Annotated in this window: 53 protein-coding genes; 36 read left to right on the top strand and 17 right to left on the bottom strand. The window is 70.6% G+C overall.

Annotated elements, in window-relative coordinates; translation table 11 throughout:
* Window positions 1-135: 135 nt before the first annotated feature.
* Window positions 136-1,095 (bottom strand): LLM class F420-dependent oxidoreductase, encoded by a 960-nt coding sequence (locus ABZ855_RS35640; protein ID WP_360813992.1) that lies wholly within the window; start codon window positions 1,093-1,095, stop codon window positions 136-138.
* Window positions 1,096-1,328: 233 nt separating this feature from the next.
* Here ABZ855_RS35640 and ABZ855_RS35645 point away from each other — a divergent pair, with 233 nt between their 5' ends.
* From ABZ855_RS35645 to ABZ855_RS35705, 13 genes are all read left to right on the top strand, one after another.
* On the top strand, window positions 1,329-2,678 hold the full coding sequence (locus ABZ855_RS35645) for an FAD-dependent oxidoreductase (protein WP_360813994.1): 1,350 nt from the start codon (window positions 1,329-1,331) through the stop codon (window positions 2,676-2,678).
* Window positions 2,675-4,546, top strand: coding sequence for a transketolase (locus ABZ855_RS35650; RefSeq protein WP_360813996.1), 1,872 nt, complete (start codon window positions 2,675-2,677; stop codon window positions 4,544-4,546). The genes ABZ855_RS35645 and ABZ855_RS35650 overlap by 4 nt, the downstream gene beginning before the upstream one ends.
* The gene (gene ligD / locus ABZ855_RS35655) at window positions 4,543-5,466 is read left to right on the top strand and encodes a non-homologous end-joining DNA ligase (RefSeq protein ID WP_360813997.1); all 924 of its coding nucleotides are present in this window, start codon (window positions 4,543-4,545) and stop codon (window positions 5,464-5,466) included. Before ABZ855_RS35650 ends, ligD begins: the two co-directional genes overlap by 4 nt.
* Before the next feature lie 54 nt (window positions 5,467-5,520).
* The gene (locus ABZ855_RS35660) at window positions 5,521-5,826 is read left to right on the top strand and encodes a gas vesicle protein (protein ID WP_360813999.1); all 306 of its coding nucleotides are present in this window, start codon (window positions 5,521-5,523) and stop codon (window positions 5,824-5,826) included.
* An 80-nt stretch (window positions 5,827-5,906) separates the two neighbouring features.
* Window positions 5,907-6,338, top strand: a complete 432-nt coding sequence (locus ABZ855_RS35665) for a gas vesicle structural protein GvpA (RefSeq protein WP_360814001.1) — start codon at window positions 5,907-5,909, stop codon at window positions 6,336-6,338.
* A gap of 38 nt (window positions 6,339-6,376) precedes the next feature.
* On the top strand, window positions 6,377-7,183 hold the full coding sequence (locus ABZ855_RS35670) for a GvpL/GvpF family gas vesicle protein (protein WP_360814162.1): 807 nt from the start codon (window positions 6,377-6,379) through the stop codon (window positions 7,181-7,183).
* Entirely contained in the window at window positions 7,174-7,440 is a 267-nt protein-coding gene (locus ABZ855_RS35675) for a gas vesicle protein GvpG (protein WP_360814003.1), read from the top strand. Before ABZ855_RS35670 ends, ABZ855_RS35675 begins: the two co-directional genes overlap by 10 nt.
* Window positions 7,437-8,093: a DNA primase gene (locus ABZ855_RS35680; protein WP_360814005.1), complete on the top strand. Its 657-nt coding sequence runs from the start codon at window positions 7,437-7,439 to the stop codon at window positions 8,091-8,093. The genes ABZ855_RS35675 and ABZ855_RS35680 overlap by 4 nt, the downstream gene beginning before the upstream one ends.
* Window positions 8,090-9,286, top strand: a complete 1,197-nt coding sequence (locus ABZ855_RS35685; RefSeq protein ID WP_360814007.1) for an SRPBCC family protein — start codon at window positions 8,090-8,092, stop codon at window positions 9,284-9,286. The genes ABZ855_RS35680 and ABZ855_RS35685 overlap by 4 nt, the downstream gene beginning before the upstream one ends.
* On the top strand, window positions 9,283-9,612 hold the full coding sequence (locus ABZ855_RS35690) for a gas vesicle protein (RefSeq protein WP_360814009.1): 330 nt from the start codon (window positions 9,283-9,285) through the stop codon (window positions 9,610-9,612). The genes ABZ855_RS35685 and ABZ855_RS35690 overlap by 4 nt, the downstream gene beginning before the upstream one ends.
* Complete coding sequence (locus ABZ855_RS35695) at window positions 9,609-10,400, top strand: GvpL/GvpF family gas vesicle protein (RefSeq protein ID WP_360814011.1); 792 nt, start codon at window positions 9,609-9,611, stop codon at window positions 10,398-10,400. Before ABZ855_RS35690 ends, ABZ855_RS35695 begins: the two co-directional genes overlap by 4 nt.
* Window positions 10,397-10,585, top strand: a complete 189-nt coding sequence (locus tag ABZ855_RS35700; protein ID WP_360814013.1) for a gas vesicle protein — start codon at window positions 10,397-10,399, stop codon at window positions 10,583-10,585. The genes ABZ855_RS35695 and ABZ855_RS35700 overlap by 4 nt, the downstream gene beginning before the upstream one ends.
* On the top strand, window positions 10,582-10,863 hold the full coding sequence (locus ABZ855_RS35705; RefSeq protein ID WP_360814015.1) for a gas vesicle protein K: 282 nt from the start codon (window positions 10,582-10,584) through the stop codon (window positions 10,861-10,863). Before ABZ855_RS35700 ends, ABZ855_RS35705 begins: the two co-directional genes overlap by 4 nt.
* Before the next feature lie 42 nt (window positions 10,864-10,905).
* On the opposite strand, the gene ABZ855_RS35710 is transcribed toward ABZ855_RS35705, so the two are convergent.
* The 3 genes from ABZ855_RS35710 to ABZ855_RS35720 form a co-directional block, all read right to left on the bottom strand.
* Window positions 10,906-11,076: a hydrophobic protein gene (locus ABZ855_RS35710; protein WP_360814017.1), complete on the bottom strand. Its 171-nt coding sequence runs from the start codon at window positions 11,074-11,076 to the stop codon at window positions 10,906-10,908.
* 117 nt (window positions 11,077-11,193) lie between these two features.
* On the bottom strand, window positions 11,194-12,027 hold the full coding sequence (locus tag ABZ855_RS35715) for a methyltransferase domain-containing protein (RefSeq protein ID WP_360814019.1): 834 nt from the start codon (window positions 12,025-12,027) through the stop codon (window positions 11,194-11,196).
* 97 nt (window positions 12,028-12,124) lie between these two features.
* Window positions 12,125-13,618: a phosphatase PAP2 family protein gene (locus tag ABZ855_RS35720; protein WP_360814021.1), complete on the bottom strand. Its 1,494-nt coding sequence runs from the start codon at window positions 13,616-13,618 to the stop codon at window positions 12,125-12,127.
* 91 nt (window positions 13,619-13,709) lie between these two features.
* On the opposite strand from ABZ855_RS35720, the gene ABZ855_RS35725 reads away from it, so the two are divergent.
* The 3 genes from ABZ855_RS35725 to ABZ855_RS35735 all read left to right on the top strand — a co-directional run bounded on the left by ABZ855_RS35725 (window position 13,710) and on the right by ABZ855_RS35735 (window position 16,368).
* Entirely contained in the window at window positions 13,710-14,366 is a 657-nt protein-coding gene (locus tag ABZ855_RS35725; RefSeq protein WP_360814023.1) for a histidine phosphatase family protein, read from the top strand.
* Between the two features lie 73 nt (window positions 14,367-14,439).
* Complete coding sequence (locus ABZ855_RS35730) at window positions 14,440-16,059, top strand: ATP-binding cassette domain-containing protein (RefSeq protein WP_360814025.1); 1,620 nt, start codon at window positions 14,440-14,442, stop codon at window positions 16,057-16,059.
* A gap of 75 nt (window positions 16,060-16,134) precedes the next feature.
* The gene (locus ABZ855_RS35735) at window positions 16,135-16,368 is read left to right on the top strand and encodes a DUF6158 family protein (RefSeq protein WP_360814027.1); all 234 of its coding nucleotides are present in this window, start codon (window positions 16,135-16,137) and stop codon (window positions 16,366-16,368) included.
* 198 nt (window positions 16,369-16,566) lie between these two features.
* On the opposite strand, the gene ABZ855_RS35740 is transcribed toward ABZ855_RS35735, so the two are convergent.
* The gene (locus ABZ855_RS35740) at window positions 16,567-17,109 is read right to left on the bottom strand and encodes a type 1 glutamine amidotransferase domain-containing protein (protein WP_360814029.1); all 543 of its coding nucleotides are present in this window, start codon (window positions 17,107-17,109) and stop codon (window positions 16,567-16,569) included.
* A 37-nt stretch (window positions 17,110-17,146) separates the two neighbouring features.
* A complete protein-coding gene (locus ABZ855_RS35745; protein ID WP_319200906.1) occupies window positions 17,147-17,533 on the bottom strand; it encodes a DUF2795 domain-containing protein in 387 nt (128 codons plus the stop codon).
* Window positions 17,534-17,732: 199 nt separating this feature from the next.
* Between ABZ855_RS35745 and ABZ855_RS35750 the strand changes: the two genes are divergently transcribed.
* From ABZ855_RS35750 to ABZ855_RS35760, 3 genes are read left to right on the top strand one after another with little or no spacing between them, the layout of a single operon-like run.
* Complete coding sequence (locus ABZ855_RS35750; protein WP_360814031.1) at window positions 17,733-18,350, top strand: DsbA family protein; 618 nt, start codon at window positions 17,733-17,735, stop codon at window positions 18,348-18,350.
* Window positions 18,351-18,391: 41 nt separating this feature from the next.
* On the top strand, window positions 18,392-19,198 hold the full coding sequence (locus tag ABZ855_RS35755; RefSeq protein ID WP_360814033.1) for an MBL fold metallo-hydrolase: 807 nt from the start codon (window positions 18,392-18,394) through the stop codon (window positions 19,196-19,198).
* A gap of 2 nt (window positions 19,199-19,200) precedes the next feature.
* Complete coding sequence (locus ABZ855_RS35760) at window positions 19,201-19,611, top strand: nuclear transport factor 2 family protein (RefSeq protein ID WP_360814035.1); 411 nt, start codon at window positions 19,201-19,203, stop codon at window positions 19,609-19,611.
* Between the two features lie 115 nt (window positions 19,612-19,726).
* Here ABZ855_RS35760 and ABZ855_RS35765 read toward each other — a convergent pair whose 3' ends face one another.
* Window positions 19,727-21,544: a thiamine pyrophosphate-requiring protein gene (locus tag ABZ855_RS35765; protein ID WP_360814037.1), complete on the bottom strand. Its 1,818-nt coding sequence runs from the start codon at window positions 21,542-21,544 to the stop codon at window positions 19,727-19,729.
* Between the two features lie 234 nt (window positions 21,545-21,778).
* Between ABZ855_RS35765 and ABZ855_RS35770 the strand changes: the two genes are divergently transcribed.
* The 4 genes from ABZ855_RS35770 (at window position 21,779) to ABZ855_RS35785 (ending at window position 26,129) form a co-directional block, all read left to right on the top strand.
* Window positions 21,779-22,573 carry an RNA polymerase sigma factor SigF gene (locus ABZ855_RS35770; RefSeq protein ID WP_360814039.1) on the top strand — a complete coding sequence of 265 codons (795 nt, stop codon included), beginning with the start codon at window positions 21,779-21,781 and terminating at the stop codon, window positions 22,571-22,573.
* A 433-nt stretch (window positions 22,574-23,006) separates the two neighbouring features.
* Window positions 23,007-23,711, top strand: coding sequence for a hypothetical protein (locus ABZ855_RS35775; protein ID WP_360814041.1), 705 nt, complete (start codon window positions 23,007-23,009; stop codon window positions 23,709-23,711).
* 130 nt (window positions 23,712-23,841) lie between these two features.
* Complete coding sequence (locus tag ABZ855_RS35780) at window positions 23,842-25,089, top strand: aminotransferase class I/II-fold pyridoxal phosphate-dependent enzyme (RefSeq protein ID WP_360814043.1); 1,248 nt, start codon at window positions 23,842-23,844, stop codon at window positions 25,087-25,089.
* Window positions 25,086-26,129 carry an MBL fold metallo-hydrolase gene (locus tag ABZ855_RS35785; RefSeq protein ID WP_360814045.1) on the top strand — a complete coding sequence of 348 codons (1,044 nt, stop codon included), beginning with the start codon at window positions 25,086-25,088 and terminating at the stop codon, window positions 26,127-26,129. The genes ABZ855_RS35780 and ABZ855_RS35785 overlap by 4 nt, the downstream gene beginning before the upstream one ends.
* A gap of 48 nt (window positions 26,130-26,177) precedes the next feature.
* Here the strand turns inward: ABZ855_RS35785 and ABZ855_RS35790 are convergent, their stop codons facing one another.
* Both ABZ855_RS35790 and ABZ855_RS35795 read right to left on the bottom strand, forming a co-directional pair.
* A complete protein-coding gene (locus ABZ855_RS35790; RefSeq protein WP_360814164.1) occupies window positions 26,178-26,804 on the bottom strand; it encodes a VTT domain-containing protein in 627 nt (208 codons plus the stop codon).
* The gene (locus ABZ855_RS35795) at window positions 26,804-27,580 is read right to left on the bottom strand and encodes an MBL fold metallo-hydrolase (RefSeq protein ID WP_360814047.1); all 777 of its coding nucleotides are present in this window, start codon (window positions 27,578-27,580) and stop codon (window positions 26,804-26,806) included. Before ABZ855_RS35795 ends, ABZ855_RS35790 begins: the two co-directional genes overlap by 1 nt.
* A 121-nt stretch (window positions 27,581-27,701) precedes the next feature.
* Between ABZ855_RS35795 and ABZ855_RS35800 the strand changes: the two genes are divergently transcribed.
* The 6 genes from ABZ855_RS35800 to dnaK all read left to right on the top strand — a co-directional run bounded on the left by ABZ855_RS35800 (window position 27,702) and on the right by dnaK (window position 35,833).
* Window positions 27,702-28,136 carry a hypothetical protein gene (locus ABZ855_RS35800; RefSeq protein WP_360814049.1) on the top strand — a complete coding sequence of 145 codons (435 nt, stop codon included), beginning with the start codon at window positions 27,702-27,704 and terminating at the stop codon, window positions 28,134-28,136.
* Window positions 28,137-28,218: 82 nt separating this feature from the next.
* Window positions 28,219-30,312, top strand: coding sequence for an alkaline phosphatase family protein (locus tag ABZ855_RS35805; RefSeq protein WP_360814051.1), 2,094 nt, complete (start codon window positions 28,219-28,221; stop codon window positions 30,310-30,312).
* 123 nt (window positions 30,313-30,435) lie between these two features.
* Entirely contained in the window at window positions 30,436-31,497 is a 1,062-nt protein-coding gene (locus ABZ855_RS35810) for a MoxR family ATPase (RefSeq protein WP_319200932.1), read from the top strand.
* A complete protein-coding gene (locus ABZ855_RS35815; RefSeq protein WP_360814054.1) occupies window positions 31,494-33,296 on the top strand; it encodes a hypothetical protein in 1,803 nt (600 codons plus the stop codon). Before ABZ855_RS35810 ends, ABZ855_RS35815 begins: the two co-directional genes overlap by 4 nt.
* Window positions 33,297-33,381: 85 nt before the next feature.
* Window positions 33,382-33,810, top strand: coding sequence for an OsmC family protein (locus ABZ855_RS35820; protein ID WP_319200936.1), 429 nt, complete (start codon window positions 33,382-33,384; stop codon window positions 33,808-33,810).
* 154 nt (window positions 33,811-33,964) lie between these two features.
* Window positions 33,965-35,833 carry a molecular chaperone DnaK gene (gene dnaK, locus ABZ855_RS35825; protein ID WP_360814056.1) on the top strand — a complete coding sequence of 623 codons (1,869 nt, stop codon included), beginning with the start codon at window positions 33,965-33,967 and terminating at the stop codon, window positions 35,831-35,833.
* A gap of 105 nt (window positions 35,834-35,938) precedes the next feature.
* On the opposite strand, the gene ABZ855_RS35830 is transcribed toward dnaK, so the two are convergent.
* The gene (locus ABZ855_RS35830; protein WP_360814058.1) at window positions 35,939-36,754 is read right to left on the bottom strand and encodes an SAM-dependent methyltransferase; all 816 of its coding nucleotides are present in this window, start codon (window positions 36,752-36,754) and stop codon (window positions 35,939-35,941) included.
* Window positions 36,755-36,823: 69 nt separating this feature from the next.
* Entirely contained in the window at window positions 36,824-37,687 is an 864-nt protein-coding gene (locus tag ABZ855_RS35835) for a helix-turn-helix transcriptional regulator (RefSeq protein ID WP_360814060.1), read from the bottom strand.
* Between the two features lie 215 nt (window positions 37,688-37,902).
* Here ABZ855_RS35835 and ABZ855_RS35840 point away from each other — a divergent pair, with 215 nt between their 5' ends.
* Window positions 37,903-38,208 (top strand): 4a-hydroxytetrahydrobiopterin dehydratase, encoded by a 306-nt coding sequence (locus tag ABZ855_RS35840; RefSeq protein WP_319200943.1) that lies wholly within the window; start codon window positions 37,903-37,905, stop codon window positions 38,206-38,208.
* Between the two features lie 21 nt (window positions 38,209-38,229).
* Complete coding sequence (locus ABZ855_RS35845; RefSeq protein WP_360814062.1) at window positions 38,230-39,069, top strand: class I SAM-dependent methyltransferase; 840 nt, start codon at window positions 38,230-38,232, stop codon at window positions 39,067-39,069.
* On the opposite strand, the gene ABZ855_RS35850 is transcribed toward ABZ855_RS35845, so the two are convergent.
* Window positions 38,995-40,590, bottom strand: a complete 1,596-nt coding sequence (locus tag ABZ855_RS35850; RefSeq protein WP_360814064.1) for a hypothetical protein — start codon at window positions 40,588-40,590, stop codon at window positions 38,995-38,997. The genes ABZ855_RS35845 and ABZ855_RS35850 overlap by 75 nt on opposite strands.
* Window positions 40,591-40,723: 133 nt before the next feature.
* Between ABZ855_RS35850 and ABZ855_RS35855 the strand changes: the two genes are divergently transcribed.
* A complete protein-coding gene (locus ABZ855_RS35855) occupies window positions 40,724-42,592 on the top strand; it encodes a rhamnogalacturonan lyase (protein ID WP_360814066.1) in 1,869 nt (622 codons plus the stop codon).
* Between the two features lie 54 nt (window positions 42,593-42,646).
* Here ABZ855_RS35855 and ABZ855_RS35860 read toward each other — a convergent pair whose 3' ends face one another.
* Window positions 42,647-45,400 (bottom strand): cellulose binding domain-containing protein, encoded by a 2,754-nt coding sequence (locus ABZ855_RS35860; protein WP_360814068.1) that lies wholly within the window; start codon window positions 45,398-45,400, stop codon window positions 42,647-42,649.
* A 273-nt stretch (window positions 45,401-45,673) separates the two neighbouring features.
* Complete coding sequence (locus ABZ855_RS35865) at window positions 45,674-48,589, bottom strand: glycoside hydrolase family 48 protein (RefSeq protein WP_360814070.1); 2,916 nt, start codon at window positions 48,587-48,589, stop codon at window positions 45,674-45,676.
* A gap of 275 nt (window positions 48,590-48,864) precedes the next feature.
* Between ABZ855_RS35865 and ABZ855_RS35870 the strand changes: the two genes are divergently transcribed.
* Window positions 48,865-50,355, top strand: coding sequence for a cellulase family glycosylhydrolase (locus tag ABZ855_RS35870; RefSeq protein WP_360814072.1), 1,491 nt, complete (start codon window positions 48,865-48,867; stop codon window positions 50,353-50,355).
* Between the two features lie 67 nt (window positions 50,356-50,422).
* Window positions 50,423-52,144: a glycoside hydrolase family 6 protein gene (locus ABZ855_RS35875; RefSeq protein WP_360814074.1), complete on the top strand. Its 1,722-nt coding sequence runs from the start codon at window positions 50,423-50,425 to the stop codon at window positions 52,142-52,144.
* Between the two features lie 116 nt (window positions 52,145-52,260).
* On the opposite strand, the gene ABZ855_RS35880 is transcribed toward ABZ855_RS35875, so the two are convergent.
* On the bottom strand, window positions 52,261-53,043 hold the full coding sequence (locus ABZ855_RS35880) for a phytanoyl-CoA dioxygenase family protein (RefSeq protein ID WP_360814076.1): 783 nt from the start codon (window positions 53,041-53,043) through the stop codon (window positions 52,261-52,263).
* A gap of 157 nt (window positions 53,044-53,200) precedes the next feature.
* On the opposite strand from ABZ855_RS35880, the gene ABZ855_RS35885 reads away from it, so the two are divergent.
* Entirely contained in the window at window positions 53,201-54,121 is a 921-nt protein-coding gene (locus ABZ855_RS35885; RefSeq protein WP_360814078.1) for a class I SAM-dependent methyltransferase, read from the top strand.
* Between the two features lie 109 nt (window positions 54,122-54,230).
* Window positions 54,231-54,941 carry an SDR family oxidoreductase gene (locus ABZ855_RS35890; protein ID WP_360814080.1) on the top strand — a complete coding sequence of 237 codons (711 nt, stop codon included), beginning with the start codon at window positions 54,231-54,233 and terminating at the stop codon, window positions 54,939-54,941.
* 104 nt (window positions 54,942-55,045) lie between these two features.
* Here ABZ855_RS35890 and ABZ855_RS35895 read toward each other — a convergent pair whose 3' ends face one another.
* Window positions 55,046-55,741 carry a glycoside hydrolase family 75 protein gene (locus ABZ855_RS35895; protein WP_360814082.1) on the bottom strand — a complete coding sequence of 232 codons (696 nt, stop codon included), beginning with the start codon at window positions 55,739-55,741 and terminating at the stop codon, window positions 55,046-55,048.
* A gap of 206 nt (window positions 55,742-55,947) precedes the next feature.
* The gene (locus ABZ855_RS35900) at window positions 55,948-56,784 is read right to left on the bottom strand and encodes an aldo/keto reductase (protein ID WP_360814084.1); all 837 of its coding nucleotides are present in this window, start codon (window positions 56,782-56,784) and stop codon (window positions 55,948-55,950) included.
* Window positions 56,785-56,827 lie beyond the last annotated feature (43 nt).

The raw sequence follows: 56,827 nt of genomic DNA on the forward strand, positions 1-56,827 counted from the left end.
GAAGGCGCTCGCGGGAATCCGCGTTCTGGATATGACGCATGTGCAGTCGGGTCCGTCGGCGACGCAGTTGCTGGGGTGGCTGGCCGACCAACCGGGTCGGCGGCCCACTCGGGTCTGTCAACTCTGTCAACTCTGTCAACGGCCCGTCAGCTGAGGCAGCACCTTCGTGCGGTAGAAGTCGAAGAAGCCGCGCTGGTCGGGGCCGATCTGGCTGACGTAGATCCGGTCGAAGCCCGCGTCGGCGAACGCGGACAGCTCCGCGACGTGTTCGTCAACGTCCGGGCCGCAGACCGTGTTCTCGCTCACCATCGACTCGGTGACCAGCGGCTCCAGTTGCTCGAAGTGACGCGGTGTGGGGAGGATCTGGCCCATCTCGCCGGGCAGCAGCTGGTTGGACCACAGTTTGTGCACCGTACGGACGGCCTCGTCGCGGTCGGGGCCGAAGCACACCTTCGTACCGCCGCTGACGAGGCCCGAGCCCCCGCCGCCCTTGCGGAACTGGGTGGTGAGGTCCTCGTCGGGGCCCATCGTGATGTAGCCGTCGCCCACGCGGGCGGCGAGCGCGGTCGCCTGGGGGCCGAAGCCGGAGACGTCGATCGGGACGGGCTCGTCGGGGACGGTGTAGAGGCGGGCGTTCTCGACGGTGTAGTGGGGGCCGTGGTGGTCGACCTCCTCGCCGGTGAAGAGACGGCGCATCACCTGGATGGCCTCCTCCAGCATCTCCAGGCGGACGGGCGCGGGCGGCCACCGGTCGCCGAAGATGTGCTCGTTGAGGGCCTCGCCGGAGCCCACGCCGAGTCGGAACCGGCCGTCCGTCTGCACCGCGCTCGTCGCCGCCGCCTGCGCCACCACCGCCGGGTGCATCCGTACGGTCGGGCAGGTCACGGCCGTCTCGATGGGCAGCGACACCGCCTGTGAGAGCGCGCCGATCACCGACCACACGAACGGGCTCTGGCCCTGGGCGTCGTTCCACGGGTGATAGTGGTCCGAGATCCACAGCGCCTGGAAACCGGCCTGTTCCGCCTGCCTCGCCTGCTCGACGAGGTCCGCCGGACCGAACTCCTCGCACGCGAGGAAGTAGCCGTATTCGGGCATGGGGTTGCACCTCCGGAAAAAGAGCGGGTCGGGGTCCGCTCCGGGTACCCAGCGCGCGGCCGGGAAACCGGCGCGGGCACGCCGGGCGGCGGTCGCTGCCGAACCACCCCCGGCCGGACGTTTGGGGGCTCTGACCAGGGGGACGCGGAAAGTTCCGTACGGGCGGCGTCCAGGACGGCGTTCGTACGAGTGACCGAAGGCTCTGCATACGCGACACCGCCGGAGGCGAAAACGTGAGTCGACCCCGCATCCTGATCGTCGGCGCGGGCTTCGCCGGGTACCAGACGGCCCGCACCCTGGCCCGGCTGACCCGCCAGAAGGCCGACATCACCCTGCTGAACCCGACCGACCACTTCCTGTATCTGCCCCTGCTGCCCCAGGTCGCCGCCGGTGTCCTGGAACCGCGCCGGGTCACCGTCTCCCTGCCCCAGGTGCGAACATTTGCCCAGTGCTCCACCCTTCAGGGCGGAGGCGAAGGGCATCCTGTGCGTAGCGGCCCGGGGGAGCACCGCAGCCAGGCTAGAATCGCCCTGTCCGACAACAGAGTTGTCGGACCTACCGCCGGACGGGCGGGAAGTCAGGCCTGCGGAGGCCACGTAAGACCGACCCTCACCGGTCGGCAGAGGCCCGTGAAACAGGAACCCAAGGTGGTACCGCGTAGCGGTGCGGACCGGAATCCCCTGCCCTCGGGCAGGAGAGGGCGTCAAACCGGTACCGAAGTCGCCGCGCACGGGCAGCTGTTCACCGGCGTTCTGGTGGGCAAGCAGCCCCTGCGCGCGGGCATACGGCCACGCTGGATGCTGCTGGACACCGCGCCGCGTGTCCTGCCCCAGCTGGACGAGAAACTGTCGCGCACCGCCGACGTGGTACTGCGCCGGCGGGGCATCGACGTACGCACCGGCACCTCCGTCAAGGAGGCCACCGCCGGTGGAGTCCTGCTGTCCGACGGGGAGTTCGTCGAGTCGCGCACCCTCGTGTGGTGTGTCGGCGTGCGTCCCGATCCGCTGGTCGAGAGCATCGGCAGCCCCCTCGAGCGCGGGCGGCTGATCGTCGACCCGTTCCTCCAAGTGCCGGGCCACCCCGAGGTGTTCGCATGCGGGGACGCCGCCGCCGTGCCCGACCTGAACAAGCCCGGTGAGTTCACCGGGATGACCGCCCAGCACGCCTGGCGGCAGGGCAAGGTCGCGGCCCGCAATGTCGCCGCCTCGCTGGGCGTCGGCTCCCGCCAGGCCTACCGCCACCGTGACCTGGGGTTCGTCGTCGACCTCGGCGGGGTCAAGGCCGCCGCCAACCCGCTGGGCGTGTCGCTGTCCGGGCCCCTGGCCGGCGCGGTCACCCGTGGCTACCACCTCGCGGCGATGCCCGGAAACCGGGTGCGGGTCGCGGCCGACTGGCTGCTGGACGCCGTACTCCCGCGCCAGGGCGTGCAGTTGGGGCTCGTCCGGTCCTGGTCGGTGCCGCTGGACACGGCGTCACCGGAGCTGGCGCGGATGCCGGGCGCGCCCAGGTCACCTGGTCATGACGGGCCGCCGGCACCGCGAAGGACCTCGCAGCAGTCCGCAGCGTCGGAAGGAGAGTCGTGAAAACCGCCGAACCCCTGTACAGCACAGCCGAACTCACCGAGCTGGGACAGCAGTTGCGTGTCGACAGCGTCCGGGCCTCGGACACCGCCGGCTCCGGGCACCCGACCTCGTCGATGTCCGCCGCCGATCTGATGGCCGTACTCATCGGCCGTCACCTGCGCTACGACTTCGACCGGCCGACCCACCCGGGCAACGACCGCTTCGTCCTCTCCAAGGGGCACGCCTCGCCGCTGCTCTACGCCGCCTACAAGGCGGTCGGCGCCATCGACGACGCCGAACTGCTCACCTACCGCACCCTCGGCAGCAGGCTCGAGGGGCATCCGACTCCCCGGCGGCTGCCGTGGGTCGAGACGGCCACCGGGTCGCTCGGCCAGGGGCTGCCGGTGGGCGTCGGGATCGCGCTGGCCGGGAAGCGGCTCGACCGCACCGGGTACCGGGTCTGGGTGCTGTGCGGGGACAGCGAGCTGGCCGAGGGGTCGGTGTGGGAGGCCGCCGAGCACGCCTCGTACGAGCATCTCGACAACCTGGTCGCGATCGTCGACGTCAACCGGCTCGGGCAGCGCGGGCCGACCCGGCACGGACACGATCTGGACGCCTACGCCCGCCGGTTCAAGGCGTTCGGCTGGCACACCATCGAGATCGACGGACACGATGTCGACGCCGTCGACCGTGCCTACAACGAGGCGGAGTCCACCACCGGGCAGCCCGTCGTCATCCTCGCCCGCACCCTCAAGGGCAAGGGCGTGGCGGCCGTCGAGGACCGCGAGGGACTCCACGGCAAACCGCTGAAGGACGCCGACGAGGCCATCGCCGAACTCGGCGGCCCGCGCGACCTGCGCGTCCGCGCACCCGAACCGCGTGCCGCCCGCGCGCTGCACGCCGTACGGGCCGGGCACCTCGAACTGCCCCGCTGGGACAGGGGAGAAGAGGTCGCCACGCGGGACGCCTACGGAAAGGCGCTCGCCGCGCTCGGCAGCGCCCGGGGCGATGTCGTGGCCCTCGACGGCGAGGTCAGCGACTCGACGCGCGCCGAGGCGTTTGCCAAGAAGCACCCCGACCGGTTCTTCGAGTGCTACATCGCCGAACAGCAACTGGTCGCCGCAGCCGTGGGGTTGGCGACGCGGGGCTGGATTCCGTACGCGTCGACGTTCGCCGCCTTCCTGACCCGCGCCCATGACTTCCTGCGGATGGCGGCGGTCAGCGGAGTCTCCGTGAACCTCGTCGGCTCGCACGCGGGTGTCGCGATCGGGCCGGACGGGCCGTCCCAGATGGGCCTGGAAGACCTCGCGATGTTCCGCGGGCTGTACGACTCGACGGTGCTGTATCCGTGCGACGCCCACCAGACCGCGCGGCTCGTCGCCACGATGGCCGGCCTCGACGGCATCGCCTATCTGCGCACCTCGCGCGGCGGGACTCCGGTGCTGTACGGGCCCGACGAGGAGTTCCCGGTCGGCGGCAGCAAGGTGCTGCGCTCCGCCGGGCACGAGGACCGGCTGACGGTGGTCGCGGCGGGCGTGACCGTCCACGAGGCGCTGATCGCCGCCGACGCGCTCGGCGCGCAGGGCATCCCGGTGCGGGTGATCGACCTGTACTCCGTCAAGCCCGTCGACCGGCCCACCCTGCGCCGGGCTGCCGAGGAGACCGGCTGTCTGCTCACCGTCGAGGACCACCGGGAGGAGGGCGGCATCGGGGACGCGGTCCTCGACGCCTTCCTCGACGGACGTCCGCTGCCCCGGCTGGCCCGTCTCGCCGTCCGTACGATGCCCGGCTCGGCGAGCCCCGACGAGCAGCTGCACGCCGCGGGCATCGACGCCGAGGCGATCATGGCGGCCGGCCGGCTGCTCGTGGAGGAGGCGATCGTGCCGTGAGCGACGGCGCCGTACGGCGGATTCGGGCCGGGCGGCGCACCGTCGAGGTCCACCGGCCCGACAAGGTGCTCTTTCCGGGCGGCGACGGCGCCAAGGAGTACACGAAGGCCGATCTGGTCGCCTACTACCGGGCCGTCGCGCCGTTCATGCTGCCCCACCTTCGCGGGCGTCCGCTGATGCTGGAACGGCGTCCGGACGGGATCGACGGCCCCCGTTTCATGCAGAAGAACGTCTCCGACAGCTCCCCGGAGTGGGTCCACCGGGTCGAGGTGCCGAAGGAGGGCGGTACGGTCGTCCACCCCATCTGCGACGACACGGCGACCCTGGTCCACCTCGCCGACCAGGCCTCCGTCACCCTGCACCGGTGGCTCTCGCGCGTCGGCCGCCTCGCATACCCGGACCGGATGGTCTTCGACCTGGATCCGGCCGTGGACGACTTCACCCGGGTGCGGGAAGCCGCCCTGTATCTGGGGGAGTTGCTCGACACGCTGCGGCTGCCTCACGCGCTGATGACCACCGGTTCGCGCGGGCTGCACATCGTCGTTCCACTGAGCGGGCATCAAGGCTTCGACGAGGTACGGGAGTTCGCCAGGCGGGTCGCCGAGGTGCTGGCCGCCGCGCACCCCGACCGGCTGACCACCGCCGCCCGCAAGAAGGAGCGCGGCGAGCGGCTCTACCTCGACGTCCAGCGCAACGCGTACGCGCAGACCGCCGTCGCGCCGTTCTCCGTACGGCCGTTGCCCGGGGCGCCTGTGGCCGTCCCCATCGGCCGGGACCAGTTGGACGACCCGGAACTGACCGCCCGACGCTGGACGATCGCCGACGCGGTCGAGCAGGCCCGCAGTGACCCCTGGGGCGGATTGATGGGGCGTGGACGGGCGTTGGGGCCGGCGCGGCGCAGGCTGGACTCGCCGGCCTGAGCAGGCGGGGGTTTGAGCGGCTCTCTCTGGGCCACCCGCATCCCAGGGAGACTCATGACGAATTCATCGAACACATCATCGAACAAACCCAAGTCGTCCATGGACATCATGCGTGCGGCGCGCGAGCAGCTCGCGGAGCTCACCGGCATGACCGCCGAGACGGTGTCGTCCTTCGAACGGAACGACAGCGGCTGGGCGTTGGAGGTCGAGGTCCTGGAACTCACCAGGGTCCCCGACACCATGAGCCTGCTCGCGACCTACCGGGTGGAACTCGACGAGCAGGGCGAACTCACGGGCTATCGCCGGGTCCGCCGCTACGAACGAGGGCGCGCCGACGCGCGCAGGTCCGAGGGCCGGTGAAGCCGCGGCGCGGCCGGCCGTGAACAGCCGAAGCGCCTCAACAGACGGCGCGTCAACAGACCAAGGAGGGGATGGGCGGTATGACCGTTGTCCCGGCACAGCAGAGCAGTGGGGGAGGCGGCTCCAGCGGCCTCTACGACGTACTCGAACTCGTTCTCGACAGGGGGCTGGTCATCGACGCGTTCGTGCGGGTCTCGCTCGTCGGCATCGAGATCCTGAAGATCGACGTACGGGTCGTCGTGGCCAGCGTCGACACCTATCTCCGGTTCGCCGAGGCGTGCAACCGGCTCGACCTGGAGGCCGGGCCCAAGCGCAGCCCCGGACTGCCCGACCTGGTCGGTGAGATCACCGAGTCCGGCGCGAAGGGCAAGTCCAAGGGGGCGCTGTCCGGCGCCGCCGAGACCATCTCCGACGCCTTCCGCCAGTCCCGCGAGGAGGGTCAGCAGGCCGAACCCAGGCAGCAGCGCACCCGTAAGACCGCGGCCGCGCGCAGGAAGGAGGAGCAGGAGTGACCACGACCAGCGGCACGGAGACGGTGGGCGACACGAGCATCGGTACGTACGTCTACGGCATCACCGCCGCCGATCACCCCGGACTGCCTTCCTTCGCCGAGGAGTTGAGGGGAGTCGGCGACCCGCCGCGAACCGTGCGCGTCCTGACGGCGGGCGCGCTGGCGGCGATCGTCAGCGACGCCCCCGAGAAGCTCCGGCCCAAGCGCAAGGACCTGCTCGCCCACCAGCATGTGCTGGACGAGGCGGGCGGCGCCGGCTGTGTGCTGCCCATGCGGTTCGGCAGCGTGGCACCGGACGACGAGGCGGTGACCGCCGTACTGGCCGAGCGCGCCGAGCACTACCGGGAGCGCCTCGAAGCCCTGGAAGGCAACGTCGAGTACAACGTCAAGGCGAGCCACGAGGAAGAGGCCGTCCTGCACCGCGTGCTGGCGGAGAACTCGGAGATCCGGGCGATGACCGAGGCCAACAGGCAGGCGGGCGGCGGAAGTTACGAGGACAAGGTGCGCCTCGGCGAGCTGGTCGTGGCCGCGGTGAAGGCCAGGGAGGCCGAGGACGCCGTCGAGGTGCGGCAGGCCCTGGAGCCCTCCGCGCTGGCGGTGAGCGTGGGCGGCGAGTCGACCGGCTGGCTGGCCAACGTGTCGTTCCTGGTGGCCCGCGACTCGGCCGAGGTGTTCCTCACGGCGACCGAGCAGCTCCGCAAGGCACGCCCGTACCTCGATGTGCGGGTGCACGGGCCGCTGCCGCCGTACAGCTTCGTCGAGCCGGGCCCGGCAGAGCCCGCGGGCACCACGGCGGGGACCACGACGGGCGACGCCGGGGCGGAGCAGAGCCGCGCATGGGACTGATCTCGGAGGTGCTGCTGCTGCCGTTCGCACCGGTGCGCGGCAGCGCCTGGGTGATCGGGCAGGTGCTGCACGAGGCGGAACGGCTGTACTACGACCCGGCCACCGTGCGCACCGAACTCGCCCAGCTGGAACAGCGGTTGGAGGCGGGCGAGATCGACGACGAGGAGTTCGACCGCCAGGAGGACGAACTCCTCGACCGGCTGGAAATCGGCCTGCGCGGTGGCGTGGGCAACGACAACGGGACGGCACGAGGATGAACCGAGTGGGACTGGGCCTCGCGGTAGGGGCCGGATACGTCCTTGGACGTACGAAGAAACTGAAACTGGCTTTCGCGGTGGGCACGTTGGTGGCCGGCAAGCGGATGCAGCTGAGCCCGCGGGCCCTCGCGGAACTGGTGTCCACGCAACTGCGTGACAACCCGCAGTTCAAGGAGATCGGCGACCAGTTGCGCGTGGACCTGAGGGGCGTCGGCAAGGCGGCCTCGGGCGCGATGGTCGAGCGGCAGGTCGAGGCACTCGCCAACCGGCTGCACGGCCGCACGGCGGAGGTCCGGGACCAGCTGGCGGGCGTCCTGCCGGGCCGCTCGGGCCGCGGGCGCGACGACGAGGACGGCGAGGACGGCGTGTACGAGGAGGAGGCCTCGGACCAGGGGCGCGACGAGGAGGAGTCCGAGGAAGCGCCCGCCGGCAGGAGTGAGAAGAGCGGCGGGAGCGCGAGGCCGGCGAAGAAGGCGACGGCGAAGAAGACGACCGCCACGAAGAAGGCCGCCACGAAGAAGGCCGAGCCCCGCAAGGCGACGGCGTCCGGCCGTCCCGCCGCGCGCAAGACGGCGGCGAAGAAGACCGCCGCGGCCCGGGACGCCGGTCGCGGCACCCGGTCGCGGCTGCCCAAGGGAGGCGGTGACCGATGAGCGACACGCTCAAGTCAGCCACGTCCGCCGGGTCCGGGAAGGGCAACCCGCTCACCGATGTGGCCCGGAGCGAGGCTGCCGACCGGCTGAAGTCGGAAGTGCAGGAGTACCTCGCCGCCCAGGCACAGCGCCTGCTGACCGGAGTCGGCAAGCGGCTCGGTGAGACGACCGTCAAACTCAACGACATCGCGGACGGCAACAGCCCCGGCTTCACCAAGCTGGCCCTCGACGGCGGACGCAAACTCGCCGAGGGCAAGGGCCCCCTGCGCTCCGCCCTGGAGGTCGGCGCCGGACGCGCCAAGGACGGTGTGGTCGGCGCCTTCAAGAACCTGACCGGCGGCAAGGGCAAGCGCAAGGGCGGGGCGGGCAAGAAGCCGACGGTCGTCATCGAGTTCATCGACGTCGGCGTCCCGCTGCGCACCGCCTACGACCAGTGGACCCAGTACCAGGACTTCAGCACCTTCGCGAAGGGCGTGAAGAGCGCGAACCGCGCCGACGACACGACCTCCGACTGGCAGCTCAAGGTCTTCTGGTCCAACCGGAGTTGGAAGGCCCACACCACCGAGCAGGTGCCCGACCACCGGATCTCCTGGACCTCGGAGGGAGCGAAGGGCACGACCAAGGGCGTCGTCACCTTCCATGAACTCGCCCCGAACCTCACCCGGGTCCTGCTCGTCATCGAGTACTACCCCAAGGGCCTGTTCGAGAAGACCGGCAACATCTGGCGCGCCCAGGGCCGCCGCACCCGGCTCGACCTCAAGAACTTCGCCCGTTTCATCACGCTCAAGGGCGAGACGGACGACGGCTGGCGCGGCGAGATCCGCGACGGCGAGGTGGTCCGCAGCCACGAGGACGCCGTCGCGGAGGAAGAGGAGAACGCGAGGGCACAGGCCGAGGGCGAGGAGGGCCACGAGGGCGAGGAAGAGGACGAGGCGGGGTACGACGAGGCGGAGGCGGAGTACGAGGACGCCGACGACGAAGCCGAACCGGCCGAGCCGGAGGGCGACTTCGAGGAGGCGGACGACGAGAAGCCCGAGGAGCCCGAGTACGAGGACGAGCTCGACGGCGACGACGAGGAGGCCGCGTACGAGGACGAACTCGACGACGAGGCCGCCGCCTACGAGGACGAGCCCGAGCCCGAAGGCGCCGAAGAGGAAGCCGAGGCCGACACCCGGACCGGGAGCCGGCGATGACCTCCCCGGCCGGCCGCCTGCCCCAGCCCTACAGCCATGACGGCGGCTCCAACCTCGCCGACATCCTCGAACGGGTGCTGGACAAGGGCGTCGTGATCGCGGGCGACATCCGGATCAACCTGCTCGACATCGAACTGCTCACCATCAAGCTGCGGCTCATCGTCGCCTCCGTCGACAAGGCCAAGGAGATGGGCATCGACTGGTGGGAGGACGACCCGGCGTTGTCCTCCCGTGCCCATCGGGGCGAACTCGCGCGCGAGAACGCCGAGTTGCGTGAACGCCTCGCCGAACTGGAGCGCGGGCGAGCGCCGAGGGAGTCCTCATGACAGGCCTGCGGTATGTGTACGCCGTCTGCGGTCCCTTCGACACGGCGGCCCTGCGGACGCGGTTGACGGGGATCGCCGGCGCCCCGCCCGAACTGCTCGAGCATCGCGGCCTGTTCGCCGTCGTCGGTCCGGTGCCGGAGGAGGACTTCGCCGAGGAGCCGCTCCGGCGCCGTCTGGAGGACCTCGACTGGCTCACCGTGACCGCCAGGGCCCACCAGTCCGTGATCGACGCGCTGACCGCCGTGACGACCCCGCTGCCGCTGCGGCTCGCCACCGTCTTCCGGGACGACGACGGCGTACGGGCGATGATGGAGGAACGCGGGGACGGCTTCCGCCGCGCGCTCGACCGTCTCGACGGGCGAGTGGAGTGGGGCGTGAAGGTGTTTCTCGAAAAGGCCGAGGAGGCCGACGAGGAATCCGTTTCCTCGTCGGCCTCCTCCGCCTCGTCCGCCATCACCGGCCGCGACTATTTGCGGCAACGGCGGCGGCGCGCCAGGATGAACGAGGACAGGTGGCAGCGCGCCGAAATGTTCGCGAGCGAATTGCACCGTGTCCTTTCCGGCCGTGCCGAGGACTGCCGGTTGCACGCGCCGCAGAACTCCGCGCTTTCCGGTGCGACCGGACAGAATGTGCTCAACGCGGCCTATCTGGTGGCGCGCGGGGATTCCGAGGAATTCGTCGAACTGGTCGACCGGACCAAGAGCGACCCGGACGCGGCGACCTCCGGACTCAGGGTCGAACTCACCGGCCCCTGGGCCGTCTACTCCTTCACCGGGGAGGACGCGTGACCGTTGTCGAACGGCGTGAGGTCGCCCTGGTCGACCTGCTCGACCGGCTGCTCGCCGGCGGGGTCGTCATCACCGGGGACATCACCCTGCGCATCGCGGACGTCGACCTCGTACGGATCGACCTGAACGCGCTGATCAGCTCAGTGAACGAAAAAGTGCCCTCGCCCTGGGGAGAGTTGACGTGAGTGCCCGCAACCGTCTCGACCTCGAGCCGGACACCGTCGAACGCGAGCTGGTGAAACTCGTCCTGACGGTGGTCGAGCTGCTCCGGCAGCTCATGGAGCGGCAGGCCGTGCGCCGCTTCGACACGGGGGAGATGAGCGAGGAGCAGGAGGAGCGCGTGGGGCTCACTCTCATGCTCCTCGAGGACCGGATGGCCGAGCTGAGGGAACGCTACGGGCTGCGGCCCGAGGACCTGAATCTGGACCTCGGGCCGCTGGGCCCCCTGCTGCCGAGGGACTGATCACTCACCCACGGCGAATGCCGGCCGATTGGTCGGCGGTACCTACCAGCGGTACCAGCGACCCCTTGATCCGCTCGCGCTCGTGCCCCGCACCAGGAATCCCAGGAGCCAGACGACCAGCACGATGAGCGCGATCCACCAGAGTATTTTCACCGCGAATCCGAAACCGAAGAGAATCAGCGCCAGAAGCAGTACGAGCAGAATGGGAACCATGATGTGAACCTCCTGCCCTCCGGGTTTCCCGAAATCGCCGAATCAGACATCGGCCGCCCGGATCAGCCGGATCAGCCGGACCCGGCCGATTCAGGCGGATCAGCCGGCTCAGGCGACTCAGGTGGCCTTTCGGCAGAGGATCTCCCCGTGCGGGACGGTGAACCAGGCGTCCTTGTGCCCTCCCCACTCCCGCCAGGCCTCGGAGACCGCCCGCAGCTGCTCCGGGGTCGCCAGCCCGCCTTCCGTCGCCCGGTCCGCGTACGCCGACGCGAGCGTCCGGTCCGCCCACAGGCCGCTCCACCACGCGATCTCGTCGGCGTCCGCGAACGTCCAGGTGCTGGAGGTGGCCGTGATGTCCGTGAGCCCTGCCCGCAGCGCCCAGGACTTCAGCCGGCGCCCAGCGTCCGGCTCGCCCCCGTTGGCCCGCGCCACCCGCCGGTACAGGTCCAGCCAGGCGTCCATGCCCTCCGACGCCGGATACCAGGCCATGGCGAGGTAGTCCGACTCGCGGACGGCGATGTAGCCGCCCGGCTTGGTGACCCGGTGCATCTCGCTCAGCGCGCGCACCGGGTCACCCACGTGCTGGAGTACCTGATGGGCGTGGACCACGCAGAACGTGTCGTCCGGGAAGTCCAGGGCGTGGATGTCCGCCTCCCTGAACTCGACGTTCTCCAGGCCCCGTTCGGCGGCCGTGGCCCTGGCCTGCTCCAGGATGCCGGGCGCCCGGTCGACGCCGGTGACATGCCCGTCGGGGACCAGTGCGGCCAGGTCCGCGGTGATCGTGCCCGGGCCGCAGCCGATGTCCAGGATCCGCATGTGCGGTTTCAGTGAACCGAGCAGGTACGCCGCCGAGTTGGCGGCGGTGCGCCAGGTGTGCGAGCGGAGCACCGACTCGTGGTGCCCGTGCGTGTAGACGGCGGTCTCCTGCGGCTGCGACTGCGGCTTGGACATGACCGTGCCCCTTCTCGTCTTGTCGAACGACCCGCTCATCACCGTACGCAGTCATGTCGAATAATGAGACCCGCGTCTTGCGATGTGGACGTTACGGTCAGTTGCGGCCCAGCGGGCGGTAGACCGTCAGCGCCTCCGGGAGCTTTTCGAGGGTCACCCCGCCCGCCACCTCCGTGACTTCGCCGTCGTACGCGAGGAGGGTGCCCGGCGGCACCTCGTCCAGGCGGAGACGGTGGACCAGGACGCCCGCGTGGGCGGGGGAGCGGGTGAGCGGGCCCGCCACGGCCGCCGCCAGGAGACGCAGCGCGGGTCCGCGACCGCCGTGCACCACCCGTACGTCGAGCCGTCCGTCCGCCAGGTCGAGCCGCCGGGCCGGCACCAGGCCCAGCCGGTGATAGGTGCCGTTGCCCGCGAAGAGCAGCCACAACGGGCGCCGCCCGCCCCGGAGTTGGGCCTCCAGGGGGTGACGGTCGGCGCGCAGGACACGTGCCGCCGCGACCACACCGGCCGGCCAGCCGCCGATCCGGGCGGACCAGCGCTCCCGTTCGCGCACCAGCTCCGGATACACGCCCAGGCTGCAGGTGTTGAGGAAGACTCCCTCCTGGTCCCCGGAGCGGAACCGGCCCACGTCCACACGTACCGCCTCGCCCCGCCGCACCGCCCGGCCGACGTCGCGGGCGTCCTCGACGCCCAGGTCGAGTGCGAAGTGGTTGAGCGTGCCGCCGGGCAGCACCGCGAGCGGCCGGCCGTGCCGCAGGGCGACCGAGGCGGCCGTGTTCACCGTGCCGTCGCCGCCGCACACCCCGAGCACCTGGCAGCGGGCCGCCGCCTTCTCCAACTCGTCCGCCAGATCCTCCGGCGCGCACTCCACGATCTCCGCCAGCGGCAGCGCGTCCTCCAGGGCGCGGACCCGGTCCGCGGTGCCCGACGCGGTGTTCGCCACCAGGACCAGACCCTCACCGTCCGGCAGCGCGGGAACCGTCGCGTGCGGCCGGGCCGGGGGCGTGGCCCGGTCGCGGACCGGCACGAGCTGCCGTACGGCGAACGCGGCGCACACGCCGAAGGCCGCGCCCGCGAGCACGTCACTGGGGAAGTGGACACCGGTGTAGACCCGGGACATCGCCACGGAGAAGGCGACCGGCGCCACCACCGCCCCGAGACCCCGCGACTCCAGGGCCACACCGGTCGCGAAGGCGGCGGCCGACGCGGAGTGACCGGAGGGGAACGACGTGGTGATCGGCTGCCGCTTCAGCTGCCTGACCAGCGGTACGGGGTCCAGCACGGGCCGCGGGCGGCGTACCGAGCGCTTGCCGATGGTGTTGATCGTCGCGGAGGCCACGGTGAGCGAGGCGAGACCCCGTACGGCGGCCCGGCGGGCCCGGGGGCTGCCCGTTGCCGCCAGGGCGGCGGCCGTCGCGAACCACAGGACGCCGTGGTTCGCGCTGCGGCTGAGCCTCGGCAGGACGCGTTCGGCGCCCGGCCAGTGCAGGGTGGCGGCGGTCTCGAACAGCCGGAGATCGAGGTTCAGCAGTTTCTCCCGCACGGCATGGCGGCCGGGCAGCGGGACGGTGAGGTCGAAGTCTGCGGTCATGACGCTCTGGGTACCCTGAAGTGAGCCTTCTTGTCTTGTCGAACGGGTCACGGGGCTCGTCGCGACGTCGTCAGGGCGAGAGGAAATCCGTATGCGTCTGCTGCTCATCCGGCACGGTCAGACCCCGTCGAACCTGAAATTCCTGCTGGACACCGCTGTTCCGGGTGCCGCACTGACCGAGCTGGGAGAGCGGCAGGCCGCCGCACTGCCGGAAGCCCTCGCGGGCGAGGACATCGACGCCCTGTACGCCTCCACGCTGATCCGTACGCAGCTGACCGCGGCTCCCCTGGCCGGCGCGCGTGGCCTCGAGGTCCTGGTGCGGGACGGGATCCGTGAGGTCGCCGCCGGGGACCTGGAGATGCGCGGGGACGCCGAGTCCGCGCACACGTACATGACCACCCTGTTCGCATGGGCGGACGGGGACACGCAGCGGCGGATGCCGGGCGGGGAGAACGGCGTCGAGGCGCTCGGCCGGTTCGACGCGGTCGTCGCGGAGGCCGCCGACAGCGGGGCCGGCACCGTCGTCATGGTCAGTCACGGCGCCGTGATCCGGATGTGGGCGGCGGCCCGCGCGGACAACGTCGACGTGCCCTTCGCCGCCGAGCACCGGCTCGACAACACCGGTGTGGTCGTCCTGGAGGGCTCACCGGCGGACGGCTGGAAGGCGGTGTCCTGGGCGGGCGCGGTCGTCGCGGCGGCCGGACCGGGGACGGGCAGCGGACCGGCGGGAGAGGCGCTGCACGGCTGATTCCGGGCGCGGCCCCGGGTGGGGGTTTTATCGGTTTGCCCGGCGTCGTGGTCGGCCCGCAGAATGCGTCCTCATGGGACACCTCGAAGCAGCGCACCTTGAGTACTACCTTCCCGACGGGAGGGCGCTGCTCGGCGATGTGTCGTTCCGGGTGGGCGAAGGGGCCGTCGTGGCCCTCGTGGGCCCCAACGGCGCCGGGAAGACCACCCTGCTGCGGCTGATCTCCGGCGAGCTGAAACCGCACGGCGGGACCGTCAACGTGAGCGGCGGGCTCGGCGTGATGCGCCAGTTCGTGGGCTCCGTACGGGACGAGTCGACCGTACGGGACCTGCTCGTGTCCGTCGCCACGCCCCGGATCCAGGAGGCGGCCAAGGCGGTCGACCTCGCCGAGCACGGCATGCTGACCGTCGACGACGAGGCGGCCCAGCTCCAGTACGCGCAGGCCCTCTCCGACTGGGCCGAGGCGCGTGGCTACGAGGCCGAGACCCTGTGGGACATGTGCACCACGGCCGCGCTCGGGGTGCCGTACGAGAAGGCCCAGTGGCGGCTGGTGCGCACCCTCTCCGGCGGTGAGCAGAAGCGGCTGGTCCTCGAGGCGCTGCTGCGCGGCACGGATGAGGTGCTGCTGCTCGACGAACCCGACAACTATCTCGACGTGCCCGGCAAGCGGTGGCTGGAGGAGCGGCTCGCGGAGACCCGCAAGACCGTCCTCTTCGTGTCCCACGACCGGGAGTTGCTCTCCCGGTCAGCGCAGAAGATCGTGTCCGTCGAACCCGGGCCGGCCGGCGCGGACGCCTGGGTGCACGGCGCCGGGTTCGCGACCTACCACGAGGCGCGGGCCGAACGGTTCGCGCGCTTCGAGGAGTTGCGCCGGCGCTGGGACGAGAAGCACGCCCAGCTGAAGAAGCTGGTGCTGAACCTCCGTCAGGCGGCCTCCATCAGCCATGAGTTGGCGTCCCGCTACGCGGCGGCGCAGACCAGGCTGCGGAAGTTCGAGGAGGCGGGACCGCCGCCCGAGCCGCCGCGCGAGCAGGACATCACCATGCGGCTCAAGGGCGGCCGGACCGGCGTACGGGCCGTCACCTGCAAGGGACTTGAGCTCACCGGGCTGATGAAACCCTTCGACCTGGAGATCTTCTACGGCGAACGGGTCGCCGTCCTCGGCTCCAACGGCTCCGGCAAGTCGCACTTCCTGCGGCTGCTCGCCGGTGACACCGTGAACCACACGGGAGAGTGGAAGCTCGGCGCGCGGGTCGTGCCCGGACACTTCGCCCAGACGCACGCCCATCCCGAGCTGGAGGGCCGTACGCTCCTCGACATCCTGTGGTCCGAGCACTCGCAGGACCGGGGCGCGGCCATGTCCCGGCTGCGCCGCTACGAGCTGACCGCCCAGGCCGAGCAGCGCTTCGACCGGCTCTCCGGGGGCCAGCAGGCGCGTTTCCAGATCCTGCTGCTGGAGCTGGAGGGCGTCACGGCCCTGCTGCTGGACGAGCCGACCGACAACCTCGACCTGGAGTCCGCCGAGGCGCTCCAGGAAGGGCTGGAGGCGTTCGAGGGCACGGTGCTCGCCGTCACCCACGACCGGTGGTTCGCTCGTTCGTTCGATCGCTATCTGGTCTTCGGCAGCGACGGCCGGGTACGTGAGACCCCGGAGCCGGTGTGGGACGAGCGGCGGGTGGAGCGGGCGAGGTAGGCGCTTGGCTTCGGCCGCGCGGCCACGGGTACCCGGCCCGTACCCGAAGGACTGGACGACGACTGGGGTGCCACCATGAACGGAGTCGACCCGGGCCGGCTGGACGACCAGCAGCTGATGAAGGAGCTGGAGACGATCCACCGCACCCGTCACGACACGCTGCTGCACGGATCGAACGACGCGCTGCGCGCCCACAACGGCCGTATGGCGCAGCTGGAGGGCGAGTACCTGCGCCGTCATCCGCGCCGTCCGGTCGCCGCGGGCCGTACCCGCGAGGGCGCCCGGGACCGGGACTGCGCGCAGGAGTGAGCACAGGAATACAGGTGTGAGCGCAGGAACAGGCGTCGGGGCCGCTGCCGGAGCACGGGGGCTCCCGCAGCGGCGCCGGCCGCGACGGTGAAGCTCAGCGGGGCACCGGGGGTCGATTCCCAAGCCGGTGGGCCGCGACCGCCGCGGCGGAGGCCCGGCTGTTCCGGGCCGTCGGCTCGACGCCGTCGGGCGGGCCGTTCAGCCGGCCTTCTTGCCGAACTCGGACACGAGCGCCTCGCAGAACGCCTTGAGGTCGTCCGGTTTGCGGCTGGTGATCAGGATGCTCGGTCCGTGGTCGCAGATCCGTACCTGCTCGTCGACCCATTCACCGCCCGCGTTGCGGATGTCGGTGCGCAGGCTCGGCCAGGAGGTGAGCACCCGGCCGCGGACGACGTCCGCCTCCACGAGCGTCCAGGGCGCGTGGCAGATCGCGGCGACCGGACGGCCCTGGTCGAAGAAGGCCCGGACGAACGCGACGGCGTTCTCGTCGACGCGCAGGAAGTCCGGGTTGGCCACCCCGCCGGGCAGGACGAGCCCGTCGAAGGAATCGGCGGCCGCCTCGCCCACCACCTCGTCGACGGGGAACGTGTCGCCCTTGTCGAGATGGTTGAAGGCTTGAATTTTCCCCTGCTCGGTGGAGACGAGCACGGGTTCGCCGCCCGCGTCGGCCACCGCCTGCCAGGGCTCGGTGAGTTCGATCTGTTCGACGCCCTCGGGGGCGGTCAGAAACGCGATACGCATGGCTTCCTCGGTGTCCTTTCTGCCGATGGGGGACTGACTAGGTGCTGCGCGAGCCGCCCACGACCGCCACGGCGAGTTCCTGCACGGAGGCGTAACGCGCGTTCCTCGGCAGCCTCTCCAGGGGTTCGACCAGGGTGTCCGGGGCGTTGCCGTGGCGCAGCAGGCCGCGCAGTTCGCGCGGGCCGGCCGGGAAGGACGTACGGGTCAGATAGCGGGCCAGTTCGAAGCGCACCGTCTCGAGGGCGGCGGGGGAGCGCCCCGGCGCCACCGGGCCGCCCGCGATCCGCGGATCGTCCTCGGCGGCGGGCTCCGGATCGTGCCACTCCTCGGTACGGGTCGGATGGCCGGACCTCAGCAGGCCCTGGACCTCGTGTTTCATCTCGTCGTCGCGATGGGCGCTGACGCGGCCGCTTCCTCGTTGCATGAAGGCCTCCAGACTTCGGGGGTGCCCGCCGCGTACCCGACGATCCGCCGCCGACACACGTCTGCGGCGGATCGTCGGCGGGGCATGTCTCTTGTGGTCCGGATCACAGGAGTCGGGAAATATCTGATGAGTCAGCTACTGTTTGGTCAGGTGAATCGCTCGCCGTAAGGCGCGGGCACCCACTCTGCCGAGGTCCCTGATGAAGCTCGTCTATGTGTTCGACGCCTATTGCGGCTGGTCCCACGGATTCTCCGCGACCCTGCACGAGGTCGTCGCCCGCCATCCCGGGCTGCCCGTCGAGGTGGTCTCCGGCGGTCTGTTCACCGGGTCGCGCCGGGTGCCGATCCGGGAGTTCGGGTACGTGCAGGGCGCCAACGCCAAGATCGCCGAGCTGACCGGCGCCGAGTTCGGCGCGGCGTACGAGGAACTGATCGCGGACGGTTCGTTCGTGATGGACTCCGCGGCCGCCGCCCGGGGTGTCGCGGCTCTGCGGCAGGCGGCCCCCGACCGCGCGGTGGAGCTCGCCACGGCCCTCCAGCACGCCTTCTACGTCGACGGGCAGAGCCTGTCGGAGACGGCCACCTACCGGCAGCTCGCCAAGGCGGCCGGCCTGGACGCCGACGCCGTGGCCGCCGCGTTCGAAGGCCCCGAGGCGCCCGCGGCGGCGGCTGACGACTTCCGGCGCGCGGCCGAACTTGGCGTCACCGGCTTCCCCACGCTGCTGGCCGTCGACGGGGACTCCGTCACCCCGCTGGCGTACGGCCATGGCACCGCCGACGAGATCGACGAGCGGTTCGCCGCCCTTCGCACCCCCTGAACTTCATCCCCCTCACCCTCCCTCTCCTCAAGGAGTCTTCGATGAGCGCCCTCTCCTTCAAGGTCCTGGACCTGGACTTCCCGGCCGGCAGCAAGAACAAGACGGCGACCCTGGTCACCGGTGAGAACGAGGCGCTGCTGGTGGACGCCGCGTTCACCCGGGCCGACGGCCACCGACTGGCCGCCGAGATCCTCGACTCGGGAAAGACCCTGACCACGGTCTTCGTCAGCCACGCCGACCCCGACTTCTACTTCGGCGCCGAAGTGATCGCGGACGCCTTCCCCGACGCGGTGTTCGTGGCGACGCCGCTGGTCATCGAGCACATCCACGACTCCTACGAGGGCAAGCTCAAGGCCTGGGCCGCGCTGGGAGCCAACCTTCCCACCCGTCTGGTCGACCTCACGCCGCTCACCGGTGACCTGACCCTGGAGGGCCACCGCTTCGAGCTGAAGGGCGGCCCGGCCGCGCTGCCCGACCGCCACTACCTGTGGCAGGCAGAGACCCGCTCCCTCCTCGGCGGCGTCCTGCTCTTCCAGCAGGAGCACGTGTGGGTCGCCGACACCCCCACCCCCGGTGACCGCGCCGCCTGGATCGACCTCCTCGACGAGATGGCCGACCTCGCCCCGCAGCTGGTCGTGCCGGGCCACCGCCTGCCGGGTACGGCTGCGGACGCCTCCGCCATCACCGCCACCCGGGACTACCTGGTCGCCTTCGAGGAGGAGCTCGGGCGGGCCGCCGACGGAGCCGCGCTGACCGAGGCACTGGTCAAGCGCTATCCCGACAACGGCATGCTGATCGCCGCGCAGATCGGCGCGAAGGTGGCCAAGGGCGAGATGAAGTGGGGCTGACCATGACCGAGTTCGCGACCTCCACCGCCCCCGCCGACGTCGTACGCCGTCAGTACCTGGCCTCCGCGGCCGGTGACCTGGACGCCCTGCGGGCCACCCTCGCCCCCGACGTGGAGTGGACCGAGATGGCCGGCTTCCCGCTGGCCGGCACCTACCGCACCCCCGAGGGTGTCACCTCGAACGTGATGGAACAGCTCGGCAAGGACTGGGAGGGCTGGGCCGCACACGACGACACCTACGTCGTGGACGGCGAGAACGTGGTGGTCCTGGCCCGCTACACCGCCGTGAACAAGGCCACGGGCAAGGCGATCGACGTCCGGGTGGCCCACCACTTCGTCGTACGCGGCGGACTCATCGTCCGCTTCGAACAGTTCGTCGACACCGCTCTCGTGCGCGAGGCGATGACCGCCTAGCGGCCTGCTGAACCAAGCGATCGAGACCGATCGAGAATTATCCGGACCATGAGCGTCGCGGGCGTCCTCGCCCGCGACGCTCATGGCGTTCGTGGCGGTTGTGGCGTTCGGAGCATCACCGTTTGACGCGCTTCGCGCTCCTGCGTTCCCGGCCCGGCAGGAACTCCTGGACCTTCGCCTTGAAGCCCTGGCGGACCATCGCGCCCCGGTCGGCGTCGCCCTTCAGGATGGACGCGGCCGTGGCCTCCAGCTGCTCCCAGGTCGCGTGCGGGGGCACCGGCGGGACGGCGGGGTCGGTGCGGAACTCGATCACCGCCGGGCCGTCGGCCTCCAGACCCGCGCGCCAGCCCGCCTCGACGTCCTCGGGGCGCTCCACACGTACCCCGGTCAGGCCCAGGGAACGCGCGAAGTCCGCGTACGGGATGTCCGGCAGCTCCTGCGAGGGGAGGAAGGAGGGGGCACCTCCCATCGCGCGCAGCTCCCACGTCACCTGGTTGAGATCCCGGTTGTTCCACACGCCCACCACCAGGCGCGGGTCCTCCCACTGGTCGCGGTACTTCGCCGCGGTGATCATCTCCGCCAGGCCGTTCATCTGCATCGCCCCGTCACCGACCAGCGCGATCGCCGGCCGGTCCGGATGGGCGAACTTCGCACCGATCGCGTACGGGACTCCGCAGCCCATCGTCGCCAGGGTCCCGGAGAGCGAGGACCGCATGCCGGTCCGCATCGTCAGATGCCGGGCGTACCAGTTCGCCGTCGATCCCGAGTCGGAGGTGACGATCGCGTTGTCCGGCAGGAGCGGATCCAGCACCCGCGCCACGTACTCGGGGTTGATCGGGTCGGCCGACTGCGCGGCCCGCCGGTCCAGGACATCCCGCCACCGCGCCACGTTCGCGCACACCGTGTCGTACCACTCACGGCCCCGGTCCGCCGTGTCCAGCAGCGGGATCAGCCGCTCGAGGGTCGCCCTGGCGTCACCGACGAGGTTCACCTCGTACGGGTAGCGCATCCCCACCATGTGCGGGTCGATGTCGATCTGGACGGCCCGCGCGTGGCCGTAGTCCGGCAGGAACTGGGAGTACGGGAAGGAGGAACCGATCGTCAGCAGGGTGTCGCAGTCGCGCATCAACTCGTACGAGGGGCGCGTGCCGAGCAGGCCGATCGAGCCGGTGACGTACGGGAGTTCGTCGCTCAGCGCGTCCTTGCCGAGGAGGGCCTTGGCGACGCCCGCGCCGAGGAGTTCGGCGATCCGCTCGACCTCGGCCTGCGCGCCTGCCGCGCCCTGGCCGATGAGAATCGCCGTCTTGTCACCGGAGTTGAGGATCTCGGCGGCCCGTTCCAGGGACTCCTGGGAGGGGATCGCCGTCCACGCGCTGCGGTCCAGGCTGGACGGCACCATCTTGAACTCGTGTGTGGGCGCGGAGTATTCGAGCTCCTGGACGTCGCCGGGGATGATGACCGCGGTGGGCGCGCGACGCGCGTACGCGGTACGGATCGCCCGGTCCAGGACGTTCGGCAACTGCTCGGGGACGGTGACCGTCTCCACGAAGTCCGAGGCGACGTCCTTGAACAGCGAGTGCAGATCGACCTCCTGCTGGTACGACCCGCCCATCGCCGTGCGGTGCGTCTGGCCGACGATCGCCAGCACCGGTACGTGGTCCAGCTTGGCGTCGTACAGGCCGTTCAGGAGGTGGATCGCGCCGGGGCCCGAGGTGGCCGCGCACACTCCGAGTCGGCCGCTGAACTTGGCGTAGCCGACCGCCTGGAACGCGGACATCTCCTCGTGCCGGGACTGGATGAAGCGGGGCCGGTTCTCGGCCCGGCCCCAGGCGGCGAGCAGACCGTTGATGCCGTCGCCGGGATAGCCGAAGACGTCCTCGACACCCCACTCGCGCAGCCGCTGCAGGACATGGTCGGCAACCTTGGTGCTCATGAGAAACCCCTGGGAGAGGAGGCGTGCGGGTCGTACCGGCCGAGTCACCAGAAGGCCCGGCGAAAAACCTGTTTGGCGCGCATGGCGCGGGGCAGCCGCAACAACAGTGCTTCGGACAGGAGGCACGTCCGTGGGAGCGGTGCATCGCCGACCCGGGTGTGTCTGTCCGGATGGGACGCGCCCTCCCGCGGTGACCCGTCCACCCCAAGCACTCCAAGGGAGTTGCGACGCACCATGCGAACTCAGACGAGTCCGAAGCGCCACCCCCACGACGACGCCCCCGACACCGCGGAAGCGTTCCGCAGGCTCGCCGCGCTTCCGCCGGGCCAGCAGCGCGACACCCTGCGGGCGAAGATCGTCGAGGCCTGGCTGCCCATGGCGGACCGGCTCGCGGGCCGCTTCCGGAGCCGCGGCGAGAGTCTGGACGACCTGCGCCAGGTCGCCGCGCTCGGCCTGGTCAAGGCCGTGGACCGCTACGACCCCGAACTCGGCAACGCCTTCGAGAGCTACGCCGTCCCGACGGTCACCGGTGAGATCAAGCGCCATTTCCGTGACCACATGTGGACCCTGCACGTGCCGCGCCGGGTCCAGGACCTGCGCAACCGCGTACGGTTCGCCTCCCAGGACCTGTCGCAGACCATCTCCGGCCGCAGGCCCACCGTCGCCGAGATCGCCGAGCACGCCAACATGACCGAGGAGGACGTCAAGGTCGGCCTGGAGGCACTGGAGAGCTTCACCGCTCTCTCCCTCGACGCCGAACTTCCGGGCAGCGAGGACGGATACTCCCTCAGCGACGCACTCGGCGCGGCCGACCCGGCCCTCGACACCGTCATCGACCGCGAGGCCGTCAAGCCGAAGCTGCAGGCGCTGCCCGAGCGCGAACGGGCCATCCTCTACATGCGGTTCTTCGGCGACATGACCCAGAGCCGTATCGCCGAGCAGCTCGGTATCTCCCAGATGCACGTCTCCCGTCTGATCAGCCGCTCCTGCAACCGACTGCGGGACCAGGTCATGAAGGACGCCGCCTAGCCGACCGGGTGGGTAATCCTCCGCCATCGAGAACGCCGGCCGGGCCCCGCCGCGGAACAGGGTGACCGAGAGCGGTGGTGCGGGACGGGGGCAGCCCGCTCGGCCACCGTGCGCTCGTCGGGGCGGAAGCGGAAACCGGCCCGGTCGGCGTGCCCGAGCGGGCCCGCCGGCGGGCGGCCCGTCGTGTTTCCCGCACGGGTGCCGGTGAACACGGGAGCCGCGGAGTTCAGCCGACGCACCACCGTCTCGCGATCCGTCGACGCCGGGGCAGGACCGGTGGGCCCCACGGGACCGCCAGGTCGCCGTCACCCGCTCGGGTGTGCCCGTCCCGCTAATGGGGTCCGGCCGCGCGCGTCGTGGCGTCGGGCGGGCTGTCATGGGGGCGGGGCACCACCCGACGTGCTCCGCAGTCCTCGCTCGAAGGAGCCCAGTCATGCGCCGCACCGCCCGTGTCCTGTCCGTCGCCGCCCTGGCCGGTGTCGCCCTGGGTGCCGCCGCCTCGGCCGGGGCGGCGGACGCCGCCGGGGAGGTCAGCCCGGGTACCGTCGGCCCCGGCGGCACCGTCACCGTCTCCGTGGCCTGCGAGGCGACCGGCGGGACTCCGCCCGCGTCCATCGACGCGCACTCCCTGGGCTTCGAGCAGGGCACCGTCCAACTCCAGCAGGTCCCCGGCAACGGCGACCAGGTGACCGGCCCCGCCTACAGCGGCACCGCGAAGATCGCGCCCGCCGCCAGCTTCGAGGGCGACCAGAACGCCGGCTCCCCGGCCTCCGAATGGTCCGCCGACGGCACGTGTCCCGGGCAGGCCGGCGCCGAGGGCAAGGCGTGGAAGGCGACGTTCACGGTGACCCGCGACGGCACCGGCCCCGGCAGCGACGCCGGCAGCTGCGGCACCGGCTCCCACAGCGGTGACTGGCAGAGCAGTGACCTGCAGGACCTGACCTCCTGCCCCACGCACTCGTCCACGCACGCCCCCCTGCCCACGCCCGCCCCGGTGCAGCGCGGGGTGGAGGCCGGGCAGGGCGGCGCCTTCACCGACTCGGTGCCCGCACTGGTCGCCGGGGGAGTGCTGATCGCGGGTGCGGCCGGGGCCGCCGTACACCGGGTGCGCCGTGGAGGGACGTCCACGCGGCGCTGACCCAGGGCGCGGCCCCGCCCGGCGGAAAGCAACCCCGATCCGCCCCCATGGGTCCCTGTGACCGTGGGTACTCGAACTCACAGGCAGGCACAGGCACCACACCGGACCCAGCAACCGCGCGGAGGTACGCATGCGGCGGACGGACACCCAGGGGCACGGCCCCGTCCGCTACGGCCCGCCGTTCCCCGACGACGCACTCCCCGTACTGCCCGAACTCGCCGCCGCGCTCGCCGCCGCGGCCACCCGCCCCGACGCCCGGCCGACCGGCGGCGACCCCGCCCTCCTCGACGCGGCCGGCGGCTACTGGGCCCGGCGCGGACTGCCCGCCGAGCCCGACCGGCTCGTGGCCGCGCCCGGCAACCCCGCCCTGCTGCACGCGCTGACCGCCGCGATCGGCGGCGACGTCCTGGTGCCCCGGCCCTGCGCGAGCTGGTGGGCGCCCCAGGTACGGGCGTTGGGCAGATCCGTGTTCCATGTGGGCACGCCCGCCGACTGCGGAGGCGTGCCGGACCCGTACGCCCTGCTGGAGACCGTGCGCAGGGTGCGCGCCGAGGGCGGGGACCCCCGGCTGCTCGTGCTGTCCGTGGCGGACGACCCGACCGCCACCGTCGCACCGCCCGAACTCCTGCACGAGACCGTGGAGGCGGCCGCCGGGGAGGGACTCCACCTGGTCAGCGACGAGACCTGGCGCGACACCCTGCACAGGCCGCAGGAAACCGTGCTGCTCAGCCCGGCCGAGATGCTGCCGGACCAGGTCACCGTCGTCACCGACCTGCGCGGCGCGCTGCTGCCGCCCGGCTGGCCCGCCGCCCTCGCCCGCTTCCCCGCGAACGCCTTCGGCGACGCCCTACGCGCGCGCGTGCTCGACGTACTCACCGCGCTCGGCGCCCGGATCGCCGAACCGGTCGCCGTCGCCGCGGGCTACGCGCTCGGCGAGCCCGAGCCCGTCACCCAGCGGCTCACCGCCGCCGTACGGCTGCACGCGCGCGTGGCGACCTCCGCGCACGCCGTGGTCGTCGCCGCGGGCTGTCTGGCCCTGCCACCGAGGTCGGGCCGCCATCTGTACGTCGATCTCGGCCCCCTGCGGACCGCGTTCGGCGCCCATGGCGTCGGTGACGCCCAGGAACTGGAGGAGTACCTCACCGCCCGGCTCGGGATGCCCGCGCCGGGCGGTCACCGGTTCGGGGACGACCTCGCCGCACTGCGCGTCCGGCTGGCCACCGGCGCCCTGCTCGGCGACACGCCCGAGGAGCGGGCGCAGTCGCTCATGTCACCCGAACCCCTGGAACTGCCACACGTGCAACGCGCGTTGACCCTGATGGGATCGATCTTCGACGATCTCTGTGACGACGCTCAGCGACGGGAGCCTCCTCGATGACGCAACAGTCCGAGTCGACCACGACGAGCACCGGCCCCGATCCCTACCCGGACCCCGACCCCGGCGTCAGCGTCACGACCGAGATGCTTCGGCCGCCGCACCGGTCCCGGGTCTGGCCCCGGTCCTTCGCCGACCGGCTGACCGCCCCGCTGCCCGGCCTCAGCGGCATGGCCAGATTCGCCCGCGAGGGCGCCGTACGACCGACCCCGGAAGGCCTCGCCGACATCCCGAGGCTGCCCTTCGCCCCCGGCCCGCTGCCCCGCGTGGACACCAGGACGGTCGCCGTCTCCTGGGCGGGACACGCCAGTTGGGTGGTCAGGATCGGCGGGCTCACCGTCCTCACCGACCCGGTCTGGTCCCGCCGCATCCTCGGTACGCCGGCCCGGATCACCCCCGTGGGCATCGCCTGGAGCGCGCTGCCGCGCGTCGACGCCGTCGTCATCAGCCACAACCACTACGACCACCTGGACGCCCCGACACTGCGCCGACTCCCGCGCGACACCCCGGTGTTCGTGCCGGCGGGGCTCGGCCGCTGGTTCAGGCGCCGCCGGTTCACCCACATCACCGAGCTGGACTGGTGGGAGACGGCCGAACTGGCCGGCGTCCGCTTCGACTTCGTACCGGCCCACCACTGGTCCAAGCGCGGCCTCACCGACACCTGCCGCACCCTCTGGGGCGGCTGGGTGCTCACCGACCTGGACGGGCAGCGCGTCTACTTCGCGGGCGACACCGGCTACGGCCACTGGTTCAGCCGTATCGGGCAGCGCTACCCGGGTATCGACCTCGCGCTGCTGCCGATCGGCGCGTACAACCCCCGCTGGTGGCTGAGCGACGTCCACTGCGACCCGGAGGAGGCGGTCCAGGCCGCCATCGATGTCGGCGCGCGCAGGATGGCGCCCATGCACTGGGCGACCTTCGTCCTGTCCGCCGAACCGGTCCTCGAACCCCTGACCCGCGTCCAGGCCGCCTGGCAGAAGGCCGGCCTGCCCCGCCAGGACCTGTGGGACCTGCCGGTCGGAGGCTCACGGGTACTGCCCTGACCGGCAGGCCCGCGCGCCGCACCGACGGGCGCGGAGCGGCCCGCCCGCTCAGGCCGCTCCGCGGACCCCGCGTACCCGGCGCCACACACTCGGTGCCGCGCTGATCGTCAGGGTCAGCACCACCGCCGCCAGCACGCCCTGCCAGGGCTCGTCGAAGAGGGAGCCGCCCAGGACGCCGATCAGCTGGTACGTGGCCGCCCAGGCGAGGCAGGCCGGGACGTCGCCGCGGGCGAAGCGGCGTACCGGCCACTTCGCCATCAGACAGGCCAGCATCACCGGGATTCGGCCCGCCGGCACCAGCCGGGACAGCACCAGCACCGCCACCCCGTGCTCGCTCAGCTTCTCCTGAGCCTGTGCGAGCCGGTCCTCGGGAGCCCGGTTGCGGATCGCGGCCAGCCAGCGCGAGCCGTTCTTCGAGCCCATCCCGCGCCGGCCCAGCCAGTACAGCGCGATGTCGCCGAGAAACGCGGCCAGCGAGGCCACCACGAACACCAGGACCATCGCGAGCGGCGTGCGCTGGTGAAAGGCGACCACCGCCGCCGAACTCACCAGCGCCCCCGTCGGCACCACCGGCACCAGCGCCCCGACCATCACCAGCAGAAACAGCGTCGGATAGCCGATCGCCTGCCCCGCCGACCCCTGCCCCGGGGCCGCCGCGGCGGCCAGCTCCACGATCACCGCGCGGCCTTCAGGCGCACGCTCTCCCCGTGGCCCAGCCGGTACACGTCGACCTCCGGCGCGCGCTCCGCCGCGAGCCGGACGAACTCCTCACCCGGCGCATGGAACTCATGGGGGCGCACGGCGTCCATCCCGATCGGCCAGTACGTGCCGTAGTGCACCGGCACCGCGCAGTGCGGCGCCAGCCGGGCCAGCGCCTCGGCGGCCCGCTCCGCGTTCAGATGCCCCTCGCCGAGATACGGCCCCCACCCGCCCACCGGCAGCAGCGCCGCGTCGACCGGCCCGACCTCCGCCGCCATCGACGCGAACAGGCCCGTGTCCCCGGCGAAATACGTCCGCGCCTCGCCCTCGATCACATAGCCGAGCGCGGGAGCCCGCTGCGGTCCGAAATTCAGCCGCCGCCCGTCGTGCCGCGCGGACACCGCCCGTACGACCAGGTCACCGACCTCCGTACGGTCCCCGGCGGCCATCTCCGTGATCCGGAGATGCGCCAGCCGGCGCGACAGACCCGGCACCGCCTTCGGAGCGCCCCGGGGCACGATCAGGCGCACGCCCGGCGCGAGGCGCGCGAGGGAGGGCACATGGAGGTGATCGGAGTGCAGATGCGAAACGAGCGCCACGTCCGCGCTCCATGCGCCGGGGGGCGGCAACTCGCCCCGCCGACGGCGCAGATGGGCAAGCCGGCGCACGAACAGGGGGTCGGTGAGCACGCGTACGCCCGAGTCCTCGACCGTACAGGTGGCGTGCCCCCACCACGTGATCTCCACCGGCACCCCTTTGCCTCCTTCGCGCGACTCCCCGAAGCCTACGGGCAGGAGTAGGGTCGGCGGGAAACCCGGGGCGAGTGGGGAAACCCTGAGGTGAACGGGGAAGCCCGGAGCTTAGGGGGACGCCATGGGACACGCGCACGCCGCCGTCGGCCTGCCCGGTCCGATACCGCGGGTCACCGCGATCGCCAGCCTGACACCGCTCGAGGAACTCGACGAGGAGCCGTTCCTCGTCGACTCCCGCAGCCAGTACGCGATGTGCGCCCGCTGGGCCGCCGAACGCGGCTACGTCGTCACCCGGGAGCTGCTCGTCCGCGGTCTGCGCCCCGACCACTGCGCCCTCTGGGACGGCGTGGAAGCGGGCCTCGACCTGTTCGTGGCACCCAGCCAGCGGGTCCTGGAGCAGGCGCTGACCTCGGTCGACGAGTTCACCGCCGAGTGCGCCCGGCGCGGGGTGCGGGTGGAGACGGTGGGCCGCGCGGAACCGTCGTACGACGCCCAGATGAAGGCCCGGGTCCACCGCAGGCTGTCCATGCCGACCGCCGGCTACGACGGCCGGTGAAACAGGGCACGCCGGACGTGGCTCGACCGTTGTGACAGGGTGGGCGCAGGCCGGCCGCGGGGGCCGGGCCGGGACGTGAGGTGTGCGGGACGTGGGTGCGGTGCGTTGGCGGCCGATCGCCAGCCAGATCGGGCGGAGCGTCGCGGTGTGGGCGGTGTCGACGCTCACGATGCTGGCGCTCGCCGGCCTCCTGCCGGACTTCCGGATCCGCTCCGGTGACGGCGACAGCGCCACCCGGATCGCGGTCACCGCGGCCTTCGGGGCCGGCGCGTTCGGTCTGCTGTCGGCCCTGGTCTGGCCGGTGCTGGTGCGGCTGCTGCTGCTCGTGCCCGCCCTCGTCCTCGGCCTGCTGGTCTTCTTCCTGAACGGCGCGCTGCTGCTCGTCGCCCTGCGGCTGACCCCGGCCGACCGCCCCGAGGCGGCCCCGGAGACGGCGGTGGTGGTCGCCGCGGTGATGTCCGCCGTGGCCTCCGCGACGGGCGCGGCACTGGCCGTACGGGACGACGACGCGTATCGAAGACGGCTCTACCGGCTCGCCGACCGACGCGGAACCGCAAGGCCGTTCGACGGCCCCACGACACCCGGCATGGTGTTCCTGCAGCTCGACGGCGTCGGCCACGACGTCCTCGTACGCGCCGTGGAGAAGGGGCTGATGCCGACCGTCGCGGGCTGGCTGGGCGCGAGCCACCGGCTCACCCCCTGGCGCACCGACTGGTCCAGCCAGACCGGCGCGAGCCAGCTGGGCATCCTGCACGGCACCAACCACGACATCCCGGCCTTCCGCTGGTACGAGAAGAGCTCCGGGGAGGTCATGGTGTGCAACCGGCCCACCAGCGCCGCCGAACTCCAGCGCCGGGCCGTCGAACACACCGGCGACGGCGGGCTGCTCACCGTCGACGGGGCCAGCCGCGGCAACCTCTTCAGCGGCGGCGCCGACGAGCAGGCCCTCGTGCTGTCCATCGCGACCCGCCGCCGCCGCCGGGAGAACCGTTCCCGCGCCGGCTACTTCGCCTACTTCTCCGACCCCGCCAACGCCGTCCGCACCGCCCTGTCCTTCGTCGCCGAGGTGGGCCGCGAGATCGGTCAGTCCACGACGGCCAGGATGCGCAAACGACGTCCGCGCGTGGCACGCGGCGGGCTCTACCCGTTCATCCGCGCGTTCGCGACCGTCGTGGAACGGGACGTGGTCGTCGCCGCCGTGATGGGCGACATGCTCGCCGGGCGCACCGCCGTCTACGCCGACCTGGTCGCCTACGACGAGGTCGCCCACCACTCCGGGCCGCACAGCCGGGACGTGGAGAAGGTCCTCCAGCGCCTCGACCGCGCCGTGGCGCTGATCGCGCAGGTCGCCGAACACGCCCCACGCCCCTACCGGATCGTCCTCCTCTCCGACCACGGGCAGAGCCCGGGCGAGACCTTCCGGGGACGGTACGGGCTCGGCCTCGGCGACCTGGTCCGGGCCGGCTGCGGTCTGCCCGTACCGCGCAGGGCGGAGCGCACCCACAGCGGGGCCGAGGCACGTGCCGCCGTGCGCGCGGCGCTGCGCCGGCCCGTCGAGGAGAACGGCGGCCGGCACGTGCCCCCGGGCCGCCACTCCGAACCGCTGGTGCTCGCCTCCGGGAACCTCGGGCTCATCTCCTTCCCGGACGTGCACCACCGTATGACCAAGGAGGAGATCGACGCCCGCCATCCCGCGCTGCTGACCACCCTCGCCAACCATCCCGGCGTGGGCTTCGTCCTCGTCGCCAGCGAGGAGCACGGCGGGCTGGTGCTGGGCGCGCACGGCGCACAGATTCCGGTGGCCGCGCTGGACGAACCGGGCGACGAACACCTCGGCCCGCTGGCCGACTTCGGGCCCGGCGCGGCGGGCGCGGTGCGCCGTACGCACTCCTTTCCGCACACCGCCGACATCATGGTCAACTCCTGGTACGACCCCGCCGAGGGGGAGGTGCTCGCCTTCGAGGAGCAGATCGGCTCGCACGGCGGCCTCGGAGGCGCCCAGGGCAGACCCTTCCTGCTGGCACCGGTCGCGCTGTCCGCGGCGGCCGGCGAGGGGGAGGAACTCGTCGGCGCCGAGCACATCCACCGCGTACTGCGCCGCTGGCTGCGCGAGTGCAACGGGCCGCAGGTGCCGCTGAACGTCCCCGAGGACCCTTCGGGCCGGCGGGTCGCCTAGGCGCCGTTGTACCGCGGGCCCCGCCGAAAATCGGCTGCGCTCCCGGGCACGCGTACCCACACTGTTCGTACCGGACCCCGCGCCTTCGCGCGTCCGTTCTCTACGAACCCCTGGAGTACCTGCGTGCAGGCTGCCGTCACCGTCACCCCCGCCCGGATTCCGGAGCTGCTGCTCGGGCTCGCCACCGTGCGGCCCGTGTTCCTCTGGGGCGCCCCCGGCATCGGAAAGTCCTCCCTGGTAAGGGAGTTCGCCGAGTCACTGGGACTGGAGTGCGTGAGTCTGCTCGGTACGCAACTGGCGCCGGAGGACCTGATCGGCGTACCGCAGATCCGCGACGGGCGGTCCGTGTTCTGCCCGCCGGAGGCCATCGCCCGCGACGAGCCGTACTGCCTGTTCCTGGACGAGCTGAACGCGGCCACGCCGGACGTCCAGAAGGCGTTCTACTCGCTGATCCTCGACCGGCGCATCGGCAACTACGAGCTGCCGAAGGGCTCGATCGTGATCGGCGCCGGCAACCGCGCCACGGACAACGCCCTCGCCCGGCCCATCGCCTCCGCCCTCGTCAACCGGCTCGCCCACGTCCACCTGGAGGCCTCGCCGAAGGACTGGCTGGTCTGGGCGGCGAACAACGACATCCACCCGTGGGTCGTGGACCACCTCACCGACCGGCCCGACCACCTCTGGTCCAAGCCGCCGAAGACCGAGGAGCCCTTCTCCACGCCCCGCTCCTGGCACCTGCTCTCCGACGCCCTGCACTCCTTCGGGCCCGCGCTCGACGAGGAGACCCTGAAGGTGATCGCGCACGGCGCGCTGACCCCGACGCACGCCACCGCGTTCTGCGGATACGTCAAGATCGTGCGCAGCCGGTTCGGCATCGACGCCATCATCAAGGGCGACGCGCGCTGGCCCCACCGGATCGAGGACCGCGACCTGCTCTACTACCTCGCCGAGTCGTTCCGCGGCCGCCTCGTCAAGGAACTCCCCGCCAGCAAAGGGCACATGTCGCCGAACGGCAGGGAGGCCGCGTACCGCGCCAAGTCGCTGCTCGTGCAGCTAGCCGAGATCTCGGTGGAGGTCGCGCAGAGCGTCATCGCCTCCGACGCCGACGGCAACCCCCTGCTGCCGGCCTGGTTCCTGGTCGAGGCGGCGCGGGACATGCCGCGGCTGGTGGAGGCGCGCCGGTGAGCCGGGCGCACAAGCAGGCGCAGAAGAAGAAGGACCTCGCGCGGGTGGCGTTCGAGGCCGGGCTGTCCCTCGTCAACGCCAACCCGGCGCTCGGCTCGGTGGACTTCTGCATCTGCCGGGGCGAGGACTGCGTCCTCGCGCCCCGGGACGGACTGGTCCGCGTCGACTCGGACGGGGTCCTGCACGTCCACCAAAGCCGACTGGCCGAACCGGCCCAGTGGGCGTGGGCGGTCGCGCACGGTCTCATCCACCTCGGCTTCGGGCACGTCCCCGCGGCGAAGGGCGAGCGCGTCCAGCCCGACCGCTACGACATCGCCGCCCGCTGCGTCGTCGTCAACCGCTTCCTCCTCGGCTTCGCCGTCGGCACCGCCCCCGACCACCTCCCGCGCGCCTACCCCGACGGCGACGAGGAACAGCTCGCCGCCCGCTGGCGGCGCGCGGGCTCGGTCCCGGCCGCGTTCGAGACGTGCGGTACGGCGGGCGGCGAGCCCGACCAGTGGCTCGAACCGTACGACAAGAGGGCCCCGTCGGTGCCCGACTGGCAGCTCTCCTTCGCCTCCGCCCTCACCCGCACGATGGCGACGGCGATGGACATGGCGGCAGGGCGACGTGACTCCATGCAGGGCGACGCGATCCAACAACGGCCCTGGGAGAAGGCGTTGAGCTGGTTCGTCACCTCCTACCCCCTGCTCGGCGGGATCGCGGCCGGCATCAAACTCGTCGCCGACCTCGAACTGGTCCACGCCCACGGCATCTCCGTGGCCGCCGTGAACGCGGAGGCGGGCGAGATCTACATCAACCCGCTGCGTCAACTCGATGACGAGGAATGGCGGTTCGTCCTCGCCCACGAGATGCTGCACGCCGCCCTGCGCCACGGCGACCGCTGCGGCACCCGCGACCCGTACCTCTTCAACGTCGCCTGCGACTACGTCATCAACGGCTGGCTGACAGAGATGGACCTCGGCACGGCACCCGAAGGGCTGCTGTACGACGCCGAGTTGAAGGGCCTGTCGGCGGAGGAGGTGTACGACCGGATCGCGAAGGACCTGCGCCGAATGCGCCGGCTGTCCACCCTGCGCGGAAAGGGCGCCTGCGACGTCCTGGGCGCTCCGCTCGGCTCGCCCCGCGACTACGTCGACCTCGACGAGTTCTACCGGCGCGGCCTCGGCCAGGGCCTGAACCTGCACCAGCAGCACGAACGCGGGTACCTGCCGGGCGGACTGGTGGAGGAGATCCGCGCACTCAACCATCCGCCGCTGCCGTGGGACGCCCAACTCGCCCGCTGGTTCGACGAGTTCGTCCCCCGCCCGGAACCCGTACGGTCGTATGCGCGCCCTTCGCGCCGCCAGTCCTCCACCCCCGACATCCCGCGCGCGGGGCGGTACTTCCCGCCCGAGGAGATCGCCCGCTGCACGTTCGGGGTCGTGCTCGACACCTCCGGGTCCATGGACCGGGCGCTGCTCGGCAAGGCGCTGGGCGCGATCGCCTCGTACGCCGGCGCACGGGACGTACCGGCGGCGCGCGTCGTGTTCTGCGATGCCGCCCCGCACGACGCGGGCTATCTGCCCGTCACCGAGATCGCCGAGCGGGTCCGGGTGCACGGGCGCGGCGGGACCGTACTGCAGCCGGGCATCGACCTTTTGCACCGGGCCGACGACTTTCCGCCGGGGGCGCCCGTGTTGGTGATCACGGACGGCTGGTGCGACGTGCTGCGGGTACGGCGCGAGCACGCCTATCTGATTCCGCAGGGTGCGCGTCTGCCGTTCACCGCGCGGGGACCGGTCTTTAGGGTGCAGTGAACCGTAAGTGGGCCGGAGTGTGATCGGATGGGGGCAACGGGGATACACAACCCCGGCATCGGGACCGCACGCGAAAGGAAGAACCGTGGCTACCACGCGCTCTGCACACACCGTCTGGGAAGGCAACCTGCTGGAGGGCAGCGGTGTCGTCACCTTCGACTCCTCCGGGGCCATCGCCGAGCAGCCCGTGACGTGGGCCTCCCGCGCCCAGGACGCGAACGGCAAGACCAGCCCGGAGGAGCTGATCGCCGCCGCCCACTCCAGCTGCTTCTCGATGGCGTTCTCGCACGCCCTGGCCGGCGCCGGCACCCCGGCGACCAAGCTCCTGACCTCGGCCGACGTCGTCTTCCAGCCGGGTGAGGGCATCACCGGCATCCACCTCACCGTGGAGGGCACCGTGCCCGGCATCGACGAGGACGCCTTCGTCGCCGCCGCCGAGGACGCCAAGGCGAACTGCCCGGTCAGCAAGGCCCTGACCGGTACGACGATCACCCTGTCGGCGAAGCTCGCCTGACGTTCGCTCACATCCCTGCCGCGCACCTCGGTCCGAGGTGCGCGGCAGCGGCGTTTCCGGGGTATCTCAAAGGAGGGGCCCGGAGAAAGGATCGACGACAAGGCACTCAGTTCTGTGGTGGGGGCGGTAAGCGTCCTGGCGGAAGGGGACAGCTGTGGCACGTGCGGTCGGGATCGATCTGGGGACGACGAACTCGGTGGTGGCCGTGCTGGAGGGCGGTGACCCCACCGTCGTCGCGAACGCCGAGGGGGCGAGGACCACACCGTCCGTCGTGGCCTTCGCGAAGAACGGCGAGGTGCTCGTCGGCGAGGTCGCCAAGCGGCAGGCCGTGACCAACGTGGAGCGAACGGCCCGCTCCGCCAAGCGCCATATGGGCGACGGGGACTGGCGGTTCCCCGAACAGGGGTCCGTCGACGGCACCCGCTACCGCGCCCAGGAAATCTCCGCGCGCGTGCTGCAGAAGCTGAAGCGGGACGCGGAGGCGTATCTCGGCGAGGACGTCTCGGACGCGGTGATCACCGTGCCGGCCTACTTCGACGACTCCCAGCGGCAGGCCACCAAGGAGGCCGGGGAGATCGCCGGACTGAGGGTGCTGCGGATCATCAACGAACCGACCGCCGCCGCCCTCGCGTACGGCCTCGACCGGGGCGAGGAGCACACCGTGCTCGTCTTCGACCTGGGCGGCGGCACCTTCGACGTGTCCCTCCTCGAGATCGGCGACGGGGTCATCGAGGTCAAGGCGACCAACGGCGACACCCGGCTCGGCGGCGACGACTGGGACCAGAGGATCGTCGACCATCTCGTCAAACGCTTCAAGGGGCAGCAGGGCATCGACCTCGCGGCCGACAAGATGGCGCTGCAACGGCTGCGCGAGGGCGCCGAGAAGGCGAAGATCGAGCTGTCGAGCGCCTCCGAGACGAGCGTCAACCTGCCCTACATCACCGCCTCCGCCGAGGGACCGCTGCACCTCGAGGAGAAACTGACCCGCTCCCAGTTCCAGGAGCTCACCGCCGACTTGCTCGACCGCTGCAAGAAGCCCTTCAGCCAGGCGATCAAGGACGCCGGTGTGCAGCTCTCCGCGATCGACCGGGTGATCCTGGTCGGCGGCTCGACCCGGATGCCCGCCGTCACCGAACTCGTCAAGGAACTCACCGGGAAGGAGCCGCACAAGGGTGTCAACCCGGACGAGGTGGTCGCGCTGGGCGCCACCCTCCAGGCGGGCGTCATCCGCGGCGACGTGAAGGACGTCCTGCTGCTCGACGTCACCCCGCTGTCCCTCGGGATCGAGACCAAGGGCGGCATCATGACCAAGCTCATCGAGCGCAACACCACGATCCCCACCCGGCGTTCGGAGATCTTCACGACGGCCACCGACAACCAGCCCTCGGTCGGCATCCAGGTCTACCAGGGTGAACGCGAAATCGCCGCGTACAACAAGAAGTTGGGCGTCTTCGACCTCACCGGGCTGCCGCCGGCCCCGCGCGGGGTGCCGCAGATCGAGGTCGCCTTCGACATCGACGCCAACGGGATCATGCATGTCTCGGCGAAGGATCTGGCCACCGGCCGGGAACAGAAGATGACCGTCACCGGCGGGTCAGCGCTTCCCAAGGACGACATCGACCGCCTGATGCGCGAGGCCGAGCAGTACGCCGACGAGGACCGGCGCCGCCGGGAGGCGGCGGAGACGCGGAACCAGGCCGAGCAACTCGTGTATCAGACCGAGAAGTTCGTGCGGGAGAACGAGGAACGGGTGCCGGCGGAGGCCAAGTCGGAGGTTGCCTCGGCTGTTGCCGAGGTGAAGGGGTTGTTGTCCCAGGAGACCGACGTCAGCGTGTTGCGGGCGGGGGTGGAGAAGCTGGCGACTGTCAGTCAGCGGATGGGGCAGGCGATGTACGCGCAGGCTCAGCAGGAACCGTCGCCTCAGGAAGCTTCTGCTGAGGAGGAGGGGGTTGTGGATGCGGAGATTGTTGATGACGAGCGGGAAGGGGAGGGGGGTGGGGGCGGGAAGGGGGCGGGGGTGTAGGTGCGTTGCGGGGTGCGGGTGTGTTGTGGCTTGTCGCGCCCCGTGGCGGAGCCACAGATCGGCAGAGCCCCGCGCCCCTGAAAGAAGGGCGCGGAGCGCCCTCTTTCAGGGCTTGCGGGCTACGCCTGCGTAGACCGGGACTATTCCCTCTGCCTGCGCTGCTACGTCCTCCGGGTCCGGGCGCCAGCCGTATACCGGGATCACGCCCGGGCCCAGGAGTTCCAGGCCGTCGAAGAAGCGGTGGAAGTCGGGGAGCGTGCGGGGGTAGAACGGGGTACCGCTGCGCCGGAAGTGTTCGGCCGCCTTGGTGATGGCCTCGGGGCTGAGGTCCGGGGTGACCTGGGAGAGGATCAGATAGCTGCCCGGGGCGAGCGCGTCGACGTACTTCTTCAGCAGGCCGTGCACGTCGTCGCCGTCGGTGTCGTCGCCGAGATAGTGGGTCAGCGCGACCAGCGACAGCGCGACGGGCCGTGTGAAGTCGAGGGACTCGCCGGCCAGGCGCAGGATCGTCTCGGGGTCGCGGGCGTCGGCGTGCACATAGTCGGTCGTGCCCTCGGCCGTGCCGTGCAGCAGGGCCTGGGCGTGCCGCAGGACGATCGGGTCGTTGTCCGCGTACACCACCTTGGACTCGGGGGCGACGCTCTGGGCCACCTGGTGCAGGTTCGGCTCGGTGGGGATGCCCGTGCCGATGTCGAGGAACTGGCGGATACCGGCCTCGGCGGCCGTACGCGTCGCCCGTTGCATGAACCGGCGGTTGGCCCGTGCGCCGCGCAGCACCGTGCCGTCCACGGCGAGGATTTTGCGGGCCAGTTCCTCGTCCACCGGGTAGTTGTCCTTGCCGCCGAGCCACCAGTCGTAGACCCGGGCGGGGTGGGGTCTGCTGGTGTCTATGCGGGTGGGCGCGCCCTCGGGTGCGGTCATGCGCTGTGTGCTCCTCAAGTCCCGTGCGTTCGTGGTGCGTTGGTGCGGTCGATGCGGTGGAGTCGCGGATCAGTAGCCGTCGCGGTACTCGGCGATGATCTCCTTGGTGCGCTGGGCGGACGCGGCACCCGCCGTCATGTGGTCCAGTACCTCCAGGTGCGAGGCGACCTCCCGGCGGGAGTCCAGATACAGCGCACCGGTCAGATACTCGGTGTAGACCATGTCGGGCAGTTCCGGCTCGGCGAAACGGAACAGCTCGAAGGGCGCGGACGTGCCCGGATGCGGGCCGTCCCTGAACTCGGCGACCTGGATGGTGACATGGCCGCTTTCCGACGCGTCGAGGAGCCGGTCCAGCTGGTCGCGCATGACCTTGCCGTCGATGCTCACGGGCCGCCGCAGCACCGTCTCGTCGACGATGACCCAGAGGTGGGGCGGGTGTTCGCGGGTGAGGAGCTTCTGCCGGGCCATGCGCAGCGACACATGCCGCTCGACGGCCTCGGGGCCCGTGTGCCCGATCGTCCCGGCCTCCATGACCGCCCGCGCGTACTCCGGGGTCTGCAACAGGCCGGGTACGAAGTGCGGTTCGTAGGAGCGGATCAGCCGGGCGGAACCCTCCAGGCTCACATGCAGACTGAACCAGTCCGGCAGGACGTCGGAGAAGCGCTGCCACCAGCCGGGCTCGTTCGCCTCCTCGGCCAGATCCACGAACGTGGCCACTTCGTCCTCGGGCACGCCGTACGCGGTCAACAGCACGTGTACGTACGGGATTTTGAGGGAGACCTCGGCCATTTCCATCCGCCGTACGGTCGCCGACGCCACGCGCAGAACCCGCGCGGCCTCCTCCCGCTTCAGCCCGGCCGCCTCGCGGAGCTCCTGGAGCCGTCTCCCGAGCACCACTTGGCCCACGGTGGGCGCAGCCCGCCGCTCACTCACGCCACGCCTCCCCTACGCGCCGAAGTATCGCGAGCAGTGTGTCACGTTCCGCTGTCGCCCTGACAGGTTCGAGCCACGGTGATTACCGGGAAGGTACCCGCCCGCGGCGGTGCCCCGGTCTTCGCAGCGAGCCGGAAAAACCTCCTGACCTGGGCCGGAACGCCCTGTCTGTGGGACGCTGGGAGAGCACCCCACATCAGGGAAGGAGCGTGGTCATGCCCGTCGAACCGCTGTCGCAGAAGGAGATCGAGGACCGGCTGGCGGAACTGCCGGGCTGGACGCTCGACGGAGACCGGATCGCCCGCTCGTACCGTCTCGGCTCGCACTTCGCCGCGACGGCGCTGGTCATCCACATCGCCCAGGTCCAGGAGGAGCTGGATCACCACTCGGACCTCACCCTCGGGTACAACACGGTGTCACTCACCGTGAACACCCACAGCGTGGGTGGTGCTGTCACCCGCCTCGACTTCGAGCTCGCGCGCAGAGTCGAGGACCTCGCACCGGGCCATGGGGCGAGCTGACCGGGCCGCGGGAGGGGGACCGTGCTGGACTACAGCCAGGAGGCGGAGCGGTACGACGCCTCGCGCGGCGGTGAGCCGAGGGCGGCGGCCGCGGCGGAGGCCGTGCTGAGCCTCGTACCCGTGGAAGCGCGCAGTCTGCTCGACGTGGGATGCGGTACGGGCATCGTGACCCGGCGGCTCGCGGTGGCGCGGGCCGGGATGCGGGTGACGGGCGCCGACCTGACCGACGCGATGGCCAGGAGGGCCGTCGCCCGCCTCCCCGGTGCTGTCGTGCTTGCCGACAGCCGTCAACTTCCCTGTCCGGACGGTGGGTTGGACGCGGTGACCAGTGTGTGGCTGCTGCATCTCGCCGGGCGGGCCGAGGATGTCCGGGCCATCATCGGGGAGTGCGCGCGGGTGCTGCGGCCGGGCGGGGTGTATGTCACCACCGTCGACAAGGGTGCCTCGCACAACGTGGGCAGTGACATCGACGCCGTTCTCGCCTCGCGTCCATGGCGTGCGGCACCGGACGCGGCGGCCGTCGTCGAGGCGCATGCCCTCGCGCACGGGCTGGTGCCGGCCGGTCAGGCGCGGTTCCGGGGGCGCGGGCAGGGACGCAGTCCCCGGCGGGCCGTCGCCGACCTGCGGCGCGGATGGTTCATGACGTTGCCGCCGGGCGACCCGCTGGCCGACGGCTTCGCCGCGCGTCTGGAGGCGCTGCCCGACCAGGACCGGCCCCGCCCGGACCCGGTGTTCACCCTGCGGGCGTTCCGGAAACCGGTCGCCGTCCCGCACACGCGCCGGGCCTCAGATGCCGAACCGCAGGGAGCGCCGCAGCAGATCGAGGGTCTCGTCGGCCCAGGCGAGCACGCGCAGTCCTGAAGTGAGGTTCCCTGGTGGGTGGTTGATGAGGGTGTCGCGTCGGACCAGCCTCTCGAAGTCCACCAGGACCGGGTCCTGACGGGGTGTCACACCGTCGGGCCGGAAGAACGGGACGCCGGCCAGCCGCATCACGTTCACGATCTCCTGCGCGATGATGCCGTAGCCGACGGTCGTCGGGTGCACGCCGTCCAGGGAGAACACACCGCCGTCGACGCGGCGTTGACCGTCGCTGGTCAGGAAGTGGGTGTTGGGCACCGGATCGAGCGCGCGCAGCGCGGAGGGCATGGGATACGGCTGCCACCAGGGGGGTCGCGCGAGCGGGTCCTCGATGTAGCGGCGGGAGCCGAGCCGGTCGAGCACCGCCACGATCTCCAGCAGGTACCAGTCCTTCCTGTCGCCGCCGGCCCCGACCGCGGTGCCGTCCCGGGCCTGCCGGACCACATCGGCGATGGCGTAGTTGTAGCCGTCGATGGCCGCGTCGATCTCCCGCGCCTGCTCGCCGGTGAGATGCGGGTCCTCGGTGGGGTCGAAGTCGCGATCGGTGATCCACGGCCGGGTGTAGTACGGGAAGTACGAGGAACCCCGTTCCATCTTGACGGAGACACCACGGGCGATCGGGGCGATCGTCACATGGGGGACCGTGCACCAGATGACGTGCCGGGCCTTGACGGTGTGCACTGCGGCGGCGACCTTCTCCAGTTCGCTGCTGAAGTGCTCGACCTGCCAGACGGTGAATTTCGCCTTGGCGTCGAGGTCCTCGAAGGCGTTGTTCTCTCCGTCGCTCAGGACGTACTTCAGATCCAGCACCGACCCCAGCGCGTTGTTGGCCCCGAGGAACACGACGAGTGTCTCGATGCCGTGGTCCGGATCCATGCCGTGGCCGACGTCCTCGCCGAGGCGGGCGGCCGCGGTGAACTGGGTGAGAGTGCCGTCGGGAGGGGCCGGCAGTACCCGCAGGGCGGCCAGGTCGTCGGCGTGATCGACGGTCTGCCGCAGCAGGTTGTCCGTGGGGTTGGCGAGCCGCTTGACGCATACGGCCGCGGTCTTGTCCAGCGCGTCCCTGAGGTCCCAGCCGAAGATCCCGAGATTGTGGCTGATGTCCGTGGCACTGGGCAGAACGCTGCCGGGTCCCCGCTCCCAGTAGTCCTCGGCCTTGTCCATGGACCGCCGGGCGTGCAGCAGCGCGGGAACGGTCTCCCACCAGTCGACGTCGCGCCCGAAGCGTGCTTCGAGGTCACGCAGAAACATCTCGATGTTGAACGGGAGGCCGCCGAACCCGTCGTATCTGGGGAAGCGGAACCTGTCCGCCCACCCCAGTTCGTGGGCGATGATCGCCGGATACGACAGATCGGTGTTGAAGATCGCTCCGCTCTGGAACCCGTGCGTGAGCGAGTCACCGATGGCGACCAGCCGATGCGTGGGGCGGGGAGCGGACTTCCACGGTGGATCGAACGCGATTCCCAGTCTCGGGTCCTGCTCCGGCGTTCGTGGGATCGGTCCGCGGGGTGTCGTGGTGCTCATGAGGCTCCACCTGGTGAGGAATCCGCGCGACCCCGGCAACTCGCGCCGCACGGGTGGCGACAGCAGAACAGCACCCGCTCTCTTTTCCGAGAGGTATCCGTTCGTTTCGTCGTTCACGAAAGAGGATTCCATCGTGCCGCACCCGTATGAGCACCGCAAACGCAGAATTCCGACCGCCGTGGTGGCCGTCGCGCTGGTCGCGGGCGGTCTCACCGCCTACGGCAACGCCGGTACCGCCGAGGCCGCCACCGCCCGTCAGGTCGAGGCGCTCGACCGGGGTGTCGTCAGCGTGCACACCGACAGCGGCAACCTGGTCAGCTGGCGCTGGCTCGGCACCGATCCGAACGACGTGTCCTTCAACGTGTACCGGGCGGGTACGAAGGTCAACTCGACGCCGGTCACCGGCTCCACGAACTATTTCCACTCGGGGGCGCCGGCCCAGGCCGACTACACGGTCCGTGCGGTCGTCGGCGGTGTGGAACAGGGCGACTCCGTCCACGCGATCCAGTTCCGCACCGGATACAAGGACGTGCCGATCACCCCGCCCGCCGGCGGCACGACTCCCGACGGGGTCGCCTACACCTACGAGGCGAACGACGCGTCGGTGGGTGACCTGGACGGTGACGGCGCGCTCGACTTCGTACTGAAGTGGCAGCCCACCAACGCCAAGGACAACTCCCAGTCCGGGTACACCGGCAACACCATCGTCGACGGGATCAAACTCGACGGCACCCGGTTGTGGCGGATCGACCTGGGGCGCAACATCCGCTCGGGCGCGCACTACACGCAGTTCCAGGTGTACGACTACGACGGCGACCGCAAGGCGGAGGTCGCCATGAAGACTGCGGACGCCACGGTCGACGGGACGGGCGCGGTCATCGGCAACTCGTCGGCGGACTACCGGAATTCAAGCGGTTACGTGCTCTCCGGGCCCGAGTATCTGACCATGTTCAACGGGCAGACCGGCAAGGCGATGGGCACCGTGGACTACGTCCCGGCGCGCGGCACGGTCTCCTCGTGGGGCGACTCCTACGGCAACCGGGTCGACCGATTCCTCGCCGGTACCGCCTACTTGGACGGCGCCCGCCCCTCCCTGATCATGGCGCGCGGCTACTACACACGGACGGTGCTCGCGGCCTGGGACTGGCGGAACGGGGCGTTCACGCGCCGCTGGACCTTCGACTCCAGCTCCTCCACCAACAGCGGCAAGGGATTCGACGGCCAGGGCTCGCACAGCCTGTCCGTCGGGGACGTCGACGGGGACGGCAAGGACGAGATCGTCTACGGGGCGATGGCCGTCGACGACAACGGCAACGGCCTGTGGACGACGAAGACCGGGCACGGCGACGCTCAGCACCTCGGCGACCTGGACCCGGCACACGCGGGCCTGGAGTACTTCAAGGTGTCCGAGTCCGCCTCCCAGCCGGCCGAGCTGTACATCAACCCGGCCAACGGCACGGTCAGTTGGAGCCTCGCCGCCTGCTGCGACAACGGCAGGGGGGTCGCCGGGGACATCTGGGCGGGCAATGACGGGGCGGAGGTCTGGTCGGCCTCGGACTCCTCGATCCGTGACGAGGGCGGTGCGACCAAGGGCCGCGAACCGTCCTCCGTCAACTTCCTGTCCTGGTGGGACGGCGACCCGGTGCGCGAACTCCTCGACGGTACGCACATCGACAAGTACGGCACGTCCTCCGACACCCGCCTGCTGACCGGCGCCTCCGTCCACTCCAACAACAGCACGAAGGCCACCCCGGCCCTCTCCGGCGACCTCTTCGGCGACTGGCGCGAGGAAGTCGTCTGGGCGACGAGCGACAACACGGCCCTGCGCATCTACTCGACGCCGATCGAGACGACGACGAAGATCACCACCCTGCTGCACGACACCATGTACCGCACGGGAATCGCCTGGCAGAACACCGCATACAACCAACCTCCACACCCCAGCTTCTTCATCGGCAACAACATGCCGACAGCACCGAGGCCGACGGTGTACACGCCGTAGCAGCCGAACACGACAACGGTGGCCGCGCCCGTTCGGCACGGCCACCGTTGTGTGTCAGGCGACCGTGCAGGTCTTGTCGCCCAGTTTGAACGTGGTCGGTTTGCCGTTGGTGCCCGACCAGCTTCCCGTGAAGCCGAAGCTCACCGATGAGCCCGCCGTCACGTTCGCGTTCCAGTTCACGTTCTTCGCCGTCACCGCCGCGCCCGACTGGGTGTACTCGGCGTTCCAGAGCTGCGAGACGGTCTGGCCGTTCGGGAAGGACCAGCCAAGTGACCAGCCGTTCCAGGTGGTTGTGCCCGTGTTGCTGAGCTGCACGTCCGCCTGGAAGCCGCCCGACCACTCACTGGTGACCTTGTACGTCACCGCACAGGCCCCTGCGGGAGGCGGGGTGGGAGTGGGGGTGGGGGTGGGTGTCGGCGTCGGGGTGGGCGTCGGGGTCGGGGTGGGTGTCGGGTCCGTACCCCCGCCGCCTCCGCCGCCGCTCGTGTCCGACGAGTCTCCGTAGATGACACCGCGCCCGTTCGTCGACACGTACACGCGCCCGTACACCCGCGGGTCACCGGTGATCGCGTCACCCGTCCAACCCCACTGGTGGGCATCGTCGTTGATGCGCGTCCAGCTCGCACCCTTGTCCGTCGAGCGGAAGATGCCGCGTACGCCGGCGATCTTCGCGCTCGTGTAGAGGGTCTGGTACGACGCCCCTGCCGCCGCCTTGCCGAAGCCGACCGTGTCGGCCTGCTCGACGTTGGACAGCTTGGTGAACGTCGTACCGCCGTCCGTCGAGTGCCACAGGCCGTACGCGCCGTTCGCCGCGCCGCCCGCCAGCCAGATGTCGCCCTTCGTGCCCGGCAGCGCCTTGAAGCGCACGGTGTCGCCGGCCGGGAGGCCGCTGGCAGCCGACGCGGTGAAGGTCGCCCCGCCGTCCGAACTCACGTAGAACTTGCCCGACTTGAAGCCGTAGAAGGTCTTCGGGTCCACCCGGTCCGACTCGACGATCGCGCCCGCCGGGATACCCGAGGACGCCGACCACGACGTACCGAAGCCCGTCGCGTACTGCACCCCCGTGCCCGCCGGGCTCCACACGAACCGGCTGCCGTCCGAGGCCGCCGCGATCGTGCCGCCGCCCGAGACGCCCGAAGGGTCGCTCCCCGCGAACCAGTTGGCCCCGTTGTCCGTCGAGAACGCGACATGCGGACCCGAGTCCAGGTTGCCCACGCGGGCCACGATCCCCGGGTTGGTCTCCGCGTAGTCCAGGCTCGTGGTCGTGGTGAAGGTCGGTGAAGTGAACATCATCGAGGGGACCTTGGTGAGATCCGTGTGCCGGAACCCCCCGATGTCACCGAGCCCGCTGAGCAGCACGGCTCCGCCCGACGGGGGAGCGGCCAGGTCGAGGACCGCCGTCTCCTCCAGGCCCTGGACCATCGGCTTGATGGCGAACTGGCTGCCGCTGTCCCAGTTGGTGAGGTTCTCGGTGCCGTAGATCGTCGCGCCCGTCCCGTACATCATGCGGTTCGAGTTGAACGGGTCGATCTCCAGCGCCTCCGTCATCCACCCCAGTTTCGGCGCCTGTTCGGGCGGCGACGGGTTCGCGCCGAAGGTCAGCCACGGGGCGGACGAGACGTCCATGGTGTAGCGGTTCGCGCGGGTCGGGTACGAGGTGTAGTCCCAGGCCTTCGTCCAGGTGCCGCCGCTGTCCGTGGAGCGGAAGAGCTGGGTGTCCGGCCACCACGAGCTGTACGCCGTCGCCATCACGGTGCCCGGCTTCTGCCGGTCGATCGTCAGACCGCTGAAGCCGTAGTAGGTGTCCGCCTCCGCGACCGGGCTGATGTTCGTCCAGGTGCCGGTGGCCGTCGCGTACCGCCACAACTGGCCCTTGCCGCCGTCGTACGGGCCGCCCTTGTCGCTGTACGGCAGGTACAGATAGCCGTTCTTCGCGTCGAGGACGCCCTTGTGGGCCAGATAGCCGGTGGGCTGCCCGGCCAGCCGCGACCAGGTCGCGCCCGCGTCCGTCGAGCGGTACACCGCGTTGTCCTTGTCGGCCACCCCGACATAGATCGTGCGGGTCGCGTTGCCCGCCGTACCCGTCGACTCGTCGAAGGTGACCCAGACGATGCCCTGGTTGTCGCTGGCGTACCCGCTGGTGTCGGTCGGATCCTGCGCGTAGTTGCCGACGTTGGGGAAGTTCGCCACCTGCGCCCAGGTAGCCCCCGAGTCCGTCGACCGCCACAGCCCCTTGCCGCTGGGCGCGCCCAGATACAGCACGCTGTTGCGGTTCGGGTCGACGGCGAGCCGCTCACCCATGCCCCGGCCGGGCATGTTGCCGCCCAACTTGAAGGGCAGGTCGGCCCGTTGCCAGGTCGCGCCCCGGTCACCCGACCTCAGCACGGCCCCGTTTCCGGGGTCCCAGCTGTTCGTGTACGTGCCGACAGCCGCGTACACCTTGTTCGGGTCGACGGAGTCGGAGGCGAGGCTGACCACCCCGGTGTGGCCCCAGCGGTCCCAGCCGACCGAGTCCGTCAGCGGGGTCCATGTCTTCGTCGACTCCTGCCAGCGGTAGGCGCCGCCGATGTCCGTACGGGCGTACGCCAGGTTCTTCTCGGCGCGGTTGAAGACGATGCCGGGGACGAAGCCGCCGCCGTCGATCCGGGCGTTCTTCCAGGTGTACGTGTCCGCCGCGAGCGCGACTTCCGAAGCGGCGGAGGCAGTTGAGGCGGAGGAGGCGGACTGCGCGGCGAGTGCGAGTGGGGTGCCCGCCAACAGGCCTGCGGCCAGGGCCATGACGGCCGTGAGGATGGGTGTTCTTCGCATGGGGGTCCTCTCCGGAGGGGGGAGTCAGGGAAGGCCTGTGGGTAAGCGCTTTCCATGCGGCGCGAGAGTTGCCGGGCGACCCCCAGTGCGGTGGGGGCCGCCCGGCCGGGTGGTCCCGTCGTCCGGTGACGAGACCGCGTGCGCGGAGCCTTCAAGCGGTTCCGCGGAACGGGCGGTGCCTGCCGCGCCCCGAAGGGGCGCGGAGAACGGCGCGACCAGCCACAACAGACCGGCAGCCGAACACCGCCCAACCCGCGGAGCGCTCGGCGGGGGCTATTCCAGTAGCTCCGCGTACGAACCCATGGCGAGGGCGATGTCCGCCTGGGCCCAGAACCGGTGGTAGGTGAACGAGGGCGCGGCGCCGCCCGCCAAGTACGCCTCGATCTTCGACCAGTTGGGGTCGTTCTTGTAGAAGGAACGGAGCGAGGCGAACGTCGACGACGAGTTGATCGTGTCGCCGTTCGGCATCTTCCCGGTCCAGCCCGACGGCACATAGACACCGTCGTCGAAGCGGTTGTAGTCCGCGCGGGTCTCCGGAACGGCGATGCCCAGGGAGTCCTGGTAGTTGGACCACATGCCGTCGAGGAGTGCCTTCGCCGTCGTCGCCGCCTCGGTGTCACCGGAGCGGTCGGCGTAGTACGTCAGCGTCTTGGCGTACGCCGCCGCCACACCCACGTCGTTGGTGTAGTCGACCACCGAGACGTGAAGTCCCGCGTTGGCGCCCGGAGTTGTGGCGTTCCAGGTGTCGGGCGCACCCGACCACTGGAGCGTCGCCGGGAAGCGGTACGTGCCGTCCGGGTTGATGGTCGTCTTGGACAGCGCCCAGTCGACCCACTTGTCCAGGACGCTCTTGGCCGCCGCGTTGCCCGTCTGCTGGTAGTACTCGGCGACCCGCTCCATGGACCACGCCTGGAAGCCGAACCACTGGTTGGACGGCGGGTCGTGGTACACCGGAGCCTCGTCGTAGTACATGCCGTAGAAGGTCGGCGTACCGGCCGGCGGGGTCGCGTAGCGGCCCGCCCAGCTGTTGGTCGCGCCGCCCGCGATGGCACCCTCGTTGGACTGGAGCCAGCGGTAGAACTCGATCTGCCGGCCCAGTGACTTCGACCAGTCCGCCTGCCCTGTCGCCGACTTGGGCTTCAGATCGGCGTACGAGCTGAGCGCGTAGGCGGCCAGCGGGTTCTGGTAGCCGCCGTGCGTGTGGCTGGAGCCGATGCGCCAGGCCCAGCCCGCCGAGGTGTCGGTCGCGCCGCCCCACGCGTAGTACCAGGACAGCAGATAGTGCGAGGCGTCCTTGCCGGTACCGGCGGCACAGGCCGTCGGGCCGACACAGTTGCCTATCTTCTTGAAGTACTTGTCGTACATGGCGTAGCGCAGATAGTCGCCCATCTTCGCGGCCTTGCCGACGGTCGTGGAGACGTCGGCGCCCTTGCCCTGCTGCTTCGCCCAGACGTCCGCCCAGTACGCGGCCTGCACGGCACGCGCGTCGGCGTCCGGCGCGTTGGTGAACTTCCACTGCTTGGCGTACGACGCGTCGCCGGTGAACAGGTCCAAGTACCCGTTCGTTCCGCCGTACTTGAAGGCGTCGCAGGTCGGCTGCGGAACCGTCTCCCACACCGACTCCTGCGCGCCGCGCTGGAAGGTGTTGATGTACGAGGGTCCGGTGTCCGTCGGGCCCGCCTCGCACTTGCCGGGCGAGTTGCCGTAGCCGTACACGTTGTCGACGTCCTGGAGCCAGTGCATACCGTAGACATCATCCGTGCCGTACGCGCTCTTCAGCTCGGCCGCGATCGGGTCGGAGCCGACCGAGACCCCGGTGTCCAGCTTGGCCGGGTACTGACTCGGCAGGTCCTGCTCGGGGGCGTACGTCGCCGGCTTGGAGGCGTTGTAGAAGGAGTTGGTCGGCTGGTCGGCGTGGGTGGGGATCATGTACTGCTCCATGATCGACCAGGCGCCGTTGAACTTGCTCCAGTCGCCGGTCACCTTGCCGTACATGGCCTGCAGCCACAGGAGGTAGCTGTACGCCTCCGACGTGGTCTCGTGGCCCTGGTCCGGCGCCTCGACGATCAGCGTCTCGACCGAGTGGTAGGGGATGCCCTCGGGGGAGAAGTAGCCGCTCGCCGGGTTGGTGATCTTGCCGTAGAGGTCCAGGAACCGGGCGTCGTACACCTTCGAGGCGGCCAGCTCGGTGACGGTGACCGTCGCCTTGGCGTGGCCGGTGGCCGTCGAGTCGAAGGCCGCCGATCCGGTACCCGTCGCGTTGGCGGTGATCGTCACCTTCTGCGCCGTGTTCCAGTTGGCCGGAGTGAAGGTGAGCGAGGCGCCGCCCGTCACCGACAGGCCCGTGTTGCCGCTCGCCCGAGCCGTCGTCACGGTCACGTTCGCGCTCGGCTGCGTCGACAACTTGATGTCGTACGTGGCCGACTTGCCCTGCTGGACGCCGAGTTGGGTCGGCACGGCGACCACGGCGGGACCCGAGGCGACCGTGATGCCGACCGGCGTGGACGGCGCCGAGGCGCCCAGACTGTCGTACGCCTTCGCCAGCAGCGAGTGACTGCCCACGGCGAGCGCGGTGGCCGAGAAGGTGTACGGCGCGGAGGTGTCCGTGCCGAGCAGCGTGGTGTCGTCGTAGAACTCGACCTTGGTGATGGTCGCGTTGTCGGCCGCCGCGGCCGTGGCCGCCATCGGCACCGCGGTGCCCTGCGTGTACACGGCGCCGGCGGTCGGGCTGGTCAGCACGGTGACCGGCGGCTGGTGGGCCCCGGCGCAGGTCGTCCCGTTGATCGCGAACGAGGTCGGCGCCGCGTTGGCACCGCTGTACGTGAACTGCCCGCCGGTGCTGACGGCCGCGCCCGCGGCGATCGTCGCGTTGTACGTGGCGTTCTGCACGGTGACCGTCTGGCCGGACTGGGACCAGGTGCCGTTCCAGCCGTTGCTGAGCTTCTGGTTGCCGGCGTAGGTGTACGTCAGTGTCCAGCCGTTGATGACATCCGTACCGCGGTTGGTGATCGTCAGATCCGCGGTGAACCCGGAGCCCCAGTCATTGGTCTTGTAGTCGACGCTGCACTGGACCGCCGCCGCCTGGGCGGGAGTCGTGCCTGTGGCGAGCATGGTCAGGGGGAGGGCGAGGGCCGCCACGACAGCGGTCCAGAACCGCCGCGCGGCGCGGCGTCGGAGTTGGGGGCGCATGGTGCTGGTTCCTCCTAGCGGCTCGGAGGTGCTCGTGGAGATGTGGGGAGGAGCAACAAGCCTTGAACCAGTGGGAGCGCTCCCATATTGAAGACCCGTGTGTCAAGGGTCAAGGTGTTTGAAGACTCGAATTGATTCGACGACGTCATCTGATGGAAACACGGCAACCCCCCTGTCCTTTGCCGTCACTTGGCGCTAACTTCGTTGACACCAGTGGGAGCGATTCCGTCAGTCGACGCGTCCGTCCGACGCGCCCGATCTGCAAGGAGTCGCTCATGCGACACCCCCCGCGTTCAGGTCTTTTAGTCGTGCTCGGCGCTGCCGTCGCCCTCGCGGGCACCGCGGTCGTGCCGGTCGTCACGGCGTCGGGAGCCACCCCCGCGTGCACGGTGGAGTACTCGGTCACCAGCACCTGGGACACCGGCTTCCAGGGTTCCGTCAGCATCACCAACAACCGCGCGGCGCTCAGCAGTTGGAGTCTCGCCTTCGATTTCGGCGCCGGTCAGAAGCTCACCCAGGGCTGGAACGCCAAGTGGTCCCAGTCCGGCACCACCGTCACCGCGGCCAACGAGAGCTACAACGGCTCGCTGGGCACGGGCGCGAGCGTCAGCGCGGGGTTCATCGCCTCCCGGTCCGGGAGCAATCCCGTACCGGCGTCGTTCAAGCTCAACGGGACCAGCTGCAACGTGGACACGGAGCCGACCCCGACCCCGACACCTACTCCACAGCCCACCGACCCACCGGCCCCCGAGGCCGGAGCCCCCGCCCTGCACGTGTCGGGCAACAAACTCGTCGACTCCGGCGGCGCCACCCGGCGGCTGCTCGGCGTCAACCGCTCCGGCGGCGAGTTCGCGTGCGTCCAGGGCAACGGCATCTGGGACGGTCCGGTCGACGACGCCTCGGTGAAGGCGATCGCCGACTGGAAGGTCAACACCGTACGCATCCCCCTGAACGAGGAGTGCTGGCTGGGCCTTTCCAACATCAAACCGGAGTACGCGGGCGCCAACTACACCGCCGCCGTCAAGAGCCTCGTGGCGAAGGTGAAGGCGCACGGCATGACGCCGATCGTCGAACTGCACTGGTCCTGGGGCCAGTACACGGGCAACTCGGCCGGCTGCTCCGACGTGCACGCGAGCTGCCAGAAGCCGATGCCCGACACGCAGTACTCGCCCGCCTTCTGGACCTCGGTCGCGAACACCTTCAAGGGTGACCAGACCGTCGTGTTCGACCTGTTCAACGAGCCCTACCCGGACCGCGCCACCTCCACGGCGGCCCAGGCCTGGACCTGCTGGCGGGACGGCGGCAACTGCCCCGGCATCGGGTACGAGGTAGCCGGTATGCAGGATCTGATCGACGCGGTCCGGGCCACCGGCGCCAAGAACGTGATCCTCGCCGGCGGGCTCGCCTACTCCAACGACCTCAGCCAGTGGCTGACATACAAGCCGAACGACCCGGCGGGCAATCTCGCCGCCGCCTGGCACATCTACAACTTCAACTCGTGCTCCAGCGAGACCTGCTGGAATTCGACGCTCGCCCCGGTCGCCGCCCAGGTCCCGCTGGTGGCAGGCGAGATCGGCGAGAACACCTGCGCGCACTCCTTCGTCGACCGGGTCATGAAGTGGTTCGACGACCGCTCCCTGTCGTACCTCGGCTGGACCTGGAACACCTGGAACTGCGCCACCGGCCCATCCCTGATCTCCGGTTACGACGGCACACCCACAGCCTTCGGAATCGGTCTGCGCGACCATCTGCGCGCCATCGGTTAGTGCACCAACTTCTCCTCCCAGTAAGGCGCTTACCACCCCAAAGGAATACGAGAGGACACCCGCACTCATGAGCCGTACCAGAACAGCGATCCTCGCCACCATGGCGCTGGTCGCAGGTGCCACCGGCGCCGCGGTGGCCGCCGCGCCCGCCGACGCCGGTATCGCGGCGATACCCTGCACCGTCGACTACAAGGTGCAGAACCAGTGGTCCACCGGCTTCACCGCCGCCGTGACCGTCACCAACAACAGCGCGGCCAAGTCGAGTTGGGCCGTGAAGTGGTCGTACGCCGGTAACCAGCAGGTCACCAGCGGCTGGAACGCGAAGTTCACCCAGAGCGGCACCGCCGTGAACGTCACCAACGAGACCTACAACGGCACGCTCGCCACCGGCGGTTCGGTGAGCTTCGGCTTCAACGGAAGCTACAGCGGCACCAACGCGATCCCGGCCACCTTCACTCTCGACGGCGTCACCTGCAACGTCGACGGCGGGACCGGCCCCACGGACCCCGGCCCCACGGACCCCGGCCCGGGTACGAGCACGAGGGTCGACAACCCGTACGCCGGCGCCAAGGTGTACGTGAACCCGGAGTGGTCGGCGAAGGCCGCCGCCGAGCCGGGCGGCAGCCGGATCTCCAACCAGCCCACCGGTGTCTGGCTGGACCGGATCGCCGCCATCAACGGCGTCAACGGCGGGATGGGCCTGCGCGCCCACCTCGACGCGGCCCTCCAGCAGAAGGGCACCGGCGAGATGGTCGTCCAGCTGGTCATCTACGACCTGCCCGGACGTGACTGTGCCGCCCTCGCCTCCAACGGCGAACTCGGCCCGACGGAGATCGACAAGTACAAGACCCAGTACATCGACCCGATCAAGGCGATCCTCGCGGACACCAAGTACGCGGGCCTGCGCATCGTCACGACCGTCGAGATCGACTCGCTGCCCAACCTGGTCACCAACACCGGCAGCCGGCCCACGGCCACGCCCGCGTGCGACGTGATGAAGGCCAACGGCAACTACGTCAAGGGTGTCGGCTACGCGCTCAACAAGCTCGGTGACGTGCCGAACGTGTACAACTACGTCGACGCCGGCCACCACGGCTGGATCGGCTGGGACGACAACTTCGGCGCCTCCGCCGACCTGTTCAAGCAAGCGGCCACCGCCGAGGGCGCGACGGTCAACGACGTGCACGGCTTCATCAGCAACACGGCGAACTACAGCGCCCTGAAGGAGAACAACTTCACCATCAACGACAACGTGGCCGGCAAGTCGGTCCGCGAGTCGAAGTGGGTGGACTGGAACCGGTACACCGACGAGCTCTCCTTCTCGCAGGCCTTCCGCAACCAGCTGGTCTCGATCGGCTTCCCGTCCACCATCGGCATGCTGATCGACACGTCGAGGAACGGCTGGGGCGGCACCGCACGGCCCGCCGGTCCGGGTGCGACGACCACCGTCGACACGTACGTCGACGGCGGACGCTACGACCGGCGCTTCCAGCTCGGCAACTGGTGCAACCAGTCCGGCGCCGGACTGGGCGAACGCCCGAAGGCGGCTCCGGCGGCCGGGATTGACGCGTACGTGTGGATGAAGCCTCCGGGCGAGTCCGACGGCTCCAGCTCGCTGATCCCGAACGACGAGGGCAAGGGCTTCGACCGGATGTGCGACCCGACGTACGGCGGTAACCCGCGGAACAACTTCAACATGTCGGGTGCGCTGCCGAACGCGCCGATCTCCGGGCGCTGGTTCTCGGCGCAGTTCCAGGAGCTCATGAAGAACGCCTACCCGGCGCTCTAAGCTCCGCTGGATCGGCGGTTGTTGTCTGGTGCGGGTTCGGTGGGGGCTTGTCGCGCAGTTCCCCGCGCCCCTTTCGGGGCGCGGGTGCGGTGCGCGACCGATCCCATCGGGCCCGCTCAGGCGGGTTTTCCCAGGCCCCGGCGGATCGCGAGTTCCGCCGGGGAGTAGTTGTTGTCCGGGCGCTCCAGCTCGTAGGGGAGCATCGGATGCAGAGGTGGCTGGGCCATGAAGCGGGGGCGGGTGCCGTGGTGGGGCTGGGCCGCGTGGACCAGGAACGGGTGGCAGAGGTACACGTCCCCGGGGCTGCCGGTGGCGAGGGCGAGCGGCCGGTGGGCGGAGTCCCTGACCAGTGCGGGGGCGATCTCCAGGCCCGAGACGCCCTCCTCGCCGTACGGCTCCAGCAGTGCCGGTACGTCCAGATGCGAGCCCACCCGGATCCGCGTCGGGGCGTCCGCCTCCCCGACCTCGCTGAACAGGAACAGCATCAGCAGACAGCGGTCCCGGGAGCGGAGGTTCGTGTACGGCCAGGTCGCGCCCTCGGGGGAGTAGCTGCCCTCGATGTGCCAGCCCGCGTCGTCCGGTTCCTCCGCGTGCGGGAAGCGCAGCGGAAAGCTGCCCAGCGAATAGCGTGACGCCCAGCGGCCCTCGCCCACCAGCGCGTCGAACGCCTCATGCAGCACAGGGGTGTTGACCGCGGCGGCGAACGGGCCCTGCGCCATGTCTGACACCCAGTGCACGGGCTTCGTCCAGGTGCCCGGGTCGTCCGGATCGCATCCCGTCTCCCGCCACAGCAACCGGGCGCAGTGCTCGGCGACCCGTGGCGGGAAGGCGCCTTCGATCTTCACGAACCCGTCTTCGAGGAAGCGCTCCACCAGCTCGTCGTCCAGCTTGTCGTCCATGACGGCATGGTGGACGAGCGGGGTGGGCGGGCGCATCCGGTTTTTGCCGGAGGCGGTCGAGGAGCGGATCCCGGTTTGCCGTATCGGCAACAGAACTGGCTCGGTCGGCGGAGGCGGAGCAGGCTGGTGTCAACGACAAACGGGAGGCCCGCACACCATGGCCCATCAGCACCAGCACGACCACGGCCAGGCGCCCACTCAGGCCCACGCCCACAAGCATTCCCACGATCACGGCGACATCGACTTCGCCACGGTGATCCCCCACCTGGAGGGGCAGGCCGAACTCTACGCACCGCTCTACGCCGAGGCCCTCGCCTGGCTGGCCGGCCGGCAGCCCGAACCGGGGCTGATCGTCGACGCGGGCAGTGGCCCCGGCATCATCTCGGGCTTCTTCGCCAAGGCGTTCCCCGAGGCACGCATCGTCGCGGCGGACACCTCCGCGGCGATCCTGGAGCGCGCCCGTGAGAACGCCGAACGCCTCGGCACCACCGACCGCTTCAGCACCCTGCAGGCCGAACTCCCGGGCGGACTGGGTGAGTTGGAGTATCCCGCCGACCTGGTGTGGTCGAGCAGGGCCGTGCACCACGTCGGAGACCAGCGCGCCGCTCTCGCCGCCCTCGCCGACGTACTCGCGCCGGGCGGCACGCTCGCCGTGATGGAGGGCGGGCTCGCGGAGCGCAACCTGCCGCGCGACCTCGGCTTCGGGCGCCCCGGCCTGGAGACGCGGCTCGACGCGATCGAGCAGTCCTGGTTCAACGAGATGCGCACCGGCCTGCCCGGCCACGTCCGCGAGACCGAGGACTGGCCGGCCCTGCTCACCGCCGCCGGCCTGCGCCCCTCCGGCACACGCTCCTTCCTCCTCGACCTCCCCGCCCCGCTCACGGACGAGGCCCGCGCCTATGTGATCGGTGTCTTCGACCGCCGCCGCTCGATGTTCGCGGACGAGCTCGACGCCGAGGACCGCGCCACCCTCGACCGCCTCCTCGACCCCGACGACAAGGCGGGTCTGCACCACCGCCCGGACGTGTTCGTCCTGGCCACGCACACGGTGTACACCGGCGGCAAACCGCAGGCGTAGCGGCGCCCGGCCCGGGCTTGACTTCGAGGGCACTTCAAGTGATGGACTCCCCGCTGTTCGCGTGAAGCGCGGTTCACCGCCGCGCACGGCACACACAGGGGGAGTCATCATGTCCGAGTCGAACAAGTCACCCGTCGCGCTCATCACCGGTGGGGGCAGCGGTATCGGCGCGGCTGTCGCGAGGCAGCTGCTCGACGCCGGCCACCGGGTCGCGGTCACCGGCCGGGGCGAGAAGCGGCTGCGCGGTTTCGCCGAGGAACTCGGCCGTCCCGAGGACCTGTTGACGATCACCGGGAACGCGGCCGAGTACGACGACGTCCGGGGCGCCGTCGAGGCCACGCTGCTGGAGTTCGGGCGGCTGGACACGGTCGTCGCCAACGCCGGGTTCGCCACCCACGACTCGGTCGCCGACGGCGACCCGGCGGGCTGGCCGGAGATGGTGCTGACCAACGTGCTCGGGCCCGCACTGCTCATCAGGGCGTCGATCGACGCCCTGAAGGAGACCCGGGGCCGGATCGTGCTGATCGGCAGCGTCGCCGGGTTCGTCCCCACGCCGGGCAACCTCTACGGCGCGACGAAGTGGGCGGTGACCGGTCTCGCCGAGAACACCCGCCGCCAGGTCACGGAGTTCGGCGTCGGCGTGACCCTGGTGGCCCCCGGCCGCGTCGAGACCCCCTTCTGGGACAGCTACGGCAGCCTGCCCCCGGGTCAGCTGCTCACCGCCGACCAGCTGGCCGACTCGATCGTCTGGGCGATCCGCCAGCCGGAGGGAGTCGACGTCAACACCGTGGTCGTACGGCCGATCGGGCAGCCCAACTGACTGCTGAACGACCGGAGTTGAGCAGCGGCGGCCCGGTACCGCTTGGGTGTACGCGGTACCGGGCCGCCGTTACTCTCGGCTTCGTTCGCCGAGCCGTTCCCGGCTCAGTTGTCGCGGATGAACTGCTTGGCCAGCTGATCCCCCAGGGAGACCGCCGCGCCGTGGTTCTCTATCGGTGACACCTGGGAGTTCTTGAACAGGATGTACGTCACCCCGGAGTCGGTGCCGCCGTTCTCCGGGTCGGGGTCGATGCCGAGGGCCTGTGCGGTGGCGTAGGACGCCTCGCCGATGATCTTCGTGGGGCCGGTGTCGCCGACGACCGCGTACTGGACCTTGTTGTTGTAGATCACGGCGACCACGCCACCGCCCTTGATGCCGGCGCCGGAGTAGTTCCAGATGCCGCTGGAGCTGGGCACGACGACGTACGGCAGTGAATCGGCCTTGAGGGGCTTGCCGTTGGACTGGTGGAACGCCGTGTCGTCCTGGTACCAGGGGTCGGTGTCCTCGTTGCACTTCGACGTGCGCTGGCCGTCGCAGTCGATGTCCATGTCGGCCTTCCAGAACACGGCGCCGTTCTTGCCGCACACGGGAATCGAGGCCGAGGTCTCGTCGTCGGTCCGGTACTTGCCGCTGGAGATCTGGGAGCAGGACGTCACCTTGGCGAGCAGGGCGGACGCGCTGACCGAGCCCTCCCTGGTGGACGGGGGACGGGCCGTGCCGGAGGCGTACGAGGGGAGCGTGGCGGAGGCGAGCAGGGCCGCGCTGGCGACCGCGCCGAGGGTCAGTGTTCGAGAGCGCACTGTGGGGGGACCCTTCTGTTAGGAAAGTTTCCTTACCGGGTGCGATACAAGGTGGACCTTCCGGTGTGCCGCCGTCAACCCTGTCGAATTCGTCGCCGAATGCCCCGGTTGCCCTTGTTCTCACGGGAGTTGGACGCGGGAGACATGCGAAACGCCCCGGACCGCGACCGTGGTCGGCGCGGGCCGGGGCGTCGTCGTGGGTGTCGTCAGCCGGACTCGAACGTGGCCGGGTCCGGACCCAGTCGCCGGTCCTCGTTGAGGGCGCTGATCGCCGCGAGATCCTCGGTGTCCAGGCTGAAGTCGAAGACCTCGATGTTCTCCTTGATCCGCGACGGCGTCACGGACTTGGGGATCACCACGTTGCCCAGCTGCAGATGCCAGCGCAGCACGATCTGGGCCGGCGTACGGCCGTGCTTCTGGGCGATGGCCACGATGGCCGGGACCTCCAGCAGGCCCTTGCCCTGGCCGAGCGGTGACCAGGCCTCCGTGGCGATGCCCTGCTCCGCGTGGTACTCGCGGGCCGCGTGCTGCTGGAGATGCGGGTGCAGCTCGATCTGGTTGACGGCCGGGACGACCGACGTCTCGGCGAGGAGCCGGTCGAGGTGCTCCGGAAGGAAGTTGGAGACCCCGATGGACCGGGCGCGGCCGTCCGCGGCGAGCTTCTCGAGCGCCTTGTACGTGTCGACGAACCTGCCCTTGGCCGGCTGCGGCCAGTGGATCAGGTACAGGTCGACGTACTCCAGGCCGAGCTTCTCCAGGGAGGTGTCGAAGGCGCGGAGTGCGGACTCGTACCCCTGGTCGCCGTTCCAGAGCTTGGTGGTGACGAAGAGGTCCTCGCGGGGAAGGCCGGACGCGGCGATGGCCTTGCCGGTGCCCTCTTCGTTGCCGTAGATCGCCGCTGTGTCGATGCTGCGGTACCCGGTCTCCAGCGCGGTGGTGACCGCCTGCTCGGCCTCGTCGTCCGGCACCTGCCAGACGCCGTAGCCCAGTTGTGGCATCTCGACGCCGTTGTTCAGAATGATCGGGGGGACCTTGCTGCTCACGAGCTCTCGATCCTTCAGTCGTCGGGTGGGACTCCCATCGTAC

It is taken from the genome of Streptomyces sp. NPDC047042 (assembly GCF_040644035.1).
Lineage (GTDB): Bacteria > Actinomycetota > Actinomycetes > Streptomycetales > Streptomycetaceae > Streptomyces.

Excerpts from the sequence above, each read along its gene's own strand:
- ABZ855_RS35640 (WP_360813992.1), bottom strand. The coding sequence starts at position 1,095 with ATGCCCGAATACGGCTACTTCCTCGCGTGCGAGGAGTTCGGTCCGGCG.
- ABZ855_RS35660 (WP_360813999.1), top strand. The coding sequence starts at position 5,521 with ATGACGAATTCATCGAACACATCATCGAACAAACCCAAGTCGTCCATG.
- ABZ855_RS35665 (WP_360814001.1), top strand. The coding sequence starts at position 5,907 with ATGACCGTTGTCCCGGCACAGCAGAGCAGTGGGGGAGGCGGCTCCAGC.
- ABZ855_RS35675 (WP_360814003.1), top strand. The coding sequence starts at position 7,174 with ATGGGACTGATCTCGGAGGTGCTGCTGCTGCCGTTCGCACCGGTGCGC.
- ABZ855_RS35680 (WP_360814005.1), top strand. The coding sequence starts at position 7,437 with ATGAACCGAGTGGGACTGGGCCTCGCGGTAGGGGCCGGATACGTCCTT.
- ABZ855_RS35685 (WP_360814007.1), top strand. The coding sequence starts at position 8,090 with ATGAGCGACACGCTCAAGTCAGCCACGTCCGCCGGGTCCGGGAAGGGC.
- ABZ855_RS35690 (WP_360814009.1), top strand. The coding sequence starts at position 9,283 with ATGACCTCCCCGGCCGGCCGCCTGCCCCAGCCCTACAGCCATGACGGC.
- ABZ855_RS35695 (WP_360814011.1), top strand. The coding sequence starts at position 9,609 with ATGACAGGCCTGCGGTATGTGTACGCCGTCTGCGGTCCCTTCGACACG.
- ABZ855_RS35710 (WP_360814017.1), bottom strand. The coding sequence starts at position 11,076 with ATGGTTCCCATTCTGCTCGTACTGCTTCTGGCGCTGATTCTCTTCGGT.
- ABZ855_RS35715 (WP_360814019.1), bottom strand. The coding sequence starts at position 12,027 with ATGTCCAAGCCGCAGTCGCAGCCGCAGGAGACCGCCGTCTACACGCAC.
- ABZ855_RS35720 (WP_360814021.1), bottom strand. The coding sequence starts at position 13,618 with ATGACCGCAGACTTCGACCTCACCGTCCCGCTGCCCGGCCGCCATGCC.
- ABZ855_RS35725 (WP_360814023.1), top strand. The coding sequence starts at position 13,710 with ATGCGTCTGCTGCTCATCCGGCACGGTCAGACCCCGTCGAACCTGAAA.
- ABZ855_RS35730 (WP_360814025.1), top strand. The coding sequence starts at position 14,440 with ATGGGACACCTCGAAGCAGCGCACCTTGAGTACTACCTTCCCGACGGG.
- ABZ855_RS35735 (WP_360814027.1), top strand. The coding sequence starts at position 16,135 with ATGAACGGAGTCGACCCGGGCCGGCTGGACGACCAGCAGCTGATGAAG.
- ABZ855_RS35740 (WP_360814029.1), bottom strand. The coding sequence starts at position 17,109 with ATGCGTATCGCGTTTCTGACCGCCCCCGAGGGCGTCGAACAGATCGAA.
- ABZ855_RS35745 (WP_319200906.1), bottom strand. The coding sequence starts at position 17,533 with ATGCAACGAGGAAGCGGCCGCGTCAGCGCCCATCGCGACGACGAGATG.
- ABZ855_RS35750 (WP_360814031.1), top strand. The coding sequence starts at position 17,733 with ATGAAGCTCGTCTATGTGTTCGACGCCTATTGCGGCTGGTCCCACGGA.
- ABZ855_RS35755 (WP_360814033.1), top strand. The coding sequence starts at position 18,392 with ATGAGCGCCCTCTCCTTCAAGGTCCTGGACCTGGACTTCCCGGCCGGC.
- ABZ855_RS35760 (WP_360814035.1), top strand. The coding sequence starts at position 19,201 with ATGACCGAGTTCGCGACCTCCACCGCCCCCGCCGACGTCGTACGCCGT.
- ABZ855_RS35765 (WP_360814037.1), bottom strand. The coding sequence starts at position 21,544 with ATGAGCACCAAGGTTGCCGACCATGTCCTGCAGCGGCTGCGCGAGTGG.
- ABZ855_RS35770 (WP_360814039.1), top strand. The coding sequence starts at position 21,779 with ATGCGAACTCAGACGAGTCCGAAGCGCCACCCCCACGACGACGCCCCC.
- ABZ855_RS35775 (WP_360814041.1), top strand. The coding sequence starts at position 23,007 with ATGCGCCGCACCGCCCGTGTCCTGTCCGTCGCCGCCCTGGCCGGTGTC.
- ABZ855_RS35780 (WP_360814043.1), top strand. The coding sequence starts at position 23,842 with ATGCGGCGGACGGACACCCAGGGGCACGGCCCCGTCCGCTACGGCCCG.
- ABZ855_RS35785 (WP_360814045.1), top strand. The coding sequence starts at position 25,086 with ATGACGCAACAGTCCGAGTCGACCACGACGAGCACCGGCCCCGATCCC.
- ABZ855_RS35800 (WP_360814049.1), top strand. The coding sequence starts at position 27,702 with ATGGGACACGCGCACGCCGCCGTCGGCCTGCCCGGTCCGATACCGCGG.
- ABZ855_RS35830 (WP_360814058.1), bottom strand. The coding sequence starts at position 36,754 with ATGACCGCACCCGAGGGCGCGCCCACCCGCATAGACACCAGCAGACCC.
- ABZ855_RS35840 (WP_319200943.1), top strand. The coding sequence starts at position 37,903 with ATGCCCGTCGAACCGCTGTCGCAGAAGGAGATCGAGGACCGGCTGGCG.
- ABZ855_RS35850 (WP_360814064.1), bottom strand. The coding sequence starts at position 40,590 with ATGAGCACCACGACACCCCGCGGACCGATCCCACGAACGCCGGAGCAG.
- ABZ855_RS35860 (WP_360814068.1), bottom strand. The coding sequence starts at position 45,400 with ATGCGAAGAACACCCATCCTCACGGCCGTCATGGCCCTGGCCGCAGGC.
- ABZ855_RS35865 (WP_360814070.1), bottom strand. The coding sequence starts at position 48,589 with ATGCGCCCCCAACTCCGACGCCGCGCCGCGCGGCGGTTCTGGACCGCT.
- ABZ855_RS35870 (WP_360814072.1), top strand. The coding sequence starts at position 48,865 with ATGCGACACCCCCCGCGTTCAGGTCTTTTAGTCGTGCTCGGCGCTGCC.
- ABZ855_RS35875 (WP_360814074.1), top strand. The coding sequence starts at position 50,423 with ATGAGCCGTACCAGAACAGCGATCCTCGCCACCATGGCGCTGGTCGCA.
- ABZ855_RS35880 (WP_360814076.1), bottom strand. The coding sequence starts at position 53,043 with ATGGACGACAAGCTGGACGACGAGCTGGTGGAGCGCTTCCTCGAAGAC.
- ABZ855_RS35885 (WP_360814078.1), top strand. The coding sequence starts at position 53,201 with ATGGCCCATCAGCACCAGCACGACCACGGCCAGGCGCCCACTCAGGCC.
- ABZ855_RS35890 (WP_360814080.1), top strand. The coding sequence starts at position 54,231 with ATGTCCGAGTCGAACAAGTCACCCGTCGCGCTCATCACCGGTGGGGGC.